Below are 57671 nucleotides of genomic sequence, written 5' to 3'. Positions count from 1 at the left end.
CGGACCACATGCCGGTGTCGGAGACGATCACCGCGTCGGCGGCCAGCCGCCCGGCGTGCTCCTCCACGAGGGCGCGGAAGTGCGGCGAACCGGACTCCTCCTCGCCCTCGATCAGCAGCTTCAGACTGACGGCCGGGGTGGTGCGGCCGGTGGCGGCGAGGTGGGCGCGGACCCCGAGGGTGTGGAAGAAGACCTGGCCCTTGTCGTCGGCCGCCCCGCGCGCGTAGAGGCGGCCTTCGCGGACGACCGGCTCGAAGGGCTCGCTGTCCCAGCCGTCCTCGCGGGCGGCGGGCTGCACGTCGTGGTGGCCGTAGACGAGGACCGTGGGCGCCCCCGGATCGTCGGAGGGCCACTCGGCGAAGACGGCCGGGGCGCCTTCGGTCTCCCAGATCTCGGTGGTCGGGAAGCCGGTCTCCCGGAGTTTGGCGGCGAGCCAGTCGGCGCTGCGGCGTACATCGGGCGCGTGGTCCGGCTGGGCGGACACGGACGGGATGCGCAGCCACTCCGCGAGGTCCCCCAGGAAGGCGGAGCTGTGCTGCTCGATGTACGTACGGACGGCGCTGTCCGGGGTCTGGCTCATGGTCACGAGCCTATCGGCCCGCACCGACATCCTCGGTGGGCGGTTCCTCACACTGTGCCGACGCGGCCGGCTCGCCCAGGAGCAGCCGCTCCAGCGCGGCGCGGTCCGGCAGGCCCCGCGGTCGCACCACGTCACCGGTGCGGACGTACAGGAACGTCGCGTTGACGGACTCCAGGGGGACGCCGCGCTGCTCGGCCCAGGCGAGCCGGTACAGGGCGAGCTGGAGCGGATCGGCGGTGCGGTCGCGGCCCGTCTTCCAGTCGACGATCTCGTACGTCGCCGCGTCGCCGTCGCCTTCCTTGTAGACGGCGTCGATACGTCCCCTGATGACCCGGCCGGCGATGGTGAGCTGGAAGGGGGCCTCGACGCGGTGGGGCGTGCGGTGGGCGTACTCGGTGCGTTCGAAGGCGTCCTTGAGGGCCTCCAGGTCGCGCTCGTCGGCGATCTCGGCGTCGCTGCCGGGCAGTTCCTCCGGTTCCAGCACGGGCAGGGTCAGCTCTTCGAAGCGGGCTTCGACCCAGGCGTGGAAGCGGGTGCCCCGGCGGGCGGCGGGCTGCGGCGGGCGGGGCATGGGGCGCGCGAGTTCCTGCGCGAAGCCGTCCGGGTCGGCGGCCAGCCGCAGCACCTGCGAGGCGGTGAGGGTCACGGGCAGGGGGACGTCGGTGACGGCCGCCCGCGCGCGCAGGAGCTCACCGGTGAGGGCGTCGAGGTCGCGGTCCCAGGAGGCGATGGTGCGGGCCTCCTCGGGGGTGGGTCGGGGGCGGGTGTGCTCACGCGCGTGCGTGGTGACGGGCACGCGCGTGCCGTCGTGCGCCGCGCTCTGCGGTCCCGTCGCCTGGTGCGGGACCGCCGGGCGGTCCGCGGACCAGCTCTCCCGGTCGCCGGGCTCCTCGTCCCGGAACGGGTCTTCTTCCCCATAGGGCGCATCGCCGTCGTAGGGGTCTTCGTCGTCGTACGGCTCTTCGTCGTAGGGCTCTACGTCCTCGTAAAGCTCTTCGTCGTCCGGCGGTACGGGCCAGTCCGGGTCCTCGTCGCCGTCCGGGTCGTGTACGGCCGCGAGGTGGCCGTCCTCGTGGGAGACGAGGTCCTCCAGGTGGGCGAGGACGGTCTCGGCGGCCCTCCGGCGACGGGCGAGGGACGCCTCGTCCAGAGGCAGGGGCCAGACCTGGTCGGCGCTCGCCGTGTGCAGGACGGGGTTCTCCTCGTCCTCGGCGGGCTCCTCCGCCCATGCCTCGATCTCGCCGTACCCGGCAGCGCAGTGCTCGTACAGGTCCAGCAGGAAGCTCGAGGGGCCGCGCCGCTTCTTCTGGGTGGGGCCCCACCAGTGGCCGGAGCCGAGGAGGAGGGAGCGGGGGCGGGTGAAGGTGACGTAGCCGAGGCGGAGCTCCTCGGTGTGCTGGTGCTCCTTCATGGCCTCCTGGAAGGCCTTGAGGCCCCGCGAGTCCCAGGAGCCGACGTCGGGCAGGGTGTCGGCGTCGCCGCGCAGCGCGTGCGGCAGCACCTTGCCCTGGGCGGTCCACTTCTCGCGGCCCTTGGTGCTGGGGAAGGTGTCCTTGACCAGACCTGGGACGGCGACGACGTCCCACTCCAGGCCCTTCGACTTGTGGGCGGTGAGCACCTTCACGGTGTTCTCTCCGCCGGGCAGGGCGTTGTCGAGGCCCTTCTCGTACTGCGCGGCGGTGCGCAAGAAGGCCAGGAAGGCGAGCAGGGTGGCCTCGCCGTCGCCGGCGGCGAAGGAGGCGGCGACGTCCAGGAAGTTGGAGAGGGTCTCACGGCGGCGGGCGGCCAGGGCGTGCGGGGACGCCGACAGTTCCACCTCCAGGCCGGTGACGGCGAGGACGCGGTGCAGGACGTCCATCAGCGGGTCGGACAACGACCGGCGCAGGTCGCGCAGTTCGGTGGCCAGGCGCGCGAAGCGCACGCGCGCGTCCGGCGAGAACGGCAGCCCGTCGTCCTCTCCCTCCGCGTCGAGCGGCATCTCCAGGAAGGTGTCGAGGGCGTCCGCGAGCGATATCACCTCCGCCGGATCGACCCCCTCGACGGCCTCGGCGAGCCGCCGGTCACGGTCGTCGTCGTCCTCCACGCGCGCGTGGGACACGAGCAGCCGGGCCCGGCGTCCCAGGAGGGCGAGGTCGCGCGGGCCGATGCGCCAGCGGGGGCCGGTCAGCAGCCGGACCAGGGAGGCGTTGGCGCCGGGGTCCTGGAGCACTTCGCAGACGGCGACCAGGTCGGCGATCTCCGGCAGGTGCAGCAGCCCGGACAGCCCGACCACCTCGACGGGGACGTCCCGGGCGACGAGCGCGCCCTGGATCTCGGCGAAGTCGCTCGCCGTGCGGCACAGGACGGCGATCTCGCCGGGCGCCTTGCCGGTGTTGACCAGGTGGGCGATGGAGTCGGCGATCCAGTCGATCTCCTCGGCATGGGTGGGGAGCAGCGCGCAGCGGACGACGCCGTCCCGTTCGGCGCCGGGGGCCGGGCGGAGGGCCTCCACGCCCGCGTGCATGGCGCGCAGGGGTTCCGCGAGGCCGTTGGCGAGGTCCAGGAGGCGGCCGCCGCTGCGGCGGTTCTCGCTGAGCGCCTGGCGGGTGGCGGGGCGGCCGTCGGGGCGGGCGAAGTGCTCGGGGAAGTCGTCCAGGTTGGCGACGGACGCGCCGCGCCAGCCGTAGATGGCCTGGCAGGGGTCGCCGACGGCGGTCACCGGGTGGCCGGTGCCGCCGCCGAACAGGCCCGCCAGAAGGATGCGTTGGGCCACCGAGGTGTCCTGGTACTCGTCCAGGAGGACCACGCGGAACTCGTCGCGCAGGACCCGGCCGACCTCGGGGATGCCGGCGAGTTGTGCGGACAGGGCGATCTGGTCGCCGAAGTCGAGCAGGTCGCGTTCGCGTTTGGCGGCGCGGTAGCGGACCACCAGGTCGGCGAGTTCGCGGCGGGCGGCGGCCGCCTCGGGGACCTTGCGCAGATCGGCGTTGGTGAGCTTGGCGCCCTGAAGGGTGCCCAGCAGTTCGGCGTCGTACGCGCGCACGTCCTCGGGGCGCACGAGGTGCTCGGCGAGTTCGGCGTCGAGGGTCAGCAGATCGCTGACGAGGTCGGCGAAGGAGCGGGTGAGGGCCGGATAGGGGCCCGGGGCCTCCCGCAGCACGCGCGCGGCGAGCTGGTAGCGGGTGGCGTCGGCGAGCAGGCGCGAGGTCGGCTCCAGGCCGATGCGCAGGCCGTGGTCGGTCAGCAGGCGGCCGGCGAACGCGTGGTAGGTCGAGATGACCGGTTCGCCCGGCGGGTTGTCCGGATCGATGACGTCCGGGTCGGTGACGCCCGCCTTGATCAGCGCCTTGCGCACGCGCTCGGCGAGTTCCCCGGCGGCCTTGTTGGTGAAGGTCAGGCCCAGTACCTGCTCGGGGGCTACCTGTCCGGTGCCCACCAGCCAGACGACGCGGGCGGCCATCACCGTCGTCTTGCCCGATCCGGCGCCGGCCACGATCACCTGCGGGGCGGGCGGCGCGATGATGCAGGCCGTCTGCTCCGGGGTGAACGGAATCCCGAGGAGCTCCTTGAGCTGATCGGGATCGGTGATACGGGGCGGCACGTCGAAGAGGCTAGCGGCGACCACTGACAGCGGAGGACGCATTCACCCCGCACGTCGGTGGAAGCCCAGGTCAGCTCGGGTGGTGTGATGAATCACCCGGGCTACTCGACGATGTGGCGGCCCTCGGGGCGGGCGCTGCAGGACGCCCGGAACGCGCAGTGCGTGCAGTGCTGTCCGGCGGTCGGCGTGAACCGCTCGTCGAGCACCTTTCCGGCGGCGGTGGCGAGCAGTTCGCCGACCCACTCCCCCGCCGAGCCCTCGACGGGCTCCTGGGCCTGCACCTTGGGCAGCGTCTCGCCGCCGTCGCGCCGCGCCGCGCCCTGCCGCAGGTGCACGAGTTCGGCGCCGCCGGGTTCGGGGCGCAGACCGTCGAACGCTTCGTCGACGGCGCCCTCGCGGACGGCGAGCTGGTAGACGGCGAGCTGCGGGTGGTGCTCGACCTCGCGCGCGGTGGGCGCCTGTTTGCCGGTCTTGAAGTCGACGACGTAGGCGCGGCCCTCGCCGTCGGCCTCGACGCGGTCCATCTGGCCGCGGATGCGGACCTCGTAGTCGCCCGCCTCCAGGGTCACGTCGAAGTCGTGCTCGCTGGCCACCGGGGTGCGGCCGGTGCGGTCCATGACGTGCCACTTCAGGAAGCGTTCGAGCGCCACGCGCGCGTTCTCCTTCTCCTGCGCCGACTTCCACGGCGCGTCGAAGGCGAGGGCGTTCCACACCGAGTCGAGGCGTTCCATGAGGACGGCGAGGTCGGCGGGCGTGTGCCCGGAGGCGACCTCGTCGGCGAGGACGTGCACGACGTTGCCGAAGCCCTGGGCGGTCGTCGCGGGCGCGTCGGCCTTCACCTCGCGGCCCAGGAACCACTGCAGGGAGCAGGTGTTGGCGAGCTGGTCGAGGGCGCTCCCGGAGAGCACGACGGGCTGGTCGCGGTTGCGCAGCGGCACCTTGCTCTCGGTCGGCTCGAACATGCCCCACCAGCGGTAGGGGTGGGCGGAGGGGACGAGCGGGCGGCCCTCCTCGTCGGCGAGCGCGGCGAGGCGCGCGAGCCGGTGGGCGGCCGCCTCCCGGAGCGTGTCCGAGACGCGCGGGTCGACGGTCGTGGCGCGCAGTTCGGAGACCAGCGCGGCGACGGACAGGGGGCGGCGCGGCCGGCCCGTGACGTCCTTGGGTTCGACGCCCAGTTCGGTGAGGAAGCGGGAGGGCTGGTCGCCGTCGTCGGACGGTGCCTTCACGGCGGTGACGACGAGGCGTTCACGCGCGCGGGTGGCGGCGACGTAGAACAGGCGGCGCTCCTCGGCGAGCAGGGCGCCCGGGGTGAGCGGTTCGGCGAGTCCGTCGCGGCCGATGCGGTCGGCCTCCAGGAGCGAGCCGCGGCGCCGCAGGTCGGGCCACAGTCCTTCCTGGACGCCGGCGACGACGACGAGGCGCCACTCCAGGCCCTTGGAGCGGTGCGCGGTCATCAGGCGTACGGCGTCCGGACGTACCGCCCGCCGCGTGAGGGTGTCGGCGGCGATGTCCTCGGCCTCGATCTCCTCCAGAAAGTTCAGGGCGCCCCGGCCGCCGGTGCGTTCCTCCGCGCGCGCGGCGGTCGCGAACAGCGCGCAGACGGCGTCCAGGTCACGGTCGGCGTTGCGCCCGGCGGCCCCGCCGCGCCGCGCGGAACGCTCCAGGCGGGTGGGCCACGGCGTGCCCTCCCACAGGTCCCACAGCGCCTCCTCGGCCGTGCCGCCGCCCGCGAGGCGTTCCCTGGCCTTGCGGAGCAGCGCGCCGAGCCGCTGGGCGCCACGCGCGTACGCGGGGTCGTGCACGGCCAGGCGCTCCGGCTCGGCGAGGGCCCGCGCGAGCAGTTCGTCCGACGGCGGCGGCAGGGCGTTGCCCGCCGCCCGCTCCTCGTCACGCAGGGCCCGGCCGAGACGGCGCAGGTCGGCGGCGTCCATGCCGCCGAGGGGCGAGGCGAGGAGGGTGAGGGCGGTCTCGGTGTCGAGCCAGCAGGGGGCCGCCTCCCCGGAGGTGACGTCCTCGTCGTCCGCCTGCGCCGCCGCCTCCGCGCCGGCCACCGCCCGCAGTGCCGTCAGCAGGGGGGCCACCGCCGGCTCGTGCCGCAGCGGCAGGTCGTCGCCGTCGATGTCGAGCGGGACGCCGGCGGCGGCCAGCGCGCGGCGGACCGTCGGGATGGTCCGCGACCCGGCACGCACCAGGACGGCCATGTCGCGCCACGGGACGCCGTCCTCCAGGTGGGCCCGGCGCAGGATGTCGGCGATGTTGTCCAGCTCCGTGCCGGACGTCGGGTAGGTGTACACCTCGACGTGGCCGCCCTCCCGGACGGGGGCGAGTTCGCGGTGCGCGCGGACCTTCTCCGCCGGCAGCCGGGTCAGCGGCATGCGCTGGGTGAGCAGGCGGGTCGCGGCGAGCAGCCCGGCGCCGGAGCGGCGGGAGGTGCGCAGGACCTGCACGGGCGCCGGACGGCCGTCCGCGCGCGGGAAGGTGTGCGGGAACTCCAGGATGCCGTTGACGTCGGAGCCCCGGAAGGCGTAGATCGACTGGTCGGGGTCGCCGAAGGCGACGAGCGTGCGGCCGCCGCCCGCGAGCGCGTGCAGCAGCCGTACCTGGGCGGCGTCCGTGTCCTGGTACTCGTCGACGAGGACGGCGTCGTACTGCGCGGCGAGCCGTTCGGCGACCTCGGGCCGGCGGGCCAGGAGGACCGCGCGATGGACCAGTTCGGCGTAGTCGAGCACGCCCTGCAGGTCGAGGACGTCGAGGTATTCGGCGAGGAAGGCGGCCGCGGCACGCCAGTCGGGGCGGCCGATACGGCGGGCGAAGGCGTCCAGCGCGACGGGGTCCAGGCCGAGTTCCCGGCTGCGGGCGAGGACCGCGCGGACCTCGTCGGCGAAGCCCCGGGTCGTCAGGCAGGCGCGCAGTTCGTCCGGCCAGCGCACGTGCGCGAGGCCGAGGCGCTCCAGGTCGGGCTGCCCGGCGAGCAGTTCACGGACGGCGACGTCCTGCTCCGGGCCGGACAGCAGACGCAGCGGCTCCACGAACAGCTCGGCGTCCTGGTGGGCGCGGACGAGGGCGTAGCAGAACGAGTGGAAGGTGGTCGCCTGAGGGGCGCGGGCCGCCCCGACGCGCAGCGCCATGCGGTCGCGCAGCTCGACGGCCGCCTTGCGGCTGAACGTCAGCACGAGCACGCGCGCGGGGTCGCCGCCACGGGCGATTCGCGCGGCCACGGACTCCACGAGTGTGGTCGTCTTGCCGGTGCCGGGACCTGCGAGAACGAGCAGCGGACCGGACCTGTGGTCAACCACGGAGCGCTGAGCGGCGTCCAGAAGAGGGGGATCCGGTCGGGCCGGAGGGGTACGCACCAGTCGGTAAGCGCCACGGTTCCCCTGTCGCACCGCGGGGTGCGACAGGCGCCTGGTGGAGGAAGAGGAGCTCACGTGGTTCGCCGGTCCTGGTGGGTGTGCTGGTTGTCGGACCACCGTCCGTGCACGGCGGTGATCGGGGGGTGAGGGGGACTCGTGCAGCCGACGCTACGCCGACGGACAGGTCGGAAGCAGAGCTTCCGCTTCTTCCCTCCCGGCACTCACGCCTCGCATGTCCCTCGCCCCTCGAACGTACGGCATGGGACAGACGTGCCCCTGTTCCCCCATCCGGATCACGGGTCACACACGGCGTTGCCGGATGGCGGAAGCTGTCAGGTGTGAGCTTCAGCGCGTCCGTCGCCGTCCCAGCGCGCCCGCTTCATGTCGAGGCGCGGCAGATGGCCCTCGGCGGCCCTGCTCGCCTCCTTCAGGGGCGTGCCCTCGGCGCGGTAGTGGTCGAGCGCCCGCAGCTCGTGCCCGGGCAGCAGCACGCCGTCCGAGCGGACGACCCGCCACCAGGGCACGGCCCCTCCGTAGAGGGCCATCACCCGGCCGACCTGCCGGGGTCCGCCCTCCTCCAGCCACTCCGCGACGTCCCCATACGTCATGACACGCCCAGGCGGCACCAGTTCGGCCACCTCGAGGACGCGCTCGGCGTACGCCGGCAGCGCGTCCGGGTGCTCCCCTCGGTCCTCGTGCGGCAGGCTCTCCTCGCTCATCCGGCCCATCCTGCCCCACGCCACCGACAGTGGGACGCGCTCGTGACCGTGCGTATCCCTCGCCCCCGGGCAGCGCTTCCGGCAGACTGTGCGCCCCCGCGTTTGCACCCTGATGCCCCCGTGTGTCGGTGGGGCATGCCACCATCATGCGGGCGGTGACCGGTGATACGAGATCAAGAAGAGACGATGAAGCAGCAGGGTGCGCACCCAGAGGACGCGGAGAGCACCTCTGACGCTTCGTCGCGCCCGGAACCCGCTTCCGGTGGCAAGGGGACGCCCACGAAGGCCTCGGACAGGGGCCAGACCGACTTCGTGGACGAGGCGCACATCGACGAGGTGGAGGGTGACGAACCGCTCCTCCCCGCGCGCGTGCACCGCCCCTCCGACCTGATGCGCCTCATGGTGGGCGTGCTGGGGATCGTCCTGCTGCTCGCGATCGCCGCGTTCGCGCACGGCACCACCTCGGGCCTCGAACAGGACATCAACAAGGGCACCGGGCAGGCGCCCGACCTGCTCATCAAGATCGCCGGCCTGGCCTCCAGCATCGCGATCCTGCTGGTTCCGGTCGCGTTCGCGATCGAGCGGCTGATCAAACGGGACGGGCTGCGCATCGCCGACGGCGTGCTCGCGGCGGTCCTCGCCCACGGTGTGACCCTCGCCACCGACCTGTGGGTCGCCAAGGCCGCCCCCGGCTCCATCCAGGAAGCGCTCACCCAGCCCTCCCCCGGCAACATCCACGCCCTGACCGACCCGGTGCACGGCTATCTCGCCCCGGTCATCGCCTACATGACCGCCGTCGGCATGTCCCGGCGGCCGCGCTGGCGAGCGGTGCTGTGGATCGTGCTGCTCCTCGACGCGTTCTCGATGCTGGTCACCGGCTACACGACGCCGTTCTCGATCATCCTGACGGTGCTGATCGGCTGGACCGTGGCCTACGGCACGCTCTACGCCGTCGGCTCGCCGAACGTCCGCCCCACCGGCCGGACGCTGATGGCGGGCCTGCGGCACGTCGGATTCCGCCCGGTGACCGCGGCCCGCGAGGAGATGCCGGAGAACCACGAGACCGGCGACCGCGGCCGACGCTACTTCGTCACCCTGGAGGACGGCCCGCCCCTGGACGTGACCGTCGTCGACCGCGAGCAGCAGGCCCAAGGCTTCTTCTACCGCGCGTGGCGCAACCTGACCCTGCGCGGCTTCGCCACCCGCAGCAGCCTCCAGTCGCTGCGCCAGGCCCTGGAGCAGGAGGCCCTGCTCGCCTACGCGGCCATCGCGGCCGGCGCCAACGCGCCCAAACTGATCGCGACCTCCGAACTCGGCCCCGACGCGGTCATGCTCGTCTACGAACACACCGGCGGGCGCACACTCGACTCCCTGGCGGACGACGAGATCACCGACGAACTGCTGCACGACACCTGGCACCAGGTACGCGCCCTGCAGTCCCGGCGCATCGCCCACCGCAGGCTGGTGGGCGACGCGATCCTGGTGGATCGTTCCGGCACGGTCATCCTCACCGACCTGCGCGTCGGTGAGATCGCGGCCGGCGATCTGCTGCTGCGCATGGACGTCTCCCAGCTCCTGGTGACCCTCGGCCTGCGGGTCGGCGCCGAGCGCGCGGTCACCTCGGCGGTGGCCGTGCTCGGCCCCGACGCCGTGGCCGACTGCCTGCCGATGCTGCAGCCCATCGCCCTCAGCCGCACCTCCCGGGCGACCCTGCGCAGGCTGGCCCGAGAGCGGGCCCAGCGGGAGCGCGAGGCGGTGCTGGAGGCGTCGCGGCAGGCCAAGCAGGCCCGTCTGGAGGCGGCCGACGACCACGCCGGGCCCGCGCTCGAAAAGCCCGACAAGAAGGCCGTACGGGCGGAGGCCAGGGCCGAGAAGCGGGCCATCGACGAGGCCATCGACGAAGCGCGGGAAGAGGATCTGCTCACCCAGATCCGCCACCAGGTGCTGCTCATCAGGCCGCAGGCACCGGTCGAGCCTGCCCGCCTGGAGCGGGTGCGGCCGCGGACGCTGATCAGCTTCATCGCGGGCGCCATCGGCGCGTACTTCCTGCTGACCCAGCTCACCCACATCGAGTTCGGGCCGCTGATCGAGAACGCGCAGTGGGGCTGGGTCGTCGCGGCCCTCGCGTTCTCCGCCGCCAGCTACTTCGCGGCGGCCATGGCCCTGCTGGGGTTCGTGCCCGAGCGGGTGCCGTTCCTGCGGACCGTCGGGGCCCAGGTCGCCGGGTCGTTCGTGAAGATCGTCGCGCCGGCGGCGGTGGGCGGTGTCGCGCTCAACACGCGCTTCCTGCAGCGCGCGGGCGTACGGCCCGGCCTGGCGGTCGCCAGCGTGGGCGCCTCCCAGCTGTTCGGGCTCGGCTGCCACATCCTGATGCTGCTGTCCTTCGGCTACCTGACCGGCACCGAGAAGACGCCGTCGCTGTCGCCGTCCCGGACGGTCATCGCGGGTCTGCTGACGGTGGCGGTGCTCGTCCTGGTGGTCACCTCGGTGCCGTTCCTGCGGAAATTCGTCGTCACGCGCGTGCGGTCGCTCTTCGCGGGCGTCGTGCCGCGCATGCTGGACGTGCTGCAGCGGCCGCAGAAGCTGGTCACCGGCATCGGCGGCATGCTGCTGCTGACGGCCTGCTTCGTGATGTGCCTGGACGCCTCGATCCGCGCCTTCGGTCAGCAGGGGGCCTCGCTGAGCATCGCCAGCGTCGCCGTCGTCTTCCTCGCCGGAAACGCGCTCGGCTCCGCGGCTCCGACCCCGGGCGGCGTCGGCGCGGTCGAGGCGACGCTCACGGTCGGTCTGATCGCCGTGGGCCTGCCCAAGGAGGTCGCAGCCCCGGCCGTACTGCTGTTCCGGCTGCTGACGCTGTGGCTGCCGGTGCTGCCGGGCTGGCTGGCCTTCAACCAGCTCTCGCGCAAGCAGGCCCTCTGATACGACGCCGGCCTCGTACGACGTCCGTACGCGCGCGTACCTCATACGGCCCGTGTCCCGAGCGGGCCGTCCGGCGCGGGCACAGGATGGAAGCATGCCGAAGCCTCCGCGCCTGCGGGCCGCCGCCCTGACAGTCGTACTGCTGTCCTCCGTACTGGTGGCCTGCAGCGACAGCGCCAAGAACGACGAGGACCTGTCGGCCCAGAAGCTGGACTGGAAGGACTGCCCGGCCCCCTCCGCGGCGGAGGGCGGAGGCGCCGCGCCCTCCCCGCTGCCGAACGGCGGCACCTGGCAGTGCGCCACCATGAAGGCGCCGCTGGACTGGGACAAGCCCAAGGGCGACACCATCGGCATCGCGCTCATCCGGGCCAGGACGAGCGGAAGCGCGAGCAAGCGCATCGGTTCTCTCGTCTTCAACTTCGGCGGACCCGGCGGCTCGGGCGTCACCACGCTGCCCTCCTTCGGCCAGGACTACGCGAAACTGCGCACCCGCTACGACCTCGTCAGCTTCGACCCGCGCGGAGTCGGCCGCAGCGCGCCCGTGAAGTGCGAGAACGACCAGCAGCTCGACACGTACTTCCAGCAGGACGCCACCCCCGACGACGCCCCCGAGCGCACCGCGTTCGTGAACAACACCAAGGAGTTCAACTCGGCCTGCGAGAACAACTCCAAGAAGGTGCTGCCGCATGTGCGCACCACCGACGCGGCCCGGGACATGGACCTGATGCGGCAGGTCCTCGGCGACGACAAGCTCTACTACTTCGGCATCTCGTACGGCACCGAACTCGGCGGCGTCTACGCCCACTTGTTCCCCCGGCACGTGGGCCGGGCCGTCTTCGACGCGGTCGTCGACCCGACGCAGAACACCGAACAGAGCTCGCTCGGCCAGGCCGGCGGCTTCCAGCTCGCCCTCGACAACTTCGCCGAGGACTGCACCTCCAGGGCCCAGCCCTGCCCGATCGGCGACACCCCGCAGGACGTCAAGGACCGCATCGCCAAGCTCCTCACGGACCTCGACAAGAAGCCGATCCCCGGGATCTTCCCGCGGCAGCTCACCCAGACCGCCGCGACCAACGGCATCGCCCAGTCCCTGTACTCCAAGGACTTCTGGCAGTACCTCACCGAGGGCCTGCAGGAGGCTTACGACGGCGACGGCAAGATCCTCATGGCGCTGTCCGACTCGATGAACGGCCGCAGCGAGAACGGCGAGTACAGCAACATCACCGCCGCGAACATCGCCATCAACTGCGCGGACGACAAGGCCCGCTACGACACCGCCTACGTGCAGCACAAGCTCCCCGAGTTCCGGGCCGTCTCGCCGCTCTTCGGTGACTTCCTGGCCTGGTCCATGGCGAGCTGCACCGACTGGGCCGTGGCGGGTGCCGCCGACCACCCCGACGTCAGGGCCGCCGGCTCGGCGCCGATCCTCGTCGTGGGCAACACCGGCGACCCGGCCACCCCGTACGAGGGCGCGAAGAAGATGGTGGACGCGCTGGGCAAGGGCGTCGGCGTGGAGCTGACGTACAAGGGCCAGGGGCACGGCTCGTACGACAGCAAGAACAAGTGCGTGCAGAGCGCGGTCAACGGCTATCTGCTGGACGGGAAGGTGCCGGCGGCCGGAACCGTCTGCTCCTGACGGCAATCCGGGATTCCGGATAAAGGCGCAGGTCAGAAGGTTATCCACAGGCCGGCACGGGCTCGGCGTGATCTGCCTACTATGGCCTGACCGCGGTCCGCTGCTCGATGCGGACGGCCTGTCAGGGGGGACGCACATGGCGCGACTCGCACGGTGGACGGCTTTCGGAGCCGCCGCCGCACTGCTGGTGGCGGGCTGCAGCGGCGGCTCGTCGTCCGACGGCGGCGAGGGCAAGGACGGGTCGAGCACGAGCCCGGCGGCCTCGCCCTCGACCGGCTTGTCCGGTACGACCGCCGCTCTGCCCTCCTCCCTGACCGGGCAGAAGCTCGCCTGGGGGCGCTGCAAGGCGACCGCGGACGCGACGGCACCGGGCAGCGACTGGCAGTGCGCGACGCTCAAGGTGCCGCTGGACTGGTCCAAGCCGGACGGCGGGACGATCGGGCTGGCACTGATCCGCGAGAAGGCCCGCGGGGGCAAGCGCCTCGGATCGCTGCTGTTCAACTTCGGCGGCCCCGGCGGCTCGGGCGTCTCGACGATGCCGCAGTACGCGGCCACCGTGTCCCTGCTGCGCGAGCGCTACGACCTGGTCAGCTGGGATCCGCGCGGAGTCGCCGCCAGCGAGGGGGTGCGCTGCCGCGGCGACAAGGCGATCCAGGCGGCCGAGGACATCGACGCCACACCCGACACCCCGGCCGAGGAGAACGCGTACTTCCAGGACGCCGTCGCCTTCGGCAAGGGCTGCCAGAAGGCCGCCGGAAAGCTCCTGGCCCACGTGTCGACGACCGACACCGCCCGCGACATGGACCTGATGCGCCAGGTGCTCGGCGACTCGAAGATGCACTACTTCGGCATCTCCTACGGCACGGAGCTCGGCGGCGTCTACGCCCATCTCTTCCCGAAGAACGCCGGACGGCTCGTCCTCGACGCTGTCGTCGACCCCGGCGCGGACTCGGTCGGGCACGCGGAGAACCAGACCCGGGGCTTCCAGCGGGCGCTGGACGACTACCTGAAGTCCACGGGCCAGGACCCCGCGCAGGGCACGCGCAAGATCGCGAACCTGGTGAAGCGGCTCGACGCGCACCCGCTGCCGACCTCCTCCGGGCGCAAGCTGACGCAGACCCTCGCCCTCACCGGCATCGTCCTGCCCCTCTACAGCAAGTCGGGCTGGCCGACGCTGACCAGCGCCCTCGACTCCGCGGAGCGGGGCGACGGCACGGAACTGCTCACGCTGGCCGACGGCTACAACGAGCGGGACTCCTCGGGGCACTACGGCACGACGACCCACTCCCAACGGGTCATATCGTGCCTGGACGACAAGCAGCGGCCCACCGCCGAGCAGACGAAGAAGCTGCTGCCGACGTTCGAGAAGATCTCTCCCGTGTTCGGGGCCTTCCTCGGCTGGGACACGGCCGGCTGGTGCTACGACTGGCCGGTGGCCGGGCAGTACGACACCCCGGAGGTGAGCGCGCCCGGCGCGGCGCCGGTCCTGGTGGTCGGCAACACGGGCGACCCGGCGACGCCGTACGAGGGCGCCAGGAAGATGGCCGACGAACTGGGCAAGGGTGTCGGGGTGGAACTCACCTGGAAGGGCGAGGGGCACGGGGCGTACGGCAACGGGAGCGACTGCGTCGACTCGACGGTGAACGCCTATCTGCTGGACGGAAGGGCGCCGAGGGACGGGAAGGTCTGCTCGCGGTAGGTCGCGCGGCGGGCCTCGGGGGCGTGGGGGGGCGGGCAAGGGAAAGGGGCCCGGCATCTGTGGTGCCGAGCCCCTTTCGGAAAACGGTGTATTGCTTGGTGCGGCTCCTAGTAGACCGGCTTGTGTGGCTCGATCTGGTTGACCCAGCCGATCACGCCGCCGCCGACGTGCACGGCGTCGGAGAAGCCCGCGGACTTCAGGACCGCGAGGACTTCCGCACTGCGGACACCCGTCTTGCAATGCAGGACGATCTTCTTGTCCTGCGGGAGGGTCTCCAGGGCGGTACCCATGAGGAACTCGTTCTTGGGGATCAGCTTGGCGCCGGGGATCGACACGATCTCGTACTCGTTGATCTCGCGGACGTCGATGATCTCGAGGTTCTCGCCGTCGTCGATCCACTCCTTGAGCTGCTTCGGAGTGATCGTCGAGCCGGCCGCCGCCTCCTGGGCCTCCTCGGACACGACGCCGCAGAAGGCCTCGTAGTCGATGAGCTCGGTGACGGTCGGGTTCTCGCCGCAGACGGCGCAGTTCGGGTCCTTGCGGACCTTGACCTGGCGGTACTGCATCTCCAGGGCGTCGTAGATCATCAGCCGGCCGACCAGCGGCTCGCCGATGCCCGCGAGGAGCTTGATGGCCTCGTTGACCTGGATGGAACCGATGGACGCGCACAGCACGCCCAGCACGCCGCCCTCGGCGCAGGAGGGGACCATGCCCGGCGGCGGGGGCTCCGGGTAGAGGCAGCGGTAGCAGGGGCCGTGCTCGGACCAGAAGACGGAGGCCTGGCCGTCGAAGCGGTAGATCGAACCCCACACGTACGGCTTGTTCAGCAGCACGCACGCGTCGTTGACCAGGTAGCGGGTCGCGAAGTTGTCCGTGCCGTCGACGATCAGGTCGTACTGGCTGAAGATGTCCATCACGTTGTCGGCCTCGAGCCGCTCCTCGTGAAGGATCACGTCCACGTACGGGTTGATGCCCTTGACGGTGTCGCAGGCGGACTCGGCCTTGGAGCGGCCGATGTCGGACTGGCTGTGGATGATCTGGCGCTGCAGGTTCGACTCGTCGACCTCGTCGAACTCCACGATGCCGAGGGTGCCGACACCCGCGGCGGCCAGGTACATCAGCGCCGGCGAGCCCAGGCCGCCGGCGCCCACACAGAGCACCTTGGCGTTCTTCAGCCGCTTCTGCCCGTCCATCCCGACGTCGGGGATGATCAGGTGGCGGGAGTACCTGCGGACCTCGTCTACGGTGAGCTCAGAGGCTGGCTCGACCAGGGGTGGCAGCGACACGGGGACTCCGTTGGTCGGTCAATCAGTACGGTTGTTCTCCCTGTAACAGTGCCACGGCCTTTTTCATTCCGAGACACCCGTTCCGATCCGCGAGACGATGTCGTCCCAGTAGCCGGGCATGGTCTCCCAGGGGTCGGTGCGTCCGCCGCGGTCCGTGTGATCCGTGAAGTAGATCGTCGAGGCGCCCTGCCAGCGGGCGATGCGGAGCGCCTCGTCGAGGTGCGGGCCCGGGACCCCGTGCACGAAGTGGCAGAAGCGGTCGGGCGGGTAGTCCGCGGTCCACTCGGCCACCTGCGACCAGCGGTAGTCGCTCCACGGCCCCGAGAAGGTCACCAACTGGTCGGCCGCCTCCGCGTAGCCCGGGTAGGGATGGGTGCCGTGGCCGAGCACGATGTGGGCGTCGTCACGGACGGCGCGGAGCGTGGTGACCGCGCGGCGGATCTCGGGCAGCGAGGTGCGCTCGGTGGGGCAGCGGTCCAGGAGGAAGCCGTCGACCCGGTACCAGTCGATGTAGCGGTGCGCGTCGGAGATCAGCTCTCCGAAGGTGCGGGCGCCGAAGGTGGCGTCGAGGTGACCGAGGACGCGCACGCCCGCGTTGCGCAGACGGCCGGCCGCCTCCAGGCAGTGCGGGTCCGGGCGGCTGCCGGGGCCGTCGGCGACGTTCAGGACGACCCAGTGCAGGGGTGTCCCGGGGCGGGTCAGCTCCGACCACTCGGTGGGGGCGACGAGAGGGTGCGCGTAGCCGGGGATGCCGAAGCCGGTGCGGAACGCCGTGCTCGGGGAGTACGTCGTGGTGCTGGTCAGATGCGGCATGCCGCCTCCATCCAGATGTCGGCGAGGGACTCTTCGAGGTTGATCCGGGGCCGCCAGCCGAGCCGGTCGCGTGCGGTGCGCACGTCGGCCTGCTGCCAGCTGCCGCAGCCGTCGGGGTACGACGGGTACGCGACGGGGGCAGGATGGTCGGAATCGCCGCGCGGGTGGCCGATCGGGGCGCGCAGCGGGCCGGGCGGGCCGTCGAGCTCGTGGAGGGCGCCGCCGTACCCGGCCACGCGGGCGAGGGTGGCGGCGGCGTCGCGCAGGCGGACGGCGCGGCCGGAGCCGATGTTGATGACGCCTTGCGCGGCGGAGAGGCTCGCGGCGTGGACGGCTCGGGCCACGTCGCGTACGTCGACGAAGTCGCGCTGGGCGCCCAGGCCCGCGAGCTTGAGTTCGCCGTCGCCGGACTGCATGGCTCGGCGCATGGCCTCCGCGAGGCGGCCGAGGGGGGAACCGGCCGGGGTGCCGGGGCCGGCAGGAGAGAAGACGCGCAGGACGACCGCGTCCAGGCCGGAACCGAGGACGAGTTCGGTGGCGGCGAGTTTGCTCACGCCGTACGGGCCGCCGGGGCGTGGGATCGCGTCCTCGGCCGTGGAGGAGCCGGGTTGGCTGGGGCCGTACTCGGCGCCACAGCCGATCTGCACCAGACGGGCGCCGCAGCCGCTGCGGCGCAGGGCCTCGCAGACTGTGGCGACGGCGACGGTGTTGTGCCGGGTGAGTTCGCGGGCGCCGCCGCGGGTGGCTCCGGCGCAGTTGATGACGACGCCCGGGTGCACCGCGTCGAGGAAGCGGGTGAGGGCGCCGGGGCTGCCGGACGCGAGGTCGAACCGGACGTCGGCGTCGTCGCCGCGGCCGAGGGCGGTGAGCTGGACGGCCGGGTCGGCGAGGAGGCGGTCGGCGACGAAGCGGCCGAGGTAGCCGTTGGCTCCGATCAGCAGGACTCTCATCGGGCGGCTCCTTGGGCGCCGTCATGGGTGGGGTGGGCGGTGGTCATCTGTGGTGCTCCTTCGAGGCGGTGGCCTCCGGGCGGGTGCGCCGGGATGCCTGCGGCGCCTGTGCGACTTCGGTGGTGGTGCGCGGGGCGCCTGGGGATCGGTGGGTGGGTCGGGGCCGCGCCGGGGGGTGTCCGTCCTCGGCCGGGCGGTGCTGTCGGCCGTGCGGTGCTGTGTCTTGACGGCCGGCACTGCGGGTGGGCACCACCCGGCGCGGCCCCTTCTCCCCGTACGCGGCTGCCGCCTGGGCGGGAGCGGCTCAGCACCGGGGCTCCGGTGGGGTGTGGGCCGAGGCCCTGGTGAGGGTGCGGCTCGCGTGGAGCAGGAGGACCAGAGCCGCGGTGGTGCAGGTGATGATCGGGACGCTTGCCGGTCCCCAGGTGTCGGCCAGGGTTTGCACGGGGGTGGCGAGGAGGTCGCAGCCGGGGAGGCGGGCGGCGAAGACCGTGGCCGTGGCCGTGGCTTCGGTGGCGGCCGTCGCCATGAGGGCGGTGGCCGGGGCGTGGGTGAAGCCGTGGGTCGTGAGGAGGCGGGCGAGGAGCAGGAGGGCGCCCAGGGGAAGCGTGCGTGCGTAGGGCGCGGGTGCGTCCAGGATTTCGCCGGTCAGGGCCAGGAGGGCCGTCAGGGCACCCAGGTAGAGCGTGAGTGTGGTGAGGATCAGGGGGCGTACGGCGGTGGAGAAGTCGTCCAGCGCGCGACTGGTGGTCAGTCTGCGGTGGGCGCGGGTGGCCAGGAGGTGGGCCGTCCAGGCTGCGGGGGCACAGGACCAGGCGAGGGCCAGGAGGGGGGTCGGGGTGAGGGGCCAGGGGTCCGCGGTGGTGCCGGACGGCAGGGCGTCGGGGCCGCCGGTCAGGGCCGTCTGCAGGAGGCCGTCGCCGAGGAGGGCGTAGGCGAGCAGCCAGGCCGTCCAGACGCTGGTGACGGGGGTGTTCGGGGCGCGGTGGTGAGGTGGGGTGGTGAGGGGGCCTCGGGAAAGTGCTGCGCGTAGGGCCAGGGCGACGGTGAGGATGCCTGCGGCGGCGATCGCCGGGCGCGGCCGGCCCGCGGTGAGGTGCAGGGCCGTGACGGTCGCCGTGGCCAGCAGGCCGGGGAGGAGGGTGAGCACCGCCCAGTCGAGGCGTACGCGGGGGGCGTCCTCGGTGGTTTTGTGGTGGGCGGAGGGTTCGGCGTCCCTGGTGGCTCGGGCGAACATCTCCTCGGCCAGGGAGAAGACGTCGCGGTGGCGGAAGCGTGTCGCGGTGCGGTCGGTGATGCCGTGCGCCTCCAGGCCGGCCGCGATCTCCAGCGGGTTCACCGCCCGGTTGCAGAGGTCTTGGTGCCGGTGCATCAGCGCCTTCACGGGGTCGGCGGCTGTGCGGCGGGGAGTGGTGGGGGTTGGGGCGTTTGCGGGGGCGGTGGGTCGGGGTGGCTTCTTTTCGTTCGGCAGCCATTGCTGTGAGCGGTCGTCCCATGCGCCGGGGCTGTCCGGACGGTCCAGTTCTCCCAGGTCGCTCATCGTGCGGCCTCCGGGGCCGGGGTCGACGGGGTCGTGGCGCCCGTCGGTGCCTGCGTCGCCCAGCCGGGGGTGCTGCGGGCCACTACGCGGGGGCCGGCCCAGCGGCCCGGTACGTGGGCCTCGGCGGGGACGGCGAAGGGCAGGGGCTCTCCGGTGGCGTCGACGACGACCCGGCGCACCGGGGTGCGGGAGACGATCTCCAGGTAAATGCCGTGAAATGCCGTGGTGTTCTGCTCCACGGTGAACAGTTCGAGGGCACGCGCGCGTGCGGCCGCGCCCAAGCGCTCGCGGCGCGCGGGGTCGCGCAGCAGCGCCACGCACGCTTCGGCGAGGGCCCGCGGATTGCGGGGCGGTACGACGAGTCCGGTGCCGCCGATGACCTCCACGACCGCGCCGACGTCGGTGGAGACGGTCGCGCGGCCGCAGAGCATGGCCTCGACCAGGCTGACGGGGAAGCCCTCGACGACGCTGGAGAGAACCGTCACGCCACCGGCGGCGTACGCGTCGGCGGGGGCCGGCAGTTCCGGGCCGCCGATCTCGGTGAAGGAGACGGGGTTGTCGCCGACGGTGTGCGGGCCCTCGGCCTCGTCGGGGAAGAGCTGGGCGGCGAGGGCGCGGCAGTGGCCGAGGTAGGCCTCGCCCTCGGGGCCGGCCGGAGCGCCGATGATCCGCAGCCGGGTCTTGGGCTCCTCCTTGCGGATCTCGGCGAAGGCGTGCAGGAGCGACACCAGGTCCTTGGTCGGTTCCACGCGGCCTACCCAGACCAGCGTGTCGGGGTCCGCGCAGTCCGTGGACTCGCCGACCTCGGCGAAGGGGGTGGCGTCCATGCCGGGGTGGACCGTGCGGAGCTTGGCGCGGTCGGCGCCGCAGCGCTCCTGCCAGCGGCGGGCGTGCGCGTTGCCGGACGTCACGAGTGCCGCCCGGTCGTAGATCTCGGCGGCGAGCCTGCCGTGGAAGGCGGCGAGCAGGGAGCGTACGGCGGGCGGGGTGTCGGTGGCGGCGAGGTGGTGCGTGCGCAGCCGCACGCCGTACTCGGTCAGCAGCAGGGGGACGCCGAAGAAGTGGCGGGCGAGCAGGCCGGGCAGGGCCGCCGCGCCGCCGGAGGTGGCGTGGCACAGGTCGACGGCGCCGAGGTCGCCGTCCTGGTACCAGTCCAGGGAGAGGGGGCGCAGGGTGCGTTCGAGGTGCGCGGCGACGGCGAGCAGATCGGGTACGCGCGCCTCGCGGGCCGTCTGTTGTGCGCCGGGCGCGCGACAGGCGCGCTCCAGAGCACGTACGGCGCTTTCGGAGCGCAGTGCGCCCCCGAGGCCGCCCCCCTCGTCGCGGGCGAGTTCGGCGAGCCCGTACAGCGCGCTGCCGAAACGGTCCGCCTCAAGGGTCGACGTGGCCTCCGGGGAACCGGGCGCGCACAGGGCGGCGGCCAGCTCGCCGCAGCACTCGGCGAATCGCCGGCGTGCGCGCCGTCCGTACACGACGCCGTCGTCCCCGGCCGACCACAGCGGGGCGGTGCGCACCCGGCCGACGTGCGGGGGCAGGGGGATCCAGCCCTCGTCCTCCTGGCTCCGGCTGCTGCTGAGCGCGTAGACGTCGAACTCGTGCTGCTCGAGGACGCGCACCAGCCGGTCGCACCAGAGCCCGGCGTCACCGCTCACATACGGATAGCCACCCTCCGTAAGCAATCCGATGCGCACGTGCGCACCCCCGATCTCCCGTTTGGGGAGCCGCCGTTGACCCGGCGGCTCGCAGCGGGAAGAACGTATGCGGACAAGGCGGTGGCGCGATGGACGGTTGTCCATCGCGCCACCAAAAGGGGTGAACGGTCGTAACTTTCCCGTGCGAGTTGCGTTCGATCGCGCTACGAGATCACGCAGTCACGTTCTGTCAGAGGGCGGCCGGCTCGCGCCGGGCCGCCACCTCGGGGTCGAGTGCCGGTACGGCGGCCAGGAGTTGCCTGGTGTACGGGTCCCGGGGGCGGTCGTACACCTCGTCGGCGGGCCCGGACTCGACGATACGGCCTTGTTGCATCGCCGCGACCCGGTCGCTGACCCGGCGCACGACGGCGAGGTCGTGGGCGACGAAGCCGAGCGCCAGGCCGAGTTCGCGCTGGAGTTCGGCGAGCAGGGCGACGACCTGGGCCTGGGTGGTCACGTCCAGGGCCGAGACCGGCTCGTCGCAGACGATGACGCGCGGGTCGGCCGCGAGCGCCCGCGCGATGCCCACGCGCCGGCGCTGACCGCCGCTGAACTCGTGCGGGTAGCGGTCGTAGTGCACCCCTTCGAGCCCCACGCGCTCCAGCAGTTCCGTCACGCGCCCCTGATCCGCTGCTCGTCCCGCTCTCCCCGCGCGCGCAGCGGGTCGGCGATCGACTCGCCCACGCTGCGGCGCGGGTTGAGGGAGGAGACGGGGTCCTGGAAGACCATCTGGACGGCCGGACGCACGCCCACGCGCGTGTGGCCCTCGTGGCGGAGTCGAGGGCGGTGGTCGGCTCGTCGGCGATGAGCAGGTCCGGTTCGCAGGCGAGCGCCATGGCGATGAGCGCGCGCCGGCGCATGCCGCCGCTGAACTCGTGGGGGCGCGAGCGCGCCCGGCGAGGTGCGTCGGGTATGTGGCTTGTTCAGATGGAAGACGATGGTCCGGCTGTCCGGCGTCTCGATCGCGGACAGGCCCTTCTTGTCCTTGTACGGCCCCTGGTAGTCCGCGGCGCCGACCAGCCGGTCGCGCAGGTAGGGCGCGCCGCCGGAAAGTTCGGGCGCGAAGGAGCGCTCGATGCCGTACTTGATGTCGGCGGACGTGATCGCGGTGCCGTCCTCGTACTTCAGGCCCTTCTTGAGGGTACGGTGGCGCCCTCGCTGGGGCGTCCGGTGTCGGTGGCGAGGTCGGGGACGACCTTGGCGCCGGCCGCGCCGTTCTCGCGGTTGCGGGTGGTCAGGGTGCGGAAGACCAGGGAGGGGACGTTTCCGCCGCCGGAGGTGTACAGCCGCGCGGGGTCGAAGTCCGTCTGGGGCTCGGAGTTCAGGACCGTGAGGGTGCCACCCCTGTGCGGCGCGGAGTCGCCGGCGGAGCCCTTGGCATCGTTGCCCTTCGGTCCGCAGGCGGCGGCGCCCGCTGCCAGGACCAGGCCTACGGACGCCGCGGCCGCACGGCGCGCTATGTCGGACGGATGACACATCGGACGGACGACATCTCGAATGGTGAGACAGAGTGACGAGGAGTGAGATGAACACGCACGCACGTCTGACCGGGCGCCGGGTCGTCGAGAGCCGTGACGCAAGAGGTCACGGAAAAGAGGAAGGGTCGCGACGCGAACGCCTGAGGGCGGACGTCAGCGACAGAGGATGTCGGCCACGCAGAGCGGGGTCACGCCGATGAGCGTCAGCTCGAAGGCTGCGCATGCGGTGGCGTGGGGAGTCGACATGCCCAGAAATATGTATGCCTTTTCTGCGCATGTCAACGTGACTTCTGCGACGCCTGTCAACTCCGGGGAAACGGCCAGGGGTTGGGCAGGCAGTGGATCCCGTCGTGGTCGAGGAATTTCGTCTGCTGTTGCATGACGGGCGCGAGCTGGCCGCTCTTGCTGCAGGTGACGTGGCCGTAGCCGAGCCGGTGGCCGACCTCGTGGTTGATCAGCATCTGCCGGTAGGCATGGATGCGATCGCCGTAGGTCTTCGACCCCTGGGCCCATCTGTATGCGTTGATCATCACTCGTTCGGTGGACGCCGAGTCGCAGGAGACGTTGTCCTCGGTGGTGTCCAGGCCGGACTTGGCGCACCAGGTGGCCGTGGTCCCGGGGCTGGCGAGCGTGATGACGAAGTCGGGTTTGCCGGTGTCGACCCGCTCGAAGGTGCGGGCGCCGTCGTGAGCCCAGCTGCGGTCGTCGTTGAGCGTCTTCTGGACGGCCTCGGCGAAGAGGGCGCCGTCCAGCCCCAGTCCCCGTTCCACGTCGACGCGGTAGGTGTACTTCCGGCCCTTGCCGGGCGCCCGGTCGGTACCGGGGACCGCGTCGAACTTCCCCTGGCCCCGGAAGGTGGCGCCGAGCGCGTATTTCTCGCCCATCGCCTGCTCGTACGTCAGCGTGGCGACGCTGGGCGACGGCGACGCCGACGGCGTGGACCGCACGTCCCGCGCCTGGTCGGTGGCCGCCTGGGTGCCCACGGCTGTGTCGTCACGTCCGTGCGTGACCTGGCCCGCGACGACGACGGCCAGCACGGTGGTGACGGCGGCGGCCGCGATCCCGGTGAACGTCCGCCCCTTGGAGCCGGTGTTCTGCGCGGGGACGCCGGTGGGCGGCGCCTCGTCCTCGTCGGTCTCGGAGGGGACACCGACGCCGGTGCGGGGGGCCCGGTCCGCGGCGGAGGGGTACGGCTCGGCGGCGTGCGCGGTGCCCCCGGGGCGACGCGCGAAGACGTCGTCGGACTCGTCCTCCTCGCCGAAGGCGTCGAGGTAGTCCTGCCGGGGCCCGAAGCGGGGCTCCTGCCGCTGCCGCGGTATGGCGACACCGGGCCCGGCGGAAGGTCCACGCCCGGTGGAGGGTCCACGCCCAGCGGAGGGTCCGGTCCCGGTGGAGGGCCCGGTCCCGGTGGAGGGCCCGGTCCCGGTGGAGGGACCGTAAGAGGGTCCGCGTCCGGCGGGCGGTACGGGCCCACTTCCGCCCTGGCCTCTCAACTCTCCCCACCCGCCGCCGGGTTCACGCTGCTGGGGGTGCCCGCCACGGACCTGGGGTACCCCCCGGGCCGGCGTGCCGTCGGGGAAGCGGGGAACACCGCGAGCCGGTGTGCCGTCGGGGAGGCGAGGGATTCCGCGAGCCGGCGTGCCGTCGGCGTACCTGGGCGCGCCCCCGGCGGGTGTGCCGTCGGCGGGGCGGGAAACGCTCCGCGCCGGCGCGCCGTCCGGCCGCTGCGCCGTCCCGCGCTCCCGCGCTCCCGGCGGCTCCTGAGCGGCTCTGTTCCCGCGTCCGGCGCGCTCGCGCTCGGCCTCGCCCTTCGCCGCGGGAGCACTCCCGCGGCGGCTGTGGCGTCCCACTCGCCCCTCAGCTCCCCGTGCTCTCGGCAGCGGTCTCGTCCTCGCCGACGACGGCACCGCGACCAACGGAACCCCGTCCACGGGAGGTTACCCCGTCCGGCAACTGGCCGGTCTCTCCGAGCAGTTCGACGAAGGCACGGGCCACGGTGTCCGGGTACTCCATCATCGCCACGTGTCCCGCGTCCGGCATCGTCAGCAGGCGGGAGCCACGGTAGGCGCGGGCCGCCCTGCGGGCCATGCGGAAGCCGACGAGCTGGTCCCGGCCGCCGTAGACGAGCAGGGTGGGGGCGAGGACGCGTTCGGCCTGGCGCCACAGGCTGTGCTGGCCGCCCAGGGTGTAGGCGTTGACGATGCCGCGCGCGGAGCGGGCCATCGCGTCCCAGAAGTACGGCAGTTGCAGCCGCCGTTCCATCTCCTCGACGGCGTGGCGGAAGCCCTCCGGCGTCACCCGCCCGGGGTCGCCGTAGCACAGCGCCATGACGCCGGTGACCCGCTGTTCCGCCGTCCACTCCCGGGTGAGCCGGTAGAACAGCGCGGCCACGCCGGGCAGCGCGAGCAGCCCGGTGGGCACCGCGCTGCGCTGGACGCGGATCTCCGGGAGGGCCGGGGACACCAGGGTCAGGGTCCGCACCAGGTCGGGCCGCAGGGCCGCCACGCGCGTCGTCACCGCGCCGCCGAGCGAGTTGCCGAAGAGGTGCACGGGGCCGCGCCCGGCCGCGTCGAGGTGACGGATCACCGCGCGCGCGTGCCCGGTGACCGAGTAGTCGCCGTCGTCGGGCGGCGGCGAGTCGCCGAAGCCCGGCAGGTCGAGGGCCTCGCCGTCGACGACGCCCTCCAGCTCCTGCATCAGCGCCGACCAGTTCTGCGAGGAGCCGCCGAGGCCGTGGACGTAGAGCGCGGGCGGCAGGCCCTCGCGCGCGGGCGGCCGGGAGCGAATGGTGAGCGTGATTCCGGGCAACCCTACCGACCTGAGCCGCTCGCCCTCGGCGACCCTGACGGGCGCCACCTTGGGGAGAACGTTGATCGCCGGTACGGACGGCAGGTCGGTCGAGGACATGCGGCAATGTTACGAGACGATCACGTAGTGGTTCATGTGTTCGCCGTCACAGATGACACCAGGTGACCTGCGGATCGCATGGCGTCCGCATCGGGTGTTGCCTAGGCTCGTACAGAGGGCACCCGCTGTGGCCCCTGCTTCCCCCAGGGACATTCGTAGGAAGGGAGCCCACCATGAGCGTAGACCCCACCGATCCCGAGACATTCGCCGACGAAGAGGACCGCAAGGCATCGGAGTTCGACGTCGAGGCGCCGGAGAACGACGCCGCCGAACAGCAGGCGGACATCGCGCCGGACCAGGACGACCCGCTCGACGACGTCGACCCGGCCCGCGCGAACGAGGCGGACGTCGTCGAGCAGCGCCGCGTCGTCTCCCTCGACGAGGACGACTACCGCTGACGAGGCACACGCGTGCGCCCACGGGCGCCGCCGAGCAGGAAAGGAGCTCGCTCCTGCCCACTGTGAACCGGTCCGAAACCACCCGTCCGGCTTTCGTCGCCGTCCGGTCCGTGAAATTCTGCGCTCGCACCGCGCACACAGGGGTTACCCAAAAGTACGATGGCCGCGCGGCGCACACCGCATGTGGACGAAATTGGGAGGCGGCGTGACAGCCATCGAGCAGACAGAGGCGGCGCGCCCGAGGGGCACGCGCCTGCCGCGCCGAGCCCGACGGAACCAGCTGCTGGGCGCCGCCCAGGAAGTCTTCGTGGCGCAGGGCTACCACGCGGCCGCGATGGACGACATCGCCGAGCGCGCCGGCGTCAGCAAGCCGGTGCTCTACCAGCACTTCCCGGGCAAGCTCGACCTGTACCTGGCCCTGCTGGACCAGCACTGCGAGTCGCTGATCCAGGCGGTGCGCAGCGCGCTGGCGTCGACGACCGACAACAAGCAGCGCGTACGGGCGACCATGGACGCCTACTTCGCGTACGTCGAGGACGACGGCGGCGCGTTCCGCCTGGTCTTCGAGTCGGACCTGACGAACGAGCCCGCGGTGCGCGAGCGCGTCGACAAGGTCACGAACGAGTGCGCGGAGGCGATCTGCGACGTGATCGCCGAGGACACCGGTCTCTCGCGCGCGGAGTCGATGCTGCTGGCGTCCGGTCTCGGCGGACTGGCCCAGGTGGTGGCCCGCTCCTGGCTGCACAGCGACCGCAGTGTCCCGCGCGACCAGGCGGTGCAGCTGCTCACCTCGCTGGCGTGGCGCGGCATCGCGGGCTTCCCGCTGCACGGCACGGACCAGAACCACTGACCGGCACGCGCGCGTGGGCGCCGTACGGGACACCACGTCACCGAAGGCACGCACGCGCGCGTGAAGGTCGTTTGTTCCCTCGGCTGTTCGCTCCTGGCGTTCTCGCGCGGAACGTGTACGTCCCCTCACCGGGCTAATGTGTGCTGGGTACGGCGCGGATTGGTCGCGCACTTCACTGACCGTCGGAGGGACATAGCCGTGGAGGTCAAGATCGGCGTGCAGCACGCGCCCCGCGAGATCGTTCTGGAGAGCGGTCAGAGCGCCGAGGAGGTCGAGCGGATCGTGGCCGAGGCCCTGGCCGGGAAGTCGCAGCTGCTGAGCCTCGTGGACGAGCACGGCCGCAAGGTCCTCGTGCCGGCCGAGCGCCTCGCCTACGTCGAGCTCGGCGAGCCGGCCCCGCGCAAGGTGGGCTTCGGCGCGCTGTAGTCATACGCGACGAAAGGGCCCGGCGACCGTCCAGTCGCCGGGCCCTTTCGTGTTGCGCGAGACCGCCGCGACGACGGCCGCGGGCGGATTTCCTCCTCCACGGATGGAGCACGGGTCTCTCACAGGAGAGGATTGCATTCCGCAGGTCACGGGTATGACGGGCTACGACCGTGATACGCAGTGCGCGCTGTGTGGCCGTGTGGGAGGGACCCCATGATGTTGATCGAAGCACTCGGCTCCGCTCTGCTCGGTCTCGTGCTGGCGTGGACGGCGAACCGCCGCCTCGCGCACCGTCTGCCGGCCCGCTCCCTGGTCCTGGCGACCGGTGTCGCCGGAGCCCTCTTCGGCGCCTTCCTCACGCACAGCGCCTTCGACCCCGGCAACTCCCTGCTCGTCCTCATCGGTGCGGCGATCGTCTCGGCGGCGTCCCTGTCCCTCCTCCTACGCCCCGCGGGAAGACTCCGCCGGCGCCAGGCACCGGCATAGATCCTCCCGACGAAGGTCGGGACAGCGCCCCGTGAGGGGCGGCCCTGCCGTGAGCGGCGTGCGCTACGCGGCCAGTCCCAGCGCGGCCATCCGCTTGGTGTGCGCCTCGGTGATCCGCGAGAACATCCGCCCCACCTCGGCCAGGTCGAACCCGTCGGCGACCCCGCCGACGAGCATCGTGGACAGCGCGTCCCGGTCGGCGACGACCCGCTGCGACTGCGACAGCGCCTCACCCATCAACCGCCGTGCCCACAGGGCGAGTCGTCCGCCGACCCGCGGCTCGGCGTCGATGGCGGCGCGCACCTTCTCCACCGCGAAACCGGCGTGCCCCGTGTCGTCGAGGACGGCCAGGACCAGTTCGCGCGTGTCCGAATCGAGCCGCGCGGCGACCTCCCGGTAGAAGTCGCTGGCGATCGAGTCGCCGACGTACGCCTTGACCAGCCCCTCCAGCCAGTCCGAGGGGGCGGTCTGCTTGTGGAAGCCGTCCAGGGCGGCGACGAACGGCTCCATCGCCTCGGTGGGCTCCTCGCCGATCTCGGTCAGCCGGTTCCGCAGCCGCTCGAAGTGGTGGAACTCGGCCGACGCCATCTTCGCCAGCTCCGCCTTGTCCGCCAGCGTCGGCGCGAGCTTCGCGTCCTCCGCGAGCCGCTCGAACGCCGCGAGTTCGCCGTAGGCGAGCGCGCCGAGCAGGTCCACGACGGCGGCCCGGTACTGGGGTTCCGCGGAGGCCGTGGCCCAGTCCTGGGCCGCCACTCCGGTGTGCTCGGCGGGTGCGTCAGAGGTGTTGTCAGGCGTCGTCATGAAGCGCACAATAGTCGGCTCGCCGGGCTGGGGAAGGCCCTGGTCAATCAGTGTGATGACGGCTACGTGACCAAATCGGCCATCGCATGTGCGCGATTCCGGGGTACAGTGGTAATGCGCCTGCCGAGGTTTCGACAGGCTGCACGTATGAGGATGCCCGGTCGGTGGCCCGATCGGCTCCGACCCGACAGACCTCCAGACCGTACGGCACATCGCGTACGGCCTTCGGAGGGACACCCTCAGCGGTACGAGCGCTAGAGCGTCGGCAGTGGTCCCGTGCGTTACGGCAAGCCCGTAAGGCAGCCGACGTCCCCGGCACGGTCCGTCAAAGACCCCCCGCGCTCGCCTCGCACCGCGCACACAGAAGAGGCAGCACCCTGACTACGACGTTCAGAGATCTCGGAATCCTTGCCGAGACCGCCGAGGCCCTCGAGGCCGTCGGCATCATCAACCCCTTCCCCATCCAGGAGATGACCCTCCCCGTCGCCCTCTCCGGCACGGACGTCATCGGCCAGGCCAAGACCGGCACCGGCAAGACGCTGGGCTTCGGCCTCCCGCTCCTCGAGCGCGTCACCGTCCCCGCGGACGTGGAGGCGGGCCGCGCGAAGCCCGAGGACCTCACCGACACGCCGCAGGCGCTCGTCGTCGTCCCCACGCGCGAGCTGTGCACCCAGGTTACCAACGACCTGCTGACCGCGGGCAAGGTGCGCAATGTACGCGTCCTCGCCATCTACGGCGGCCGGGCCTACGAGCCCCAGGTCGAGGCCCTCAAGCAGGGCGTCGACGTGGTCGTCGGCACCCCGGGCCGGCTCCTGGACCTCGCGGGCCAGAAGAAGCTCAACCTCAGCCACGTCAAGGCGCTCGTCCTCGACGAGGCCGACGAGATGCTCGACCTCGGCTTCCTGCCCGACGTCGAGAAGATCATCAACCTGCTGCCGGTCCGCCGCCAGACCATGCTGTTCTCGGCGACCATGCCGGGCGCGGTCATCGGTCTCGCGCGCCGCTACATGTCGCAGCCCACGCACATCCGCGCCACCGCGCCGGACGACGAGGGCAAGACGGTCGCGAACACCGCGCAGTTCGTCTACCGCGCGCACAACATGGACAAGCCCGAGATGGTCGCGCGCATCCTGCAGGCCGAGGGCCGGGGCCTGGCCATGGTCTTCTGTCGTACGAAGCGCACCGCGGCCGACCTCGCCGACCAGCTCAAGCAGCGCGGCTTCGCCGCCGGAGCGGTCCACGGCGACCTCGGCCAGGGAGCCCGTGAGCAGGCGCTGCGCGCCTTCCGCAACGGCAAGGTGGACGTCCTCGTCTGCACCGACGTCGCCGCGCGCGGCATCGACGTCGAGGGCGTCACGCACGTCATCAACTACCAGTCGCCGGAAGAGGAGAAGACCTACCTGCACCGCATCGGCCGCACCGGCCGCGCGGGCAAGAAGGGCATCGCGATCACGCTGGTCGACTGGGACGACATCCCGCGCTGGCAGCTGATCAACAAGGCGCTGGAGCTGAACTTCAACGACCCGCCGGAGACGTACTCCACCTCCCCGCACCTCTACGAGGACTTGAGCATCCCCGCGGGCACCAAGGGTGTCCTGCCGCGTGCCGAGCGCACGCGCGCGGGTCTCGACGCGGAGGTGCTGGAGGACCTGGGCGAGACCGGTGGCCGCGGTGCGCGCGGTCGCGGTGGCCGGGGCGGCGACCGCGGTGGCCGGGACGAGTCCCGTTCCGCCGACCGCGAGCGTCCGGCGCGTACGCCGCGACGGCGCCGTCGTACGCGCGGCGGGGCGCTGCCGGACGGCACGGCCACGCCGGAGACGACGGCCGCGACCGAGGTCACCCCTGCCGAGGAGGCCACCGACGCGCGCACCCCGCGCCGTCGGCGCCGCACCCGCGGCGGGGCGCAGGAGCCGCTGACGGCCACGTCGACCGCTCCCGAGACCACGGAGGCCGCTCCGGCCGCCGAGTCCGCCGTGACGTCCGCCGAGGGCCCCGCCCTGGACACCACCGCCGAGTCCGCGGCCAAGCCGCGCCGCCGCCGCACCCGCAAGTCCGCGGAGCCGACGGTGGTTCCGGCGCAGACGGCCGTCGCCGAGACCCCGGCGCCGGCGGTCTCGGAGCCCGAGGCACCGGAGACCACGCCGCGCCGCCGCACCCGCAAGGCGACGGCGAGCCCGGAGACCGCGCTGGACACGGCCGAGTCGGCTCCGGAGGCAGTGGCGGAGACCACGCCGCGCCGCCGTAGCCGCAAGGCCGCGGCGAGCACGGAGACGGTCACCGAGGCTGCGGAGACCGCGGAGGCCAAGCCGCGTACCCGTACGCGCAAGGCCGCGGCCGCCGCGGAAGCCGCCGTCGACACGGCGGAAGCCGTCGAGGCCAAGCCGCGCCGCACCCGCAAGAAGGCCGCGGTCGCCGAGCCCCTCGCGGACACCGTGGAGGCGGCGGAGACCAAGCCCCGCACCCGCACGCGCAAGACCGCGGCTGCGGTGGAGGCCCCGGCCGAAGCGGCGGAAGCCACGGAGCCCAAGCCGCGCACGCGCACCCGCAAGGCCGCGGCCACCGCGGAGACCGCAGTCGACACGGCGGAAGCCGTCGAGGCCAAGCCGCGCCGCACCCGCAAGAAGGCCGCCGCGCCCGAGGTCTCGGCCGAGATCCCGGCGCAGGCCGCCGACGAGCCGGACGCCAAGCCGCGCACCCGCACCCGCAAGGCCGCGGTGGCGGCCGTCGAGACGGCGGAGGCCACCGAGGCCAAGCCGCGTACCCGTACGCGCAAGGCCACGGCGACCGCGGAGGCGGCCCTCGACGCAGCCGAGGGCACGGCGGCGAAGCCGCGCACCCGCAAGAAGGCCGCGGCGGCCGAGGTCCCGGCCGAGACCGCCGAGGCCACGCCCCGTCGGCGTACGCGCAAGGCCGCCGAGCCGGTCGAGGCCGTCACGGCGCCCGAGGCTCCCGAGGCCAAGCCGCGCACGCGCACCCGCAAGGTGGCGGCCGCCGCGGAGACCGCAGTCGACACGGCGGAAGCCGTGGAGGCCAAGCCGCGCCGCACCCGCAAGAAGGCTGCCGCTGCCGAGGTCTCGGCCGAGATCCCGGCTCAGGCGTCCGAGGAGCCCAAGCCCCGGACCCGCACCCGGAAGGCCGCGGCGTCCGCCGAGGCCCCCGCCGCCGCGCCCGAGGCCAAGCCCAGGACGCGCCGCACCCGCAAGGTGGCGGCCACCGCGGAGCCCACGGAGAGCTGACGCTCACCACCCGACGGCCCGGCCCCCACACGACGTGGGGGCCGGGCCTCGGCGTATCCACCCCTGCGGCAGCCCGCTCCCGGCATACCCCGGCACCCGCCCTGCCGCCCTGCCGCCCATGGCACCTGTCCCCTCCCCCGCCCGCTCCCCCGCCCCGTCACCCCGGCCGGATAACCTCACCCTTATGAGCAGGCCTCCGACCTTCACCCCGCCCCCCGGCGCTCGTGCGTACGCCCTGCATACGGGGCGCGGGGAGTTCGCCGTCGTGGACGCGCCCGTGGCAGACGGCGTTGCCGAGAGAGGCACCGCCCTGCTGCTTCCCGGTTTCACCGGCAGCAAGGAGGACTTCAACCCCCTGCACGCGCCCCTCGCGGCCCGTGGCTACCGGACCGTCGCCGTGGACGGCCGGGGGCAGTACGAGTCCGACGGCCCGGCGGACAACGAATCGGCGTACGCGCAGGAGGAGTTGGCGCGGGACGTCCTCGCGCAGGCCGCCGCTCTCGGCACGCCGCTCCACCTCGTGGGCCACTCCCTCGGAGGGCAGATCGCCCGGGCGGCCGTGCTGCTGGACCACTCCCCCTTCCGCTCGCTCACCCTCATGGCCTCGGGGCCGGCGCACATCTCCGCCTCCCAGCAGGAGCGGGTCAAGTTGCTCCGTGACGCCCTCGCCGTGATGTCGATGGCCGAGGTGTGGGAGGCGATCCAGGCCATGGAGGCACCCGAGGAGACCGACACCGGTGACCTCGACGCCGGTCTGGACGACCAGGAGGATCTGCGGCGCCGCTGGCTCGGCAACAAGCCCGCCCAACTCCTCGCCACCGGGCGCCAGTTGTGCGTGGAGCCGGACCGGGTGGCGGAACTGGCCGCCGTGCAGCTGCCCTTCCACGTCCTGTCGGGAGAGCGCGACGACACCTGGCCGGTGCCGCTGCTGGACGACATGGCCCGGCGGCTGCGCGCCCACCGCACGGTCGTCGAGGGCGCCGAGCACTCCCCGAACACCGACAGGCCCCTGGACACGGCCCGCGCGTTCGCCGACTTCTGGGACACCACGGACGCCGCCTGAGACATACGTTCGCGCGGGACCGCCGGCCGGGCGACGTACGCCCTAGTACTGCGTCTGCAGGTGGTCCCAGAACCCGTCCCGCAGCGCCCGCCGCAGGTCCGCCTGTCCGCGCAGCGAGTACTGCAGCAGGCCCTCCGCCTCCACCAGCAGGTCCTGGTCCACCGAGCCCGGCAGGTACGGGTGGCCGGGCAGCAGCTCGACCAGGGATTCGCGCCCCCGGGCCGCGAGCCACTTCGCCGCGATCTGCGCGCCGACGAAGCGGACGTTCTCCCGCGTCGGCCGGGTGGTGCCGGCCCTCGTAGGCGGGGGCGGTGCGCCGGGCGACGTAGGGCTTGAAGAACTCGAGGTCTAGGGTGCGCTGGCTGTCGACCTCCCACAGCAGGGGCTCGGCCTGGTTGCGGCCCTCGGGTGCCTCGATGCCCCACAGGTGGACCCGGGCGCCGTACCCCTGCGCCGCCTCGACCGCCGAGACCAGGTCCTCGTCGCCGCCCAGGAGCGCCGCGTCGCTGATCGCGCGGTGCCGGGCGAGGGACTCGAGGTCGGTTCGGATGAGTGAGTCGACGCCCTTCTGCTGGTTGTTGGCGTTGAGGTTGCCCAGCCGGACCTTGACGTCCGGCAGCTCCGCGATCGACTGCTGCTCGGCGGTGTGGATGCGGCGCCGCGCACCGTCGTACCAGTAGACGCGCAGCAGCCGGCTGTCCGCGAAGATCGTGCGGGCGCGGTCGATGAGGGCCTCGATCAGGCCCTCGGCGTCGAGGTCGAAGGCGCGGCGGTCCTCCGTTCCGGCGACCAGGCGCCCCGCGGCCGCGTACAGGTATCCCGCGTCGACGAAGATCGCATGCGTCGAGGGCGTCTTCGCCACCTCGGCGAGCATGCGCTGCAGCAGCTCGTTGGTGCGGTCGATGCGGGCGGTGAGGGCCGCGAGGTCGTCGTTCATCACCATCATTGTCCCGGCGGTCACGCTGTGAACACAACCGGTCCCGATCCGTCTCCTAGTGCTGTCTCGGCGATCCCTTACCGGCTAGTAGTTAGTCGTTCGAAAAATTTCCTTAGCGTAGGGAATGTTTGTAACACGCAGCCCGTTGACTGAATCAGAACCACGCGACGAAGGGAGAGGCCATGCGCTTCGAAATCATGCGACTCGACGAGGTCGACGGAACGCCCGTGGACAGCACCGTCGTGGACGCCGCCTCCGTCAATCGGATCGTCCAGCAGGCCGCCGCCATCGGGCAGCGACTCTGGATCCGGCCGGCCGAGACCGCCGCCTTGTAAGAGGCACGGCGACTGACGACCTAACACGAAGAGAACCGAAGAGACACGCGAAGAGACGTGAACGGACACTGACGCGGATCACCGCTGAAGCTTCAGAGCCCCCGTACGGCACGGATGCCGTACGGGGGCTCTTTGCTCGCGGAGGCATCCCGCCGGGCGAGGGGCTCAGGTGCCCTTGATCACCTGCGTGACGCCGTTGATGATCTGCTGCACGGCGATGGCGGACAGCATCATGCCCGCGAGCCGCGTCACGAGGACGACGCCGCCGTCCTTGATGATCCGGATGATCAGCAGCGAGTAGCGCATGACCAGCCACAGCACGACGTGGATGGCGAGGATCGCGCACCACACCGACACCTGCGTGGCCACGCTGTCGGCCTTCTGCACGGCGAGGATGACGGACACGATCGCACCGGGACCGGCCAGCAGGGGCATGCCGAGCGGCACGAGGGCGACGTTGACGTCCTTGGTCTGCTTCGGTTCGTCGGTCTTGCCGGTGAGCAGGTCGAGGGCGATCAGCAGGAGCAGCAGCCCGCCCGCGATCATCAGCGCGGGGACGGAGACGTGCAGGTAGTTCAGGATCTGGTGGCCGAGGACCCCGAAGACGGCGATGACCCCGCCCGCCACGCAGACGGCCTGGAAGGCCATGCGCTTTTGCACCTTGCCGGGGCGTCCGGCGGTCAGGGCGAGGAAGATCGGGGTGATCCCGGGGGGATCCATGATGACGAAGAGGGTCAGGAACAGGGAGCCGAAGACGGCGAGGTCGAACATGAGGGCCTTGCTGGAGTGACGAGGGTGAGCGGGGTGGCGGGGGCGGGCTCAGGCCCCGCCGGTCCCGGGCACGGGGAACGCCCCGGTCGCCCGCCGCGTGATCTCGCCGTACACCTCGGGGTCGGTCGTGTACTCGCCGAGGACGCACGTCTTGCGGCTGCCGTGGTAGTCGCTGGACCCGGTGACGAGCAGTCCCAGCTCCCCCGCGAGACCCCGCAGCCGGGCCCGGGTGTCCGGGTCGTGGTCCATGTGGTCGACCTCGATGCCGTCGAGTCCGGCGGCGGCCAGCTCGGCGATCGTCGCCTCGGGCACCGTACGGCCGCGCTTGTGGGCGCCCGGGTGCGCGAAGACGGTGACCCCGCCCGCTGCCTTGACCAGCCGGATCGCCTCGAAGGGGTCGGTCTCGTGCTTCTCGACGTAGGCCCGGCCGCCGTCGGCCAGCCACTCGGGGGTGAACGCGTCGCTCACGGTGGGCACCACGCCCAGCTCGACGAGCGCGGTGGCGAGGTGCGGCCGTCCGACCGAGCCGTCCCCGGCGATCCGCAGCACCTGCTCCCAGGTGACCGGCACGCCGAGCCCGTTCAGCTTGGCGACCATACCCTGGGCGCGGGGCACCCGGTCGTCCCGCACGAGCTCGCGCTCGGCGAGGAGGGCCGGCTCGTCGGGATCGAAGAGGTAGGCGAGCATGTGCAGGGAGACGCCGTCGACGCGGCAGGACAGCTCGGCCCCGGTCACGAGCATGAGGCCCGCGGGCAGCGCGGCAACGGCCTCGGCATGGCCGCGGGTGGTGTCGTGGTCGGTCAGCGCGACGACGTCCAGCCCGGCCGCGGCGGCGTTCCGCACCAGCTCGGCGGGGGTGTCCGTACCGTCGGAGGCCGTGGAGTGGGTGTGCAGGTCGATGCGCACGCGGCGGGCTCCAGGCGATGACGGGACGGAACGGGACGCTCAAGGATAACCGGATTTACGGCCTCCTCTGTCACACCCGAATCCGGCATGCGCCCCCTACAGCTCGCCCTCAGGGTTTCAACAGCCTGGGTGACAGCGCGCCGCAGGGAACCAGTTCGACCTCCGCCCCCGCGTCCCGCAGATCCGTCAGCACCAGCTCGTCGTACATCAGCAGTCCGGACTGCTCGGGCCACACCACGGCCCACAGCCACAGCCCCCGCGCCTCTCCGGCGAAGACCGCGCGGTCGCCGGGGCTGCCGGAGACGAGCCACAGCGGGGTCGGCCGGCCGCCGGCGAGCACCTTGGTCTGGGGTGGCTTCTCGACGTCCAGGTACGGCCCCGGGTCGGGTCCTTCGACGCCCGCGTACCGCGCGCCGAGACCGACGCCCAGCTCCTCGGCGACGAGGATCAGCTCCCCCATGCCGCCGAGCGGGCCCGGCCCCGAGCAGGCCACCGCCGTGGCGCGGCCGCCGTGCCGGTCGTCGCCCGCGCAGGCCACGCCCGTGAACAGCCAGCCGACCGGCAGGGGCCACGGCATCCACACCGGCACCTGCGTGCGGTGCACCACGACGCTGAGGGCCTCGACGCTGGGCGGGACCACGGGCTGCACCGGGTGAACGGTGCCGTGCACATCGCACTGCCAGGAATCGGCGAAGAGTCCGGGAGCCCTGACCCGGCCACCGCACTTCGGGCAACTGGGTTCGCCCCTCATAGGGCCCCACGGTCCTACCCCTGCTCCCCCACGTCAAGGACGATCACCCGTCCGGACGGAACCGTTCACGACAAACCCCACGCAAAATTAGATGCTGATTGCATTAATTAGCTGCCCTAACTTAGTATGTGTATAAGCCAACCATCTGAGTGGAAGTGGAGGACGCATGGCTGACCCCTTCGACGCGGGAGCCGGCGGCATCCTGCGGCAGCCGAAGGCCGTCTGGGCGACGGCCGGCGCGTCCGTCGTCGCCTTCATGGGCATCGGACTCGTGGACCCGATCCTGCCGTCCATCGCCCAGGGCCTCGACGCCTCCGCGAGTCAGGTCTCCCTGCTCTTCACCTCGTACTTCCTGATCACCGCCGTGGCGATGCTGCTGACCGGCTTCGTCTCCAGCCGCATCGGCGGCCGGAAGACCCTGCTGCTCGGCCTCGCCCTCGTGGTCCTCTTCGCGGGCCTGGCCGGCACCTCCGGCTCGGTCGGCGAACTGGTCGGCTTCCGCGCCGGTTGGGGCCTCGGCAACGCGCTGTTCGTCTCGACCGCCCTCGCGGTCATCGTCGGCGCGGCGGCGGGAGGCAGCGCGGCGGCGATCCTGCTCTACGAGTCCGCCCTGGGCCTCGGCATGGCCTGCGGCCCGCTGCTGGGCGCGGTGCTGGGCGACGTCAGCTGGCGCTACCCGTTCTTCGGCACTGCCACGCTGATGGCGGTGGGCTTCCTGTGCATCACGGCGTTCCTCAAGGAGCAGCCGAAGCCGGCCCGCAAGACCTCGGTCCTCGACCCGATCAGGGCGCTCGGCCACGGCGGGCTCGCCTCCGCCGCCGCCTCCGCGTTCTTCTACAACTACACGTTCTTCACCGTGCTGGCCTTCACCCCGTTCGTGCTGAACATGACCCCGTACAGGTCGGGTGCCGTGTTCTTCGCCTGGGGCCTGCTGCTGGCCGTGTTCTCGGTGGTCGTCGCGCCGCGCCTGCAGGAGCGGTTCGGCTCGCTGAAGGTGCTCGGCGGCTCGCTGGTGCTGCTGGCGGTGGACGTCCTCGTCCTCGGCTACGGGGACCACACCACCGCCGTCGTCTGCACGATCCTGTCCGGCGCCTTCATCGGCGTGAACAACACCGTCTACACCGAGCTGGCACTCGGCGTGTCGGACGCGCCGCGCCCGGTGGCGAGCGCGGGCTACAACTTCGTGCGCTGGTTCGCGGCCGCCGCGGCGCCCTACTTCGCGCCGAAGATCGAGGAGTGGACCGACATCCACGTCCCGTTCCTGGTGGCCGCGGTCACCGCGGTCCTGGGCGCGCTCGTCGTCCTCGTACGGCGTCGGGCGCTCACCCACGACGCGGAGGAGGCGGAGACCGCGCACGCCACCGAGGACGGTGTCACGGTGTTCGCCAACTGACCCATCGCGGACGCCGGTTGGTGAGCTTGCTCACCCGTCGGTCAGTCCAGCGGGACGGACCTCCGGGACGGGTCCCTGAGGTCCGTCCCGTGCGTCAGCCAGCGCTCCTGGAGGACCTGGGCCCCGTGCACGCGCTTGAAGGCCGCCTCGTTCGCCGTCATGGGCAGCAGCGGCAGGAAGCGGACCGGGTCGAGGGGCTCGTCGAGCACGAGGTCCTCGACCAGACCGCCGGGCTCGGCGACCAGGACGGAGCTGAACGGCGCGCCGGGCCAGAGCGGTTCACCCACCTCCAGCGAGGCCCCCGGCGCCACGATCACACCCTCGACCTGCGGGGACGCGGCGAGGACGGCGAGCGGGCGCAGCGCCTTGTCGGTGTCGGCGAGACCCGCGCGCACCGAGAGGACCAGTTCGGCGCGCGGCCCCTTGACCGGGTCGGCGAGCACCGCGGTGGGGTCGCTCATCGGCTGCGCCGACATGCCGAGGGTGGCGTAGCGGACGATGTCGCCCTCGTGGAAGCGGAGGACCTCGATGCGGTCCGTACCGAGGAAGGTGACCGCCGCGCGGGCGTCCGGTTCGCCGAGCGCGGTGCGCAACCTTGCCTCGACCAGAGGAAGAACATCAACCATGCGGCGAGCATAGAACTCGTCAGTAGCGGGCAAAGCAGCACCTTGACACTTTGGGCGGCTGATACTCTGGCCCGGTCGTCGGGGCAGCACGCAGATAGGGGTACCGCCCAGGCCGTTCAGGCACTGGGGGAGTCGCGATCGAGTCCCGACACTGTGGAACTCCCTTGCGGGAGTGGATCGTCCCTTACGAGGGACCGGCCGGAGGAGGTGGGGCTGTCATGGATCGAAGTCACCCGTGCAGTACCACTCGCTCTTCCCGCCGCTGATGTAGCTGGTCCGGCTCTGGCTGACCGCCTCCTTTCAGGTCTGCGTCCTCACGCGGAAGAGCACTTCGTCTCGCCTTGCCTGATCTGTCCGATCTGAATCAGCAGCGAAACCCGCCACCGCGACGGTGCGGTGCTCCCCGCTTTGTGGACGTGCCAAACACCCACGGCCCAGGACGTCCTCATTCCGGGCAGTTCCATCCGTCGACGGCGCCCTTTCGTTGCCTGCCACGAAGGAGCCAGCCATGTCGATGATCCGTGACCTCCGCGCCGCGGTCCGCCCGACCCGCCCCTCGCTGCGCAAGAGCGCGCTGCACCTGGACAACGGCGGCTACGACACCACCCGTGACCCGGCGACCCCCTCGGCCGTCGTCGACTGCGCCGTCTACCGCGACGGCGCCCGGGTGCAGACCCCGCAGCCGATGACCCCGCACGAGGCGATGCGCTCGGTGCGCCGCGACGGGGGCTTCGTGTGGATCGGGCTGCACGAGCCGACGGAGTCCGAATTCTCCGGCATCGCGAGCGAGTTCGGGCTGCACCCGCTGGCCGTGGAGGACGCCGTCCAGGCCCACCAGCGGCCCAAGCTGGAGCGCTACGACGACTCCCTGTTCACCGTCTTCAAGACCATCCACTACGTCGAGCACGACGAGCTCACCGCCAACAGCGAGATCGTGGAGACCGGTGAGGTGATGTGCTTCACCGGGAGGGACTTCTTCATCACCGTCCGGCACGGCGGCCAGGGCTCGCTGCGCGCGCTGCGCCACCGCCTCCAGGACGACCCGGAGCTGCTCGCCAAGGGCCCCTCGGCGGTGCTGCACGCGATCGCCGACCACGTCGTCGACGGCTATCTCGCGGTGGCGGACGCCATGCAGGACGACATCGACGAGGTGGAGACCGAGGTCTTCTCGCCGGGCCGCGGCGGTGTCGCGCGCGGTGTCGACTCGGCGCGGATCTACCAGCTCAAGCGCGAGGTGCTGGAGTTCAAGCGGGCGGTGTCGCCGCTGCTGCGGCCGATGCAGCTGCTGAGCGAGCGGCCCATGCGGCTGATCGACCCCGACATCCAGAAGTACTTCCGGGACGTCGCCGACCACCTGGCGCGCGTCCAGGAGCAGGTCTTCAGCTTCGACGAGCTGCTGAACTCCATCCTCCAGGCCAACCTCGCCCAGGCGTCGGTCGCGCAGAACGAGGACATGCGGAAGATCACCGCGTGGGCGGCCATCATCGCCGTCCCGACGATGGTGACCGGGGTGTACGGCATGAACTTCGACTCCATGCCGGAACTGCACTGGCACTACGGCTACCCGACGGTCCTGTGCGTCACGGTGGCCCTGTGTGTGGGCATCCACCGCAGCCTGAAGCGGAACGGCTGGCTGTGAGACGGCCTGGATAGGCTGAGCCCATGACAAGCGAGCTGCTCGACCAGGCCCTCGTCGAGGAGGCCACGAAGAAGTCCGGCCTCATCTGGGTCCGGGGTGCCGGGGTGCCGGCCCGTGCGCTGTGGCACGTGTGGCACGAGGGTGCCGCCTGCGTGGTCGGCGACGGTCCCGGTGAGCAGCCGCTGTCCGGGCTGGCCGACGGCGGCCCGGCCGAGGTGACCGTGCGCAGCAAGGACAAGGGCGGCCGGCTGGTGACGTGGCCGGCGACGGTCGTGGAGCTCGCGTCCGGGTCCGAGGCGTGGCAGGCCGCGGTCGCCGAACTGAAGGGCAAGCGTCTCAACGCGCCCGACGGAGAGGCGATGCCGGAGCGGTGGGCGCGCGAGTGCCGGGTGCTGCGCCTGGAACCGGCGGGGACGCCGACGCCCCTGCCGGACGGCTCTCTGGCCGAGGCGCCCCTGCCGACCCCGGCCACCACACGCCGACCGGTCCCGGCGGGCCTCCCCCGACTGCTCTTCAAGAAGAAACGCGGGCGCTAGCCGTTTCAGGACGTCGGCAGCTGTTTGCCGTAGTCCACCGTCTCGCTTCTGTCCGGCTCGCTGAGCGCGAAGTCCTTGTCCCAGGCGGAGAAGGTCAGCGTGCCCGCGCCGCCCGCGCGTTGCAGGCGCAGCGGGTACGGCTTGCCCTCCAGGGAGACGTCGAGGGTGCCGCCTGAGCCCTTGTCACCGGTGATCCGGATGGTGCGGGTACCCGACTGCTCGTGATGACCGTCGGTCGCGAGGGACCCGTGCAGGGTCAACAGGCCTTCGAGGAGGACGTCCTTGTCCGTGAAGCCGCTGAACCGCTTGTACGAGGGGTCGCCCTGGGGCACCTTCACGTACTTGCCGTCGAGCTTGCCCGCACTCGTGGCGGCCGTGCCGCCGTCGGCGTGGTTCCAGAAGCCCGCGCCGGCCTTGAGGTACAGCTTCCCGCCGATGCGCAGCAGGCCGAAGGCGACGCCCTTGGAGGTCACCGAGCCGGTGCCGCCGTCCGCCTTCAGCCGCATGTCGAGGGTGTACGTGCGCCCGTTGGTGACCACGGTTCCCGCGAGCCGTACCGTCCGGGCCGACTCGGCGGCCGCCCGGGTCCGCGACTGGATCTGCGCGGCCGACAGCTTGCCGACCCCGTTGGTGCCGGCGTCGGGGTCCTCGCTGCATCCCGTGAGGAACCCCGTGCCCGTCACGACCAGGGCGCACATCACACCCAGCAGCGTGGTCCGGCGGATACGGTCCTGGGGGATCACAGACACAGGTGGGGCTGCCTTCCGGTCGCGGGACGTGAGCGGCGTACGGCAGCGTACCGGGGGCCTGCCGGCCCGGGCGGAGGGAGTCCGTCCGGACCTCCCACCAGGGCGGCCGCGATCGTGACGGGCTAGCCTGAAGCCCACCGGAGTGGGCAAAGCGGAAAAGGAACACAAGCCGAAACACCCGTAGCGAACTTGTCAGAAAAGGAGGCGCGGCCATGGCAGCGGGCGCCCCCCGGATCTTCGTCTCGCACCTCTCCGGTGTCGCCGTCTTCGATCCCAGCGGCGACCAGGTGGGCCGCGTGCGCGATCTGGTCGTCATGCTGCGCGTCGGGCGGCGGCCCCCGCGCGTGCTCGGGCTGGTCGTCGAACTGTCCACCCGGCGCCGCATCTTCCTGCCGATGACCCGGGTGACCGGCATCGAGTCCGGACAGGTCATCACCACCGGTGTGCTCAACGTCCGCCGCTTCGAGCAACGGCCCACCGAGCGCCTCGCGTTCGGCGAGCTCCTGGACCGGCGGGTGACGCTCGTGGAGACCGGCGAGGAGGTCACCGTCCTCGATCTGTCGGTGCATCACCTCGCAGCCCGCCGCGACTGGGAGGTCGACCGCGTCTTCGTCCGCAAGGGCAGGAAGGGCAGCGCCTTCCGGCGGGCCAAGGGCGAGACGCTGACCGTGGAGTGGTCCGCGGTGACCGGCTTCTCCCTGGAGGAGCACGGACAGGGCGCCGAGAGCCTCCTGGCCACCTTCGAGCAGCTGCGCCCGGCCGACCTCGCGAACGTCTTGCACCACCTGTCCGCCAAGCGGCGCGCGGAGGTCGCCGCCGCCCTCGACGACGACCGCCTGGCCGACGTCCTCGAGGAGCTCCCGGAGGACGACCAGATCGAGATCCTCGGCAAGCTGAAGGAGGAGCGGGCGGCGGACGTCCTGGAGGCCATGGACCCCGACGACGCGGCCGACCTGCTCGGCGAACTGCCGGAGGACGACCAGGAGCGGCTGCTGAGCCTGATGCAGCCCGCCGACGCGGCCGACATGCGGCGCCTGATGGCGTACGAGGAGCACACGGCGGGCGGTCTGATGACCACCGAGCCGATCGTGCTGCGGCCGGACGCCACCGTCGCCGACGCCCTGGCCCGGGTGCGCAACGCCGACCTCTCCCCCGCCCTCGCCGCCCAGGTCTACGTCTGCCGCCCGCCGGACGAGACCCCCACCGGCAAGTACCTGGGCACGGTCCACTTCCAGCGCCTGCTGCGCGACCCGCCGTACACCCTGGTCAGCTCGATCATCGACGACGACCTGCAGCCGCTGGACCCGGACGATCCGCTGCAGGTCGTCGCCGGGTTCTTCGCGACGTACGACATGGTCGCGGCGCCCGTGGTGGACGAGTCCGGGTCGCTGCTGGGCGCGGTGACCGTGGACGACGTCCTCGACCACATGCTGCCCGAGGACTGGCGGGAGACGGAGTTCCACCTGGACGACGAGGACACCGAGGGGGTGAGCGCGCATGGCTCCTGAGCGCGAGAGCACACGTGAGCGGACCCCGGCGGGCGCGACGGCGAGCACACGGCCGCGACCCCGGCTGGACCAGCCGCGTCCGCCGCGCCGGCGGCTGGTGCCCGAGTGGGACCCGGAGGCCTTCGGGCGGCTGTCGGAGCGCATCGCGCGCTTCCTGGGCACCGGGCGGTTCATCGTCTGGATGACGGTCGTCATCATCATGTGGGTGGCGTGGAACGTGTTCGCGCCGAAGGACCTGCGCTTCGACAACTACCCGTTCATCTTCCTGACCCTGATGCTGTCCCTGCAGGCCTCCTACGCCGCCCCGCTGATCCTGCTCGCGCAGAACCGGCAGGACGACCGCGACCGGGTCAACCTGGAGCAGGACCGCAAGCAGAACGAGCGTTCCATCGCCGACACCGAGTACCTGACCCGGGAGATCGCCGCCCTGCGCATCGGCCTCGGCGAGGTCGCCACCCGCGACTGGATGCGCTCCGAGCTGCAAGATCTGATGAAGGAGCTGGACGGCCGCAAGGACGGGCATCACGAACATGCCGTATTCCCGGCAGAACGGCCGCGGGCACGTGACGTAGACGACCGGTGACGGGCTTACCCGGGCCCGGCCACCGAGCCGTACCATCGTTCCTATGGCTAGCGAAGACGCGGTGCGCGAGGCACTGGCGACGGTGAACGACCCCGAGATCAACCGCCCCATCACCGAGCTCGGGATGGTCAAATCGGTGGAGATCGGGGCAGACGGCGCGGTCGCGGTCACCGTGTACCTGACGGTCTCCGGCTGCCCGATGCGCGAGACGATCACCCAGCGCGTGACCGAGGCGGTCTCCCGGGTGGAGGGCGTCAGCCGTGTCGACGTCGTGCTCGACGTGATGAGCGACGAACAGCGCAAGGAGCTGGCCAACGCCCTGCGCGGCGGCCAGGCCGAGCGCGAGGTCCCCTTCGCCAAGCCGGGCTCGCTCACCCGCGTGTACGCGGTCGCCTCCGGCAAGGGCGGCGTCGGCAAGTCGTCGGTGACGGTGAACCTGGCGGCGGCGATGGCGGCGGACGGCCTGAAGGTCGGTGTCGTGGACGCCGACATCTACGGCCACAGCGTGCCGCGCATGCTGGGCGCCGACGGCCGTCCCACCCAGGTCGAGAACATGATCATGCCGCCGTCGGCGAACGGCGTGAAGGTCATCTCCATCGGCATGTTCACCCCGGGCAACGCGCCGGTCGTGTGGCGCGGCCCGATGCTGCACCGCGCGTTGCAGCAGTTCCTCGCGGACGTCTACTGGGGCGACCTGGACGTCCTGCTGCTGGACCTGCCCCCGGGCACCGGCGACATCGCGATCTCGGTGGCGCAGCTGGTCCCGAACGCCGAGATCCTGGTCGTGACGACCCCGCAGCAGGCGGCCGCCGAGGTGGCCGAGCGGGCGGGCTCCATCGCCGTGCAGACCCACCAGAAGATCGTCGGCGTGGTCGAGAACATGTCCGGCCTGCCCTGCCCGCACTGCGGCGAGATGGTCGACGTCTTCGGCACGGGCGGCGGCCAGTCGGTCGCCGACGGCCTGACCCGCACGACGGGCGCGACGGTCCCGGTGCTGGGCAGCATCCCGATCGACGTCCGGCTGCGCGAGGGCGGCGACGAGGGCAAGCCGGTGGTCCTGACCGACCCCGACAGCCCGGCGGGCGCGGCCCTGCGCGGCATCGCGGGCAAGCTGGGCGGCCGGCAGCGGGGTCTTTCGGGGATGTCCCTGGGGATCACCCCGAAGAACAAGTTCTAGATCGTCGCCCTCGGGGCGCGGGGAACTGCGCGGCCAGCCACTCACGGCCCGCAGTCCCCCGACCGGCACGTCACGCGTACGAGCCGATGTCCTTGATCATGGCGAAGCCGAGCCCGTACGCACTCATGCCCCTGCCGTAGGCGCCCACGTGCACGCCTTCCTGCGTGGAGCCGGCGAGCACCCAGCCGAACTCCGACTCGCGGTAGTGGAAGGGCGTGGGCACGCCGTCCACCGGCAGGGAGAGCGTCGACCACTCGGGGCCCTCCAGGTCGTCGGCCAGCGCCCAGGCCGTCTCGGTCTGCTGCTCCAGCCAGTCGTCCCGCAGGGTGTGGTCCATCTGGCCGGGCCAGGTGAACGACAGCAGTCCCACCCCCGCCAGCCACGCCGCGGAGGAGACCGACGTGGCCTCCAGCAGGCCGGTGCCGTCGGCGCTCCTGCGGGAGGGGTTCGCGGCGACCGTCACGACGACCGCGAACTTCTCCCGCGGCTCACCGGTGCTGCCCACCTCGTTCTTGACCGAGGGCTCGTCGCCGTGCCCGATCGACCCGTGCTCGACGGCTCCGTCGGCCGCCGTACCGACCTGCATCAGCCAGCGCGGTCCCGTGAACGCCTCGTCGAGGCCGTACCACGGGAAGGGCGCCTGCAGGTAGCCGTCGACCGTGCGCCGGGCGGAGGGGACGTGTTGTCCGCCCTCCGCGGCCGGCGCCTGCGCGACTGCCTGACTCGTCGTCTCCATGTGCCCGGACGCCTCCTCGCTCTCGTCGGACCGGAGCGGCCCGCCCCCCTTCGGGCTGACTCGTCCGGTCCGCACAACAACTCGGCAGCATAGCCACCCCGCTCCGGACAGCCGGGAAACCGCCCGCCGCGTGGGGCGGCGAGGGGGGTCGGTTCAGGCCGTGCGAGGGCGGCACCGAGTATGAAACGCGTCACGTACGACGGCTTCCGGGCCCTCAGCCGTACGGCTCAGGTGGCGTCCGCGTCGAAGGGCGGACGGCCGTCTTCCTCGGGCTTCTTCGTCATGTCGACGCGACCGCCGACAGGGCCGGCAGAACCGTTCGCGGCCGACGGGGCGGAGTCGGCGTCGTAGGTCTGCACCGCCTCGGTGACCTCGGCCATCTCCTTCTTCAGGTCGAAGCCGTTGCGGATCTCCTTGAGCCCCAGGTCGTCGTTGTCCAGCTGCTTGCGGATGAACGTCTTGGGGTTGAGGTCCTCGAACTCGAAGTCCTTGAACTCGGGGCCGAGTTCGGACCGGATGTCCTGCTTGGCGCTCTCCGAGAACTCCCGGATCTTGCGGATGGTCCGCATGACGTCCTGGATGACCTTCGGGAGCTTGTCCGGACCGAAGACGAGCACGGCAAGGACAACGAGCGTGACCAGCTCGAGCGGTCCTACGTCATTGAACACCTGAAGCTCCTAGCGATGTCCTCGGTCCTCGGCCCTCGCGGTCTGTGCGGTCTTCCGTGGTCCGGGCCGGGTCCACGGTACCCGGCCATCCTGTACGACCGGTACCGTCCCGGGGCCTTGGAATGTGGCCGCGTGTGCGGTTTTGGGGGTTGTTTGCCTTGTGGGCGCAGGTTGCGGGGCGCGCCTGTGAGGTTCGTGTCAGATCAGCCGCTGCCGGAGGAGCCGAGCACCAGGAAGATCCTCTTCTCCTTGCCGTCCCGCCGCAGGGTCACCTCCAGGCGGTCGCCGGGGCGGTGGGCGCGGGTCTTGACGATCAGTTCCTCGCCGGAGTGGACGGGCTGGCCGTCGACGGCGGTGATGACGTCGCCGGGCTCGATGCCCGCCTTGTCGCCGGGGCCGCCCGCGGTGACGGCGGAGCCGCCGCCGGAGGCCTTCGTGCCGACGCGGGCGCCGTCGCCGGTGTAGCTCATGTCGAGGGTCACGCCGATGACCGGGTGGGTGGCGTGGCCGGTGTTGATGAGCTCCTCGGCGACACGCTTGGCCTGGTTGACGGGGATGGCGAACCCGAGGCCGATCGAACCGGCCTGCCCGCTGCCGGAGTCCGAGCCGTCGTCGGCGGAGCGGATGGCGGAGTTGATGCCGATGACCCGGGCCCTGCGAGTCGAGGAGGGGGCCGCCGGAGTTGCCGGGGTTGATCGGCGCGTCGGTCTGCAGGGCGTCGACGTAGGACACGTCGGTCCCGTCGGCACTGTCGCCGCCGGCCGTGATGGGCCGCTCCTTGGCGCTGATGATGCCGGACGTGACCGTGCCCGCCAGGTCGAAGGGGGCGCCGATGGCGACGACGGGGTCGCCGACCTGGACGTTGTCGGAGTTGCCGAGGGGCATGGGCTTCAGGCCGCTCACCCCGCTCACCTTGACGACGGCGAGGTCGTATCCGCTGTCCCGGCCCACGACGGTGGCCTTGGCGGTCTCGCCGCTGTTGAAGGTGACGGTTATCCGCCCGCCGGATCCGGCGGGCTCGACGACGTGGTTGTTGGTGAGGATGTGCCCGAGGCCGTCCAGCACGAAGCCGGTTCCGGTACCGGATTCCTCGGCGCCGGTCACATGCAGGGTCACCACGCTGGGCAGCGCCCGCGCGGCGATCCCGGCCACGCTGTCCGGCGCCCGCCCGGCGGGCTCCTTCCCGGCCTGCGGCAGCTCTACGGCGCCCACGCCGCCGTTCCGCTCCAGATACGCCCCGATGACCCCGCCGACGCTTCCGGCCACGAGGGCGAGCACCAGGGCCCCGAGCACCAGGACCCTCCGCCCGCGCCGCGGCGGCCGGCCGCCGCGCGACGCACCGGACTGCTGGAGGGGACCGGGCGTGGGGGCCTGCGCCCACGGGTCGTAGTTCCGCCAGGGGTCGGCCGACGGCACCTGGGCCATGCTGGGCGGCCCTTGCTGGACGGCGTCCGCCCCAGGCGGCCCCGCCGGGACCGGCTGCGCACCGGGATCCGGCAGGGGCGCGGAGGCCGCCGTGCCGGGGGGCGGCGGGGTGGTCGCGCCGTGCGGCAGCGGGGTCGTCGCGCCGTGCGGCGGCGGGGTCGTCGTGCCGTGCGGCGGTACGGCCGCCGGGTGCTGGAGCGGCGAGGCTGCGGCAGGGGTCGCCGGGCCTAGAGGTGCGGGGGTCGCCGTGCCATGCGGGGCCGGGGCCGCCGTGCCGTGGGCCGGTGTGGCCGCGCCGTGGGGCGCCGGGGCCGCCGCGCTATGCGGCGCCGGAGTCGTCGTGCCGTGGGGCGCCGGGGCCGCCGTGTCGTGGGCCGGTGTGACCGTGGCCGCGCTGTGGGGCGTCGGGGCCGCCGTGCCGTGCGGCGCCGGAGTCGTCGGGCCGTGGGCCGGTGTGGCCGCGCCGTGGGGCGCCGCGCCGTGGGGCGCTGTCCCATGAGGCACCGGGGTCGCCGGGTGTTGGACCGGTGGGGCGGGGGCCCAGGGGCCGGGCTCGCCGTACGGCGGGGTGCTGTAGGGGTCGGGGTCGTGCAGCGGCTTGCGCAGCTCCAGCGGCGGGGCTGGGGCGGCGGTCGCCGCGTGAGCGGAGTCGGCCGCCGGGGCCGTCGCCGGAGCGGGGTGCGCCGTGGGAGCCGGTGCCTCCGGGGCCTGGCCGTCCGTCGGTGTCTCGGCGGGCCGGGCCGTATCGACGTCGCCCCGTACGCCGGACGCGTCAGATCCTTCCCCTTCGGCGGCAGCCGTTTCCCGGGGGCGCTGCAGCTCGAAGTCGCCGTCGGCCCCCGGCACCGCCGGCCGCTGGAGTTCGAAGTCGCCGTCGGTGTCGGCAGCGGCCTGACGGCCCGTGCGGTTCCACCACTTCGGCTTCGTCGGCTTCCCCTCGTCCATGCTCTCCCCACAGCTCACCGCGGCACGGACCTCACGGTGGCCGCGGTTCGTCGACTCCGCGCCCGGCTGCCCGCCGTGGGCACGGCCCACCCCGGATTCAACCAGGTTCGCGGAGCCGGGTCAGCGGGAGGAGGCGGACGGGGAGGGAGGAGAGTCCGGGCCGGGGACGGGCGCGGTGAGGACGCCGGGACGGGTCACCTCGGGGACGGTCGACCACGAGGTCAGGGTGAGCGGTGTGGACACGGTGAGCGGACGTATCAGCGGGGACATCACGGCCGCGCCGGCCACCACGGGGGCGGTCAGCGTGTGCAGTGTCTGCTGCTCGGCGCCCGCGGGACGCGGCACTCCCGACAGCAGCGGCGCGGACGCCTCGGTGGGCGCCACCGGGGTGTCACCGAGTGAGGTCCGGCCCTGCTGGGCGAGGAGCGGGCCGACGTTCCTGCGCCGCTGCTCGGGGGCCGACGCGGCTCCCGAGCCCTGCGTGCGCGCCGGCGTCACGTTGCTGCCGGCGCCCGTTCCGCCGCGCGCGTCCGCGGCGGTGACGGTCGGTGTGCCGGTCGTGACCCCGCCCAGCGCGATCGCGGCGAGCGACACCGCGCCGGCGGCGACGAACGCGAACCGCATACCGCGCGAGGACGGACGGTCGTTCTCGTGACGGCTGACGTCGTGGATGCGGAATCCCCGGCCGGCGTCGCGCGGACCGGAGGCGGGCAGGGCGGGAGCCGTGTGCGACCCCGGCCCCGAGGGGACGTAGTCGAACGCGAAGCGGTCGCCGCGCTTCAGGCCGAAGACCCCGGTCGTCGCTGCGCCCGGGAGGCGTCCTGGCAGTCCGGCGAATCCACCCCCGTCGAACGGCGTGCCACCGCCGTCCGGGTCACCTCCCGCGGGAAGTCCCTGGAGTCGGGCCAGGAAACTCTCGGACGGGGGTGGCGGGGCCGCCTCCGCGAAGACGTTCTTCAGTCGGCGCTGCGCGTCCGCCTCCGCCTTGCACCTGGCGCAGGTGGCCAGGTGGGCGAGGACCCGCTCGCGCGTCTCATGTCCGAGCTCTCCGTCCACCAGGGCGGAGAGCCGGTCTCCCAGATGCTGTTCGGCCAGGCGGCGTTCCGCCGGGTTGGGTCGTGATCCACTCACGCGGTCGCGCCCCCTCCCCCCAGAGCGGCCACCCGGGGCACGAAGGAGCGGCGCTCGGCCGCCCGGGCCTCGGGTGACCGGTGCGCGAGGGCCTTGCGCAGCTGAGAGCGGCCGCGGTGGATCCGGGAGCGGACCGTGCCGAGCTTGACGCCCAGGGTCGCGGCGATCTCCTCGTACGACAGTCCTTCGATGTCGCACAGGACGACCGCGGCGCGGAACTCGGGCGCGAGGGTGTCGAGGGCCTGCTGGACGTCCGCGTCGAAGTGGGCGTCGTTGAAGATCTGCTGGGGGTTGGGCTCGCGGCTGGGCAGCCGCTCGGCCGCGTCCTCGCCGAGCGCGTCGAAGCGAATGCGCTGCTTGCGGCGGACCATGTCCAGGAAGAGGTTGGTGGTGATGCGGTGCAGCCAGCCCTCGAAGGTGCCCGGCGTGTACGTCGACAGGGAGCGGAAGACACGGACGAAGACCTCCTGGGTGAGGTCCTCGGCGTCGTGCTGGTTGCCGGTCAGGCGGTAGGCCAGCCGGTACACCCGGCCGCTGTGCATGCTGACGATCTCCTCCCAGGTGGGCGGAGTCCACGCCTGCCCGTCCGCGTCGGTGGAGAACGTCGCGGTCTGGGCGTGGTCAGCGGCGTGGCTGGGGTCAGCAGCGGTGTCGTTCACGGATTTCGGCCTGCCCGCTGATCCGAGGAAGCGCCGCAGCACTCCACCCCGATCCCCGTTGGGCGCGGCCGCACCTCCCCTGTCATCTCTGGTGGTGTCCAGTGGAGCCCCTACCATAGCCACCTCGCCCGTTAGGACCGGATAAGCGGTTTTACGAGAATTTGATCTGGGCTGATACGGCTCGGCCCGCTGCGTCCGCAGCTGCTCGGCCGCCCGTCCGTCGTCGTGATCCAACTGTGTCCCCCCGCGGTCGTCCACACCCTTCTAAACGCCCGGTCCCATCAGCGGGTTCCCGGGCCCAACGGATACAGTCACGCCGAGGCAACCACGGGGACAGGAGAGGGTCATTACCGGCAACCGGCAGACGAGCTGGGCGTTCGCCGACGCCTACGTCGCCGAGGACGAAGTCCTGCGCTGGGCCCGGGACCGGGCCCGCGAGGCGGGGCTGCGCTCGGTGTCGCCCGGCACGGGCGCCGCGCTGCGGTTGCTGGCGGCCTCGGTGGACGCCAAGGCGGTGGCCGAGATCGGCACCGGCACCGGCGTCTCCGGTATCCACCTCCTGCACGGCATGCGCCCGGACGGCGTGCTGACCACGGTCGATCCGGAGCCCGAGCACCAGCAGTTCGCCCGTCAGGCCTTCCGTGCCTCCGGGTTCGCCAGCAACCGCGCCCGCTTCATCCCGGGCCGCGCCCTGGACGTCCTGCCCCGCCTCGCGGACGCCGGCTACGACCTCGTCTTCTGCGACGGCGACCGGCAGGAGGTCATGGACTACCTCGCTGAATCGTTGCGCCTGCTCCGTCCGGGCGGTCTGGTGGTCTTCGAGGGCGTCTTCGCCAACGGACGCACGGTCGACTCGGGCCCGCAGCCGACCGAGGTGCTGCGGCTGCGGGAACTGCTTCGGGCGGTGCGCGAGAGCCAGGAACTGGTGCCGTCGCTGATCCCGGTGGGCGACGGCCTGCTGTGCGCGGTCAAGCGCTGACCTGCCGCGCGACGGCACGTGGGGAACGTACGCATCCCCGGGAAAACAGCAACCCCGGCATCGTTTGGATGCCGGGGCAGCTGAAAGGGTATCGTCGCTTCCGCGTCAGCCGACGACCTTCTTGAGGGCGTCGCCGAGCGCGTCGGCCTCGTCAGGGGTCAGCTCGACGACGAGCCGACCGCCGCCTTCGAGCGGAACGCGCATGACGATGCCCCGCCCCTCCTTGGTCACCTCGAGCGGGCCATCACCCGTTCGCGGCTTCATGGCCGCCATGCTCGTTCCCCTTCCTGAAACCAGCTCATCGTCAAAGCCGACGGCCCTGGAGGGCACGCGCGGTCCAGGCGTGGGACTTGGACACGCGACACCGGCATCGAACACATTGCTTCCAAGCCATTATCCCGCATCTCAGGACCCGATGACCAACATCGGTCGGCATCGCTTGGGCAACGCGCGCGAGCAAAACCACCCAATTCGGCGATGTGACTGCGATACTGCGCGACCCCGCGGGTATCCGTCGCCCAAAAACCCAGCAGAATTCTTTGACGCAGGTCACACGTCCGTTCCGGTCGTGCGGCGGTGATCTCCGCCATGCTGTCCTGTGGACAAGGGCGTACCGGCCGGTACGCCCGCAGCCGCGACTGCGGAGGGGACACACCATGGCCGACACCGTGCTCTACGAGGTGAGCGCCGGACTCGCGACGATCACGCTGAACCGCCCCGAGGCGATGAACGCGCTGAACATCGCGACGAAGGTCGCGCTGCGGGAGGCGGTCCGGGAGGCGGCCGGTGACGACGCCGTACGGGCGGTGCTGCTGACCGCCGCCGGAGAGCGGGCGTTCTGCGTCGGACAGGACCTCAAGGAGCACATCGGGCTGCTGGCGTCGGACCGGGAGACGGGATCGTCTCACACGATGAGCACGGTCAAGGAGCACTACAACCCGATCGTGCGGGCCCTGGTGGAGATGCCGAAGCCGGTGGTGGCGGGCGTCAACGGCGTCGCCGCGGGAGCGGGCTTCGGGCTGGCGCTCGCCGCGGACTACCGGGTCGTCGCCGACACCGCCGCCTTCAACACGTCCTTCGCCGGGGTGGCGCTGACCGCCGACTCCGGGATCTCCTGGACGCTGCCGCGGGTCGTCGGGCCCGGCCGCGCCGCCGACCTGCTGCTCTTCCCGCGCAGCATCACCGCGCAGGAGGCGCACGACCTCGGGATCGTGAACCGTCTGGTGCCGGCCGGCGAGTTCCGCGCCGAGACCGAGAAGGCGGCGCGGGCCCTGGCCGAGGGGCCGACGGTGGCGTACGGGGCGATCAAGGAGTCCCTGGCCTACGCGCTGTCCCACTCCCTCCAGGAGAGCCTGGAGAAGGAGGACGAGCTGCAGACCCGGGCCGGGTCGTCCGAGGACCACGTCATCGCGGTGCAGGCGTTCGTCAACAAGGAGAAGCCGAAGTACCTGGGCCGCTGAGCCCGGCCGGCGCCGTCACGCGAGGCGTGCGACGCACGCCTCCAAGTGGTCGTCGACCAGGCCGCACGCCTGCATCAGGGCGTACGCCGTGGTCGGGCCCACGAAGCGCAGGCCCTTCTTCTTCAGGGCCTTGGACAGGGCCGTCGACTCCGGGGTGACGGCCTGGACGTCCGCGAGCGTCCTCGGTGCCGGTCCGGGCTCGGGGGCGTGGGACCAGATGAGGTCGTCCAGGTCGCCCGGCGCCCACTCGGCAAGCACCCGCGCGTTCGACAGGGTCGCGTCGATCTTCGCGGCGTTGCGGATGATGCCGGGGTCGGTGAGCAGCCGGGCGCGGTCGGACTCGGTGAAGGCGGCGACCTTGCCGATCCTGAAGTCGGCGAAGGCGGCGCGGAAGCCGGGGCGGCGGCGCAGGATGGTGATCCAGGACAGGCCGGACTGGAAGGCCTCCAGGCTGAGGCGTTCGAAGAGGGCGTCGTCGCCGTGGACCGGGCGGCCCCACTCCTCGTCGTGGTAGGCCACGTAGTCCTCGGTGGACAGGGCCCAGGGGCAGCGCAGCGCGCCGTCCGGGCCGGCGATGGCGGCGCCGTCGGTCACCGCTGCTCCCCCTGGCCGTCGGCCGGCTTCTCCATGGAGACGTGCGGGGCGTGGGCCGCCGCCCGGGCGCCCGCCAGGGCCGACTCCAGGTCGGCGATGCGGGCGTCGCGCTCGGAGAGTTCGGCGGCGAGCCGGTTGAGGGCGTCGTCGACGTCCGCCATGCGGTAGCCGCGGGCGGCGAGGGGGAAGCGGAGTGCGTCGATGTCCGCCCGGCCCACCGGGCGGTCCAGCGGCAGTGGGTCCCGCAGCCGGTCCGGGGCCACCTCGGGCAACGGACCCTCGCCCTCGCCGCCGCCCACCACGGCCAGGGTGACCGCGGCGACCACGACGGCGAGAGCGACGACCAGGAACAAGAACATAACCATCGCGGTGGTCCCCACGCTCGGTGTCAGGAAGCTCGACGAAGCCTCGTGTGTCAGGGTCCGATCGTGCCATGCGAGTCTGACAGTTAGGGTCGCAGACGGCCGAAAGGCCAGGACACCCAGGTCGTACTACGAGAGGTCACAGCGGATGCTCAGGCTGGGCGGGCGTGAGTTCGGGGCGCACGAGCCGGTGATCATGGCGATCGTGAACCGGACGCCGGACTCCTTCTACGACCAGGGGGCGACGTTCCTCGACGAGCCCGCCCTCGCGCGCGTGGAGCACGCGGTGGCCGAGGGGGCCGCCATCGTCGACATCGGGGGCGTGAAGGCCGGGCCGGGCGAGGAGGTGACCGCCGAGGAGGAGGCGCGGCGGACCGTCGGGTTCGTGGCGGAGGTGCGGCGGCGCTTCCCGGACGTCGTGATCAGCGTCGACACCTGGCGCGCCGAGGTCGGCGAGGCCGTGTGCGAGGCGGGGGCGGACCTGCTGAACGACGCGTGGGGCGGGGTGGACCCGGGGCTCGCGGAGGTGGCGGCGCGCCACGGGGTGGGGCTGGTGTGCACGCACGCGGGGGGCGCGCAGCCCCGCACGCGGCCGCACCGGGTGACGTACGACGACGTCATGGCGGACATCCTGCGGGTGACGCTGAAGCTCGCGGAGCGGGCGGTGGCGTTGGGAGTGCCGCGGGAGTCCGTGCTGATCGATCCCGGGCACGACTTCGGGAAGAACACGCGGCACAGCCTGGAGGCGACGCGGCGGCTGGGCGAGATGGTCGACAGGGGGTGGCCCGTGCTCGTCTCGCTGTCCAACAAGGACTTCGTGGGCGAGACGCTGGACAAGCCGGTGAAGGAGCGGGTGGTGGGCACGCTGGCCACCACCGCGGTCTCCGCGTGGCTCGGGGCACAGGTGTACCGGGTGCACGAGGTCGCGGAGACCCGTCAGGTGCTGGACATGGTGGCGTCGATCGCGGGGCACCGCCCGCCCGCGGTGGCCCGGCGGGGGCTGGCGTAGCCCCCGCACACCACCGTCGGCCCGGCGCCCTCTAGCGGCCCGCCTCCTTCGACACCAGGGCCACGGCCTCCTCGACCTCGTCCGTCACGTGGAAGAGGAGCAGGTCCGCCGCGGAGGCCTTGCCCTGGGCGATCAGCGTGTTCTTCAGCCAGTCGACGAGGCCGCCCCAGTAGTCGGTGCCGAACAGGACGATGGGGAAGCGGGTGACCTTCTGGGTCTGCACGAGGGTGAGGGCCTCGAAGAGTTCGTCGAGGGTGCCGAGGCCGCCGGGCAGGACGACGAAGCCCTGCGCGTACTTGACGAACATCATCTTCCGGACGAAGAAGTAGCGGAAGTTCAGTCCGATGTCGACGTAGGGGTTGAGGCCCTGCTCGAAGGGGAGCTCGATGCCGAGCCCCACCGAGACGCCGCCCGCCTCGCAGGCGCCCTTGTTGGCCGCCTCCATGGCGCCCGGGCCGCCGCCGGTGATGACGGCCCAGCCGGCCTCGACGAGCGCGCTGCCCAGCCGCACCCCGGCCTCGTACTCGGGCGAGTCGACGGCGGTGCGGGCCGAGCCGAAGACACTGATCGCGGGCGGGAGTTCGGCCAGGGTGCCGAAGCCCTCGATGAACTCCGACTGGATGCGCAGCACACGCCAGGGGTCGGTGTGCACCCAGTCCGTGGGCGCGCGCTCGTCCAGCAGCCGCTGGTCGGTCGTGCTGGCCGTCACCTGACCTCGCCTGCGGAGGACCGGGCCCAGGCGCTGCTCGTCCGGTGGCACCTTCTTGCCCTCGGGGTTCCCGGTAGGCATACGCGCTCCCTCCACTTGCGGGTGTTTCCACCTCAGCGTAGGTCTACGCGGGTTACGGAGGAGGGACCTCAGCGTGTCAGCCAGTTGCGCAGGCGCTCCTCACCGGCGAGGATCTTGGCGATTTCCACCCGTTCGTCCCGCTTGTGCGCCAAATGCGGGTTTCCGGGGCCGTAGTTGACCGCGGGGACGCCGAGCGCGGAGAAACGGCTGACGTCCGTCCAGCCGTACTTCGGCATCGGGGTGCCGCCGACCGCCTCGATGAACGCCGCCGCCGCGGGGTGGGAGAGGCCGGGCAGGGCGCCGGGGCTGTGGTCGTCGATCACGAACTCCTCGACCCCGCAGTCCGCGAAGACCTCGCGGACGTGCGCGATCGCCTCCTCCCCGGTGCGGTCGGGCGCGTAGCGGAAGTTCACGGTCACGACGCACTCGTCGGGGATGACGTTGCCCGCCACGCCGCCCGAGATGCCCACCGCGTTCAGGCCCTCGCGGTACTCCAGACCGTCGATCACCGGGTGACGCGGCGCGTACGCGGCGAGCTTCGCGAGGATCGGCGCCGCCGCGTGGATCGCGTTGGAGCCCATCCAGCCGCGCGCGGAGTGGGCGCGCTCGCCCCTGGTCCTCAGCAGTACCCGCAGGGTGCCCTGGCAGCCGCCCTCGACCTGGCCGTCCGACGGCTCCAGCAGCACCGCGAAGTCGCCCTCCAGCCACTCGGGGTGCGCCTCGGCGACGTGCCGGAGGCCGTTGAGCTCGGCCTGGACCTCCTCGTTGTCGTAGAAGACGAAGGTCAGGTCGCGGTTGGGGGCCGGGACCGTGGCCGCGATGCGCAGCTGGACCGCCACCCCGGACTTCATGTCGCAGGTGCCGCAGCCCCACAGGACGCCGTCCTCGTCGAGCCGCGAGGGCACGTTGTCCGCGATGGGGACCGTGTCGATGTGGCCGGCGAGGATCACCCGCTCCGGGCGCCCCAGGTCCGTCCTGGCCACGACGTTGTTGCCGTGGCGGTCGACCGTGAGGTGCGGCAGGGCGCGCAGGGCGGCCTCGATCGCGTCGGCGAGAGGCTTCTCGGTGCCGCTCTCGGAGGGGAAGTCGACGAGCTGGGCGGTGAGCTCGGCGGCGTTCGAGTTGAGGTCAAGTGGGCTGTCGGCCATGGCCTCGACCCTAACCCGCCGGGCTCCGGCCCACTGTCGCGTACCGGACGCCGGGGGCGCGACCGCCTCGGCTACCTTGTACGGCGTGCCGGAGCCGTCATCCACCGTCAAGCGCCGTGGCCGCCTCCTGCGAATCGGGGCGGCACTCGTGGTCCTGCTCGCCCTCGCGGGCTACCTCGTCGTGCAGTACGTCACCGGAGGCCACGGGCCGGGCTGCAAGGTGGTCTCGGGCAGACAGGACGGCGAGCAGTACGAGTTCACGCCGGAGCAGGCGGTGAACGCCGCGACGATCGCCGCCGTGGGCACCGGGCGCGGCATGCCCGAGCGGGCGGTGGCCATCGCGCTGGCGACCTCCATCCAGGAGTCGGGGCTGCGCAACATCGAGCACGGCGACCGGGACTCGCTCGGGCTCTTCCAGCAGCGCCCCTCGCAGGGCTGGGGCACGCAGAAGCAGATCCTGGACCCGACGTACGCGGCGAACATCTTCTACGAGCACCTCGCCAAGGTGCCGGACTACACGAAGCTGCCGCTGACGGTGGCCGCGCAGCGGGTGCAGCGCAGCGGCTTCCCGGAGGCGTACGCCAAGCACGAGCCGGACGCCGCGCTGCTCGCCGCCGCTCTGACCGGGTCATCGCCGGCCACGCTGACCTGCCAGGGCCGCGTGGACGCCACGACGGTGCGAGCGGCCGGCCCGGACGCGGTGCGGGCCGCTCTCGTACGGGACTTCGGCCGCGACGTCCTGCAGCCGGCCGGCGCCGAGGTGGGCGGCGGCACGTCGGCGTCCTCGCCGGCTCCGGGGGCGGGCGCGCGGACGGTCACACTGCCCGTGGACGCCGGCACCAGCCCCGCCAAGGGGCGCTCGGCCGACCGGCGCGGCTGGCAGCTGGCGCACTGGGCCGTGGCCAACGCCACCGCCCTGCACATCGAACGCGTCTCGTTCGGCGGGCGGGAGTGGGTCGCCGGGAACACCGACAGCCAGTGGCGCACGACCGGTGCGCAGGGCGGCCACGGACCGGAAAAGGACACGGAAGCCGTCCGAATCGTCACTGGGCAGTAGTGCGGGGATTCACCCTGGCGAGTTAGCCGGAGCCGTTCGGCCCGGTGCTCTGCGCAGGTTTTCGCGCTGTCACCCTCGCAACTGCAAAAACCGTTGGGAACAAAGGGCGGGAAGGATTCGGCACACTTTCGGACCGCGGCATCTTTGCCCGGTTTTATCCGCAGCCGATAATGCGACACATTGCCAACTCTTTGCGTTGGTGCTCCGCAACCTTCGCGGGCTTCGAGCGGTAGTCACTGCGTCCGAGCCCGGACGATCAACACCCAGTCGATCAACAGGAGCATCATGTCCCTCCCCCTGACCCGTCGGATCGCCCGTGCCGCGCTGCTCGTCGCAGCGGGAGCGGCTGCCGGGGTAGGTGCGGCCGGCTCCGCGAGCGCGGCCAC

48 protein-coding genes and 4 pseudogenes (2 of these 52 only partly in view) are annotated in these 57671 nt (G+C 72.2%); 21 read left to right on the top strand and 31 right to left on the bottom strand.

Annotated features, from left to right (window positions below; translation table 11 throughout):
• From LN251_RS19695 to LN251_RS19680, 4 genes are all read right to left on the bottom strand, one after another.
• Positions 1–580: the start of a dipeptidase gene (locus LN251_RS19695; protein ID WP_458245558.1), read on the bottom strand. It extends 824 nt beyond the left edge of the window; only the first 580 of its 1404 coding nucleotides appear in the window; it begins with the start codon at positions 578–580; the stop codon falls past the left edge of the window.
• Between the two features lie 10 nt (positions 581–590).
• A complete protein-coding gene (locus tag LN251_RS19690; RefSeq protein ID WP_458245557.1) occupies positions 591–4160 on the bottom strand; it encodes an ATP-dependent helicase in 3570 nt (1189 codons plus the stop codon).
• Between the two features lie 101 nt (positions 4161–4261).
• Positions 4262–7588 (bottom strand): ATP-dependent helicase, encoded by a 3327-nt coding sequence (locus LN251_RS19685; protein WP_458245556.1) that lies wholly within the window; start codon positions 7586–7588, stop codon positions 4262–4264.
• A 257-nt stretch (positions 7589–7845) separates the two neighbouring features.
• Positions 7846–8232 (bottom strand): MGMT family protein, encoded by a 387-nt coding sequence (locus LN251_RS19680; RefSeq protein WP_458245555.1) that lies wholly within the window; start codon positions 8230–8232, stop codon positions 7846–7848.
• Positions 8233–8418: 186 nt separating this feature from the next.
• On the opposite strand from LN251_RS19680, the gene LN251_RS19675 reads away from it, so the two are divergent.
• The 3 genes from LN251_RS19675 to LN251_RS19665 all read left to right on the top strand — a co-directional run bounded on the left by LN251_RS19675 (position 8419) and on the right by LN251_RS19665 (position 14486).
• Complete coding sequence (locus tag LN251_RS19675) at positions 8419–11151, top strand: lysylphosphatidylglycerol synthase domain-containing protein (protein ID WP_458245554.1); 2733 nt, start codon at positions 8419–8421, stop codon at positions 11149–11151.
• A gap of 94 nt (positions 11152–11245) precedes the next feature.
• On the top strand, positions 11246–12787 hold the full coding sequence (locus tag LN251_RS19670) for an alpha/beta hydrolase (protein ID WP_458245553.1): 1542 nt from the start codon (positions 11246–11248) through the stop codon (positions 12785–12787).
• A gap of 136 nt (positions 12788–12923) precedes the next feature.
• Positions 12924–14486 carry an alpha/beta hydrolase gene (locus LN251_RS19665; protein ID WP_458245552.1) on the top strand — a complete coding sequence of 521 codons (1563 nt, stop codon included), beginning with the start codon at positions 12924–12926 and terminating at the stop codon, positions 14484–14486.
• Positions 14487–14593: 107 nt separating this feature from the next.
• Here the strand turns inward: LN251_RS19665 and moeZ are convergent, their stop codons facing one another.
• From moeZ to LN251_RS19615, 10 genes and pseudogenes are all read right to left on the bottom strand, one after another.
• On the bottom strand, positions 14594–15772 hold the full coding sequence (moeZ, locus tag LN251_RS19660; protein ID WP_458245551.1) for an adenylyltransferase/sulfurtransferase MoeZ: 1179 nt from the start codon (positions 15770–15772) through the stop codon (positions 14594–14596).
• Between the two features lie 63 nt (positions 15773–15835).
• Positions 15836–16585 (bottom strand): spherulation-specific family 4 protein, encoded by a 750-nt coding sequence (locus LN251_RS19655; RefSeq protein ID WP_458245550.1) that lies wholly within the window; start codon positions 16583–16585, stop codon positions 15836–15838.
• Entirely contained in the window at positions 16573–17535 is a 963-nt protein-coding gene (locus LN251_RS19650; protein WP_058923374.1) for an NAD-dependent epimerase/dehydratase family protein, read from the bottom strand. Before LN251_RS19650 ends, LN251_RS19655 begins: the two co-directional genes overlap by 13 nt.
• A 304-nt stretch (positions 17536–17839) precedes the next feature.
• Positions 17840–19075, bottom strand: coding sequence for a hypothetical protein (locus LN251_RS19645; protein WP_458245549.1), 1236 nt, complete (start codon positions 19073–19075; stop codon positions 17840–17842).
• Complete coding sequence (locus LN251_RS19640) at positions 19072–20766, bottom strand: DUF3492 domain-containing protein (RefSeq protein ID WP_458245548.1); 1695 nt, start codon at positions 20764–20766, stop codon at positions 19072–19074. The genes LN251_RS19645 and LN251_RS19640 overlap by 4 nt, the downstream gene beginning before the upstream one ends.
• A gap of 190 nt (positions 20767–20956) precedes the next feature.
• Positions 20957–21680, bottom strand: a pseudogene (locus LN251_RS19635) (ATP-binding cassette domain-containing protein); the annotation flags it as partial.
• Position 21681: 1 nt separating this feature from the next.
• Positions 21682–22244, bottom strand: a pseudogene (locus LN251_RS19630) (ABC transporter substrate-binding protein); the annotation flags it as partial.
• A gap of 153 nt (positions 22245–22397) precedes the next feature.
• Positions 22398–22490, bottom strand: a complete 93-nt coding sequence (locus LN251_RS19625; protein WP_458245547.1) for an Ms4533A family Cys-rich leader peptide — start codon at positions 22488–22490, stop codon at positions 22398–22400.
• Between the two features lie 56 nt (positions 22491–22546).
• Positions 22547–24094 (bottom strand): DUF3152 domain-containing protein, encoded by a 1548-nt coding sequence (locus LN251_RS19620; protein ID WP_458245546.1) that lies wholly within the window; start codon positions 24092–24094, stop codon positions 22547–22549.
• Positions 24095–24101: 7 nt separating this feature from the next.
• Positions 24102–25151, bottom strand: coding sequence for an alpha/beta fold hydrolase (locus tag LN251_RS19615; RefSeq protein WP_458245545.1), 1050 nt, complete (start codon positions 25149–25151; stop codon positions 24102–24104).
• Between the two features lie 173 nt (positions 25152–25324).
• Here LN251_RS19615 and LN251_RS19610 point away from each other — a divergent pair, with 173 nt between their 5' ends.
• The 4 genes from LN251_RS19610 to LN251_RS19595 all read left to right on the top strand — a co-directional run bounded on the left by LN251_RS19610 (position 25325) and on the right by LN251_RS19595 (position 27311).
• Entirely contained in the window at positions 25325–25549 is a 225-nt protein-coding gene (locus LN251_RS19610; RefSeq protein WP_458245544.1) for a hypothetical protein, read from the top strand.
• A gap of 205 nt (positions 25550–25754) precedes the next feature.
• The gene (locus LN251_RS19605; protein ID WP_058923384.1) at positions 25755–26399 is read left to right on the top strand and encodes a TetR/AcrR family transcriptional regulator; all 645 of its coding nucleotides are present in this window, start codon (positions 25755–25757) and stop codon (positions 26397–26399) included.
• Positions 26400–26597: 198 nt separating this feature from the next.
• Positions 26598–26825 carry a DUF3107 domain-containing protein gene (locus tag LN251_RS19600; RefSeq protein WP_058923385.1) on the top strand — a complete coding sequence of 76 codons (228 nt, stop codon included), beginning with the start codon at positions 26598–26600 and terminating at the stop codon, positions 26823–26825.
• 216 nt (positions 26826–27041) lie between these two features.
• A complete protein-coding gene (locus tag LN251_RS19595) occupies positions 27042–27311 on the top strand; it encodes a hypothetical protein (protein WP_142147309.1) in 270 nt (89 codons plus the stop codon).
• Between the two features lie 63 nt (positions 27312–27374).
• On the opposite strand, the gene LN251_RS19590 is transcribed toward LN251_RS19595, so the two are convergent.
• Entirely contained in the window at positions 27375–28112 is a 738-nt protein-coding gene (locus tag LN251_RS19590; protein ID WP_458245543.1) for a ferritin-like fold-containing protein, read from the bottom strand.
• Positions 28113–28582: 470 nt separating this feature from the next.
• On the opposite strand from LN251_RS19590, the gene LN251_RS19585 reads away from it, so the two are divergent.
• Together LN251_RS19585 and LN251_RS19580 are read left to right on the top strand one after the other, a co-directional pair.
• On the top strand, positions 28583–31348 hold the full coding sequence (locus LN251_RS19585) for a DEAD/DEAH box helicase (RefSeq protein WP_458245542.1): 2766 nt from the start codon (positions 28583–28585) through the stop codon (positions 31346–31348).
• A 184-nt stretch (positions 31349–31532) separates the two neighbouring features.
• Positions 31533–32411 carry an alpha/beta fold hydrolase gene (locus LN251_RS19580; RefSeq protein WP_458245541.1) on the top strand — a complete coding sequence of 293 codons (879 nt, stop codon included), beginning with the start codon at positions 31533–31535 and terminating at the stop codon, positions 32409–32411.
• A 42-nt stretch (positions 32412–32453) separates the two neighbouring features.
• Here the strand turns inward: LN251_RS19580 and LN251_RS19575 are convergent.
• Positions 32454–33348, bottom strand: a pseudogene (locus LN251_RS19575) (NYN domain-containing protein).
• 182 nt (positions 33349–33530) lie between these two features.
• Between LN251_RS19575 and LN251_RS19570 the strand changes: the two are divergent.
• Entirely contained in the window at positions 33531–33683 is a 153-nt protein-coding gene (locus LN251_RS19570) for a hypothetical protein (protein WP_458245540.1), read from the top strand.
• Between the two features lie 165 nt (positions 33684–33848).
• On the opposite strand, the gene LN251_RS19565 is transcribed toward LN251_RS19570, so the two are convergent.
• The 3 genes from LN251_RS19565 to LN251_RS19555 form a co-directional block, all read right to left on the bottom strand.
• Positions 33849–34454, bottom strand: coding sequence for a MarC family protein (locus LN251_RS19565; protein WP_458245539.1), 606 nt, complete (start codon positions 34452–34454; stop codon positions 33849–33851).
• 48 nt (positions 34455–34502) lie between these two features.
• Complete coding sequence (locus LN251_RS19560) at positions 34503–35360, bottom strand: PHP domain-containing protein (protein ID WP_458245538.1); 858 nt, start codon at positions 35358–35360, stop codon at positions 34503–34505.
• A 109-nt stretch (positions 35361–35469) separates the two neighbouring features.
• On the bottom strand, positions 35470–36111 hold the full coding sequence (locus LN251_RS19555) for a DUF6758 family protein (RefSeq protein ID WP_458245537.1): 642 nt from the start codon (positions 36109–36111) through the stop codon (positions 35470–35472).
• Positions 36112–36277: 166 nt separating this feature from the next.
• Between LN251_RS19555 and LN251_RS19550 the strand changes: the two genes are divergently transcribed.
• Positions 36278–37504, top strand: a complete 1227-nt coding sequence (locus LN251_RS19550) for an MFS transporter (RefSeq protein ID WP_458245536.1) — start codon at positions 36278–36280, stop codon at positions 37502–37504.
• 41 nt (positions 37505–37545) lie between these two features.
• Here the strand turns inward: LN251_RS19550 and LN251_RS19545 are convergent, their stop codons facing one another.
• Positions 37546–38130 (bottom strand): suppressor of fused domain protein, encoded by a 585-nt coding sequence (locus tag LN251_RS19545; RefSeq protein ID WP_458245535.1) that lies wholly within the window; start codon positions 38128–38130, stop codon positions 37546–37548.
• Positions 38131–38638: 508 nt separating this feature from the next.
• On the opposite strand from LN251_RS19545, the gene LN251_RS19540 reads away from it, so the two are divergent.
• Positions 38639–39769, top strand: coding sequence for a magnesium and cobalt transport protein CorA (locus tag LN251_RS19540; RefSeq protein WP_383677712.1), 1131 nt, complete (start codon positions 38639–38641; stop codon positions 39767–39769).
• 23 nt (positions 39770–39792) lie between these two features.
• On the top strand, positions 39793–40305 hold the full coding sequence (locus LN251_RS19535; RefSeq protein WP_458245534.1) for a hypothetical protein: 513 nt from the start codon (positions 39793–39795) through the stop codon (positions 40303–40305).
• A gap of 5 nt (positions 40306–40310) precedes the next feature.
• Here LN251_RS19535 and LN251_RS19530 read toward each other — a convergent pair whose 3' ends face one another.
• Entirely contained in the window at positions 40311–41054 is a 744-nt protein-coding gene (locus LN251_RS19530; protein WP_458245533.1) for a hypothetical protein, read from the bottom strand.
• A 212-nt stretch (positions 41055–41266) separates the two neighbouring features.
• Here LN251_RS19530 and LN251_RS19525 point away from each other — a divergent pair, with 212 nt between their 5' ends.
• Genes LN251_RS19525 through LN251_RS19515 form a run of 3 tightly spaced genes read left to right on the top strand, consistent with a single transcriptional unit; the run spans position 41267 to position 44322 of the window.
• Positions 41267–42562 carry a magnesium transporter MgtE N-terminal domain-containing protein gene (locus LN251_RS19525; protein WP_058923396.1) on the top strand — a complete coding sequence of 432 codons (1296 nt, stop codon included), beginning with the start codon at positions 41267–41269 and terminating at the stop codon, positions 42560–42562.
• On the top strand, positions 42552–43145 hold the full coding sequence (locus tag LN251_RS19520) for a DUF1003 domain-containing protein (protein ID WP_362991655.1): 594 nt from the start codon (positions 42552–42554) through the stop codon (positions 43143–43145). Before LN251_RS19525 ends, LN251_RS19520 begins: the two co-directional genes overlap by 11 nt.
• A gap of 43 nt (positions 43146–43188) precedes the next feature.
• Complete coding sequence (locus LN251_RS19515) at positions 43189–44322, top strand: Mrp/NBP35 family ATP-binding protein (protein WP_458245532.1); 1134 nt, start codon at positions 43189–43191, stop codon at positions 44320–44322.
• 70 nt (positions 44323–44392) lie between these two features.
• Here the strand turns inward: LN251_RS19515 and LN251_RS19510 are convergent, their stop codons facing one another.
• From LN251_RS19510 to sigE, 5 genes and pseudogenes are all read right to left on the bottom strand, one after another.
• Entirely contained in the window at positions 44393–45058 is a 666-nt protein-coding gene (locus LN251_RS19510) for a hypothetical protein (protein WP_058923399.1), read from the bottom strand.
• A 227-nt stretch (positions 45059–45285) separates the two neighbouring features.
• Complete coding sequence (locus LN251_RS19505; protein WP_458245531.1) at positions 45286–45726, bottom strand: sec-independent translocase; 441 nt, start codon at positions 45724–45726, stop codon at positions 45286–45288.
• A 203-nt stretch (positions 45727–45929) separates the two neighbouring features.
• A pseudogene (locus LN251_RS19500) lies at positions 45930–48096 on the bottom strand (trypsin-like peptidase domain-containing protein).
• Between the two features lie 120 nt (positions 48097–48216).
• Positions 48217–49227: an anti-sigma factor family protein gene (locus LN251_RS19495; protein ID WP_458245530.1), complete on the bottom strand. Its 1011-nt coding sequence runs from the start codon at positions 49225–49227 to the stop codon at positions 48217–48219.
• The gene (gene sigE, locus LN251_RS19490; protein ID WP_351474699.1) at positions 49224–49928 is read right to left on the bottom strand and encodes an RNA polymerase sigma factor SigE; all 705 of its coding nucleotides are present in this window, start codon (positions 49926–49928) and stop codon (positions 49224–49226) included. The genes LN251_RS19495 and sigE overlap by 4 nt, the downstream gene beginning before the upstream one ends.
• Positions 49929–50166: 238 nt before the next feature.
• Between sigE and LN251_RS19485 the strand changes: the two genes are divergently transcribed.
• Entirely contained in the window at positions 50167–50865 is a 699-nt protein-coding gene (locus LN251_RS19485; RefSeq protein ID WP_458246755.1) for an O-methyltransferase, read from the top strand.
• Positions 50866–50970: 105 nt separating this feature from the next.
• Here LN251_RS19485 and LN251_RS19480 read toward each other — a convergent pair whose 3' ends face one another.
• A complete protein-coding gene (locus LN251_RS19480) occupies positions 50971–51138 on the bottom strand; it encodes a DUF3117 domain-containing protein (RefSeq protein ID WP_003966491.1) in 168 nt (55 codons plus the stop codon).
• 383 nt (positions 51139–51521) lie between these two features.
• On the opposite strand from LN251_RS19480, the gene chcB reads away from it, so the two are divergent.
• Positions 51522–52325 carry a 2-cyclohexenylcarbonyl CoA isomerase gene (gene chcB, locus LN251_RS19475; RefSeq protein WP_458245529.1) on the top strand — a complete coding sequence of 268 codons (804 nt, stop codon included), beginning with the start codon at positions 51522–51524 and terminating at the stop codon, positions 52323–52325.
• Positions 52326–52340: 15 nt separating this feature from the next.
• Here chcB and LN251_RS19470 read toward each other — a convergent pair whose 3' ends face one another.
• Both LN251_RS19470 and LN251_RS19465 read right to left on the bottom strand, forming a co-directional pair.
• Positions 52341–52919: a DNA-3-methyladenine glycosylase I gene (locus LN251_RS19470; protein ID WP_383677691.1), complete on the bottom strand. Its 579-nt coding sequence runs from the start codon at positions 52917–52919 to the stop codon at positions 52341–52343.
• Entirely contained in the window at positions 52916–53284 is a 369-nt protein-coding gene (locus LN251_RS19465) for a DivIVA domain-containing protein (protein WP_058928193.1), read from the bottom strand. The genes LN251_RS19470 and LN251_RS19465 overlap by 4 nt, the downstream gene beginning before the upstream one ends.
• A 145-nt stretch (positions 53285–53429) precedes the next feature.
• On the opposite strand from LN251_RS19465, the gene folP reads away from it, so the two are divergent.
• Positions 53430–54290 carry a dihydropteroate synthase gene (gene folP / locus LN251_RS19460; protein ID WP_458245528.1) on the top strand — a complete coding sequence of 287 codons (861 nt, stop codon included), beginning with the start codon at positions 53430–53432 and terminating at the stop codon, positions 54288–54290.
• A 31-nt stretch (positions 54291–54321) separates the two neighbouring features.
• On the opposite strand, the gene LN251_RS19455 is transcribed toward folP, so the two are convergent.
• Together LN251_RS19455 and dapE are read right to left on the bottom strand one after the other, a co-directional pair.
• The gene (locus LN251_RS19455) at positions 54322–55080 is read right to left on the bottom strand and encodes an LOG family protein (RefSeq protein ID WP_458245527.1); all 759 of its coding nucleotides are present in this window, start codon (positions 55078–55080) and stop codon (positions 54322–54324) included.
• Between the two features lie 68 nt (positions 55081–55148).
• The gene (dapE, locus tag LN251_RS19450) at positions 55149–56228 is read right to left on the bottom strand and encodes a succinyl-diaminopimelate desuccinylase (RefSeq protein WP_458245526.1); all 1080 of its coding nucleotides are present in this window, start codon (positions 56226–56228) and stop codon (positions 55149–55151) included.
• Positions 56229–56313: 85 nt separating this feature from the next.
• On the opposite strand from dapE, the gene LN251_RS19445 reads away from it, so the two are divergent.
• Both LN251_RS19445 and LN251_RS19440 read left to right on the top strand, forming a co-directional pair.
• Positions 56314–57285: a heavy metal transporter gene (locus LN251_RS19445; protein WP_458245525.1), complete on the top strand. Its 972-nt coding sequence runs from the start codon at positions 56314–56316 to the stop codon at positions 57283–57285.
• Positions 57286–57570: 285 nt separating this feature from the next.
• Positions 57571–57671: the 5' portion of an ATP-binding protein gene (locus tag LN251_RS19440; protein ID WP_458245524.1), read on the top strand. The gene runs 352 nt beyond the window's last position; 101 of the gene's 453 nt are visible here — the first part of the coding sequence; the start codon lies at positions 57571–57573; the stop codon falls past the right edge of the window.

It is taken from the genome of Streptomyces sp. MAI_2237, from assembly GCF_054189285.1.
Note: the sequence above shows the minus strand (reverse complement) of the source record. Positions and strands in the feature narration are given on the sequence as shown.

Bases quoted from the DNA above. Each gene is read 5' to 3' on its own strand.
- LN251_RS19680 (WP_458245555.1), bottom strand. From the start codon at position 8,232: ATGAGCGAGGAGAGCCTGCCGCACGAGGACCGAGGGGAGCACCCGGAC.
- LN251_RS19675 (WP_458245554.1), top strand. From the start codon at position 8,419: ATGAAGCAGCAGGGTGCGCACCCAGAGGACGCGGAGAGCACCTCTGAC.
- LN251_RS19670 (WP_458245553.1), top strand. From the start codon at position 11,246: ATGCCGAAGCCTCCGCGCCTGCGGGCCGCCGCCCTGACAGTCGTACTG.
- LN251_RS19665 (WP_458245552.1), top strand. From the start codon at position 12,924: ATGGCGCGACTCGCACGGTGGACGGCTTTCGGAGCCGCCGCCGCACTG.
- LN251_RS19655 (WP_458245550.1), bottom strand. From the start codon at position 16,585: ATGCCGCATCTGACCAGCACCACGACGTACTCCCCGAGCACGGCGTTC.
- LN251_RS19650 (WP_058923374.1), bottom strand. From the start codon at position 17,535: ATGAGAGTCCTGCTGATCGGAGCCAACGGCTACCTCGGCCGCTTCGTC.
- LN251_RS19645 (WP_458245549.1), bottom strand. From the start codon at position 19,075: ATGAGCGACCTGGGAGAACTGGACCGTCCGGACAGCCCCGGCGCATGG.
- LN251_RS19625 (WP_458245547.1), bottom strand. From the start codon at position 22,490: ATGTCGACTCCCCACGCCACCGCATGCGCAGCCTTCGAGCTGACGCTC.
- LN251_RS19615 (WP_458245545.1), bottom strand. From the start codon at position 25,151: ATGTCCTCGACCGACCTGCCGTCCGTACCGGCGATCAACGTTCTCCCC.
- LN251_RS19610 (WP_458245544.1), top strand. From the start codon at position 25,325: ATGAGCGTAGACCCCACCGATCCCGAGACATTCGCCGACGAAGAGGAC.
- LN251_RS19595 (WP_142147309.1), top strand. From the start codon at position 27,042: ATGTTGATCGAAGCACTCGGCTCCGCTCTGCTCGGTCTCGTGCTGGCG.
- LN251_RS19590 (WP_458245543.1), bottom strand. From the start codon at position 28,112: ATGACGACGCCTGACAACACCTCTGACGCACCCGCCGAGCACACCGGA.
- LN251_RS19585 (WP_458245542.1), top strand. From the start codon at position 28,583: ATGACCCTCCCCGTCGCCCTCTCCGGCACGGACGTCATCGGCCAGGCC.
- LN251_RS19580 (WP_458245541.1), top strand. From the start codon at position 31,533: ATGAGCAGGCCTCCGACCTTCACCCCGCCCCCCGGCGCTCGTGCGTAC.
- LN251_RS19570 (WP_458245540.1), top strand. From the start codon at position 33,531: ATGCGCTTCGAAATCATGCGACTCGACGAGGTCGACGGAACGCCCGTG.
- LN251_RS19565 (WP_458245539.1), bottom strand. From the start codon at position 34,454: ATGTTCGACCTCGCCGTCTTCGGCTCCCTGTTCCTGACCCTCTTCGTC.
- LN251_RS19555 (WP_458245537.1), bottom strand. From the start codon at position 36,111: ATGAGGGGCGAACCCAGTTGCCCGAAGTGCGGTGGCCGGGTCAGGGCT.
- LN251_RS19550 (WP_458245536.1), top strand. From the start codon at position 36,278: ATGGCTGACCCCTTCGACGCGGGAGCCGGCGGCATCCTGCGGCAGCCG.
- LN251_RS19545 (WP_458245535.1), bottom strand. From the start codon at position 38,130: ATGGTTGATGTTCTTCCTCTGGTCGAGGCAAGGTTGCGCACCGCGCTC.
- LN251_RS19540 (WP_383677712.1), top strand. From the start codon at position 38,639: ATGTCGATGATCCGTGACCTCCGCGCCGCGGTCCGCCCGACCCGCCCC.
- LN251_RS19535 (WP_458245534.1), top strand. From the start codon at position 39,793: ATGACAAGCGAGCTGCTCGACCAGGCCCTCGTCGAGGAGGCCACGAAG.
- LN251_RS19525 (WP_058923396.1), top strand. From the start codon at position 41,267: ATGGCAGCGGGCGCCCCCCGGATCTTCGTCTCGCACCTCTCCGGTGTC.
- LN251_RS19520 (WP_362991655.1), top strand. From the start codon at position 42,552: ATGGCTCCTGAGCGCGAGAGCACACGTGAGCGGACCCCGGCGGGCGCG.
- LN251_RS19515 (WP_458245532.1), top strand. From the start codon at position 43,189: ATGGCTAGCGAAGACGCGGTGCGCGAGGCACTGGCGACGGTGAACGAC.
- LN251_RS19510 (WP_058923399.1), bottom strand. From the start codon at position 45,058: ATGGAGACGACGAGTCAGGCAGTCGCGCAGGCGCCGGCCGCGGAGGGC.
- LN251_RS19480 (WP_003966491.1), bottom strand. From the start codon at position 51,138: ATGGCGGCCATGAAGCCGCGAACGGGTGATGGCCCGCTCGAGGTGACC.
- chcB (WP_458245529.1), top strand. From the start codon at position 51,522: ATGGCCGACACCGTGCTCTACGAGGTGAGCGCCGGACTCGCGACGATC.
- LN251_RS19465 (WP_058928193.1), bottom strand. From the start codon at position 53,284: ATGGTTATGTTCTTGTTCCTGGTCGTCGCTCTCGCCGTCGTGGTCGCC.
- folP (WP_458245528.1), top strand. From the start codon at position 53,430: ATGCTCAGGCTGGGCGGGCGTGAGTTCGGGGCGCACGAGCCGGTGATC.
- LN251_RS19455 (WP_458245527.1), bottom strand. From the start codon at position 55,080: ATGCCTACCGGGAACCCCGAGGGCAAGAAGGTGCCACCGGACGAGCAG.
- dapE (WP_458245526.1), bottom strand. From the start codon at position 56,228: ATGGCCGACAGCCCACTTGACCTCAACTCGAACGCCGCCGAGCTCACC.